Annotated in this window: 60 protein-coding genes (2 of these 60 only partly in view); 38 read left to right on the top strand and 22 right to left on the bottom strand. The window is 41.8% G+C overall.

Going from position 1 to position 57,030, the window contains the following annotated elements:
* Window positions 1-794 carry the 5' portion of a WD40 repeat domain-containing protein gene (locus L1267_RS08890; protein ID WP_138558507.1) on the bottom strand. Its footprint begins 205 nt before the window's first position, so only the first 794 of its 999 coding nucleotides appear in the window; its start codon is at window positions 792-794; the stop codon falls past the left edge of the window.
* Window positions 795-996: 202 nt separating this feature from the next.
* Between L1267_RS08890 and fkpA the strand changes: the two genes are divergently transcribed.
* Complete coding sequence (gene fkpA / locus L1267_RS08885) at window positions 997-1,752, top strand: FKBP-type peptidyl-prolyl cis-trans isomerase (protein ID WP_135922937.1); 756 nt, start codon at window positions 997-999, stop codon at window positions 1,750-1,752.
* Between the two features lie 54 nt (window positions 1,753-1,806).
* Here fkpA and L1267_RS08880 read toward each other — a convergent pair whose 3' ends face one another.
* Both L1267_RS08880 and rsd read right to left on the bottom strand, forming a co-directional pair.
* Window positions 1,807-2,853 carry a S66 peptidase family protein gene (locus L1267_RS08880; protein ID WP_235382600.1) on the bottom strand — a complete coding sequence of 349 codons (1,047 nt, stop codon included), beginning with the start codon at window positions 2,851-2,853 and terminating at the stop codon, window positions 1,807-1,809.
* Window positions 2,854-3,063: 210 nt separating this feature from the next.
* Entirely contained in the window at window positions 3,064-3,534 is a 471-nt protein-coding gene (gene rsd, locus L1267_RS08875) for a sigma D regulator (RefSeq protein WP_135922935.1), read from the bottom strand.
* 607 nt (window positions 3,535-4,141) lie between these two features.
* On the opposite strand from rsd, the gene hemE reads away from it, so the two are divergent.
* Window positions 4,142-5,206 (top strand): uroporphyrinogen decarboxylase, encoded by a 1,065-nt coding sequence (gene hemE / locus L1267_RS08870; protein WP_054562901.1) that lies wholly within the window; start codon window positions 4,142-4,144, stop codon window positions 5,204-5,206.
* Window positions 5,207-5,252: 46 nt separating this feature from the next.
* Here the strand turns inward: hemE and sthA are convergent, their stop codons facing one another.
* Both sthA and L1267_RS08860 read right to left on the bottom strand, forming a co-directional pair.
* On the bottom strand, window positions 5,253-6,683 hold the full coding sequence (gene sthA / locus L1267_RS08865; RefSeq protein ID WP_235382599.1) for a Si-specific NAD(P)(+) transhydrogenase: 1,431 nt from the start codon (window positions 6,681-6,683) through the stop codon (window positions 5,253-5,255).
* A 13-nt stretch (window positions 6,684-6,696) separates the two neighbouring features.
* Window positions 6,697-7,830 (bottom strand): acyl-CoA desaturase, encoded by a 1,134-nt coding sequence (locus tag L1267_RS08860; protein WP_135922933.1) that lies wholly within the window; start codon window positions 7,828-7,830, stop codon window positions 6,697-6,699.
* A gap of 115 nt (window positions 7,831-7,945) precedes the next feature.
* Between L1267_RS08860 and fabR the strand changes: the two genes are divergently transcribed.
* The 6 genes from fabR to L1267_RS08830 all read left to right on the top strand — a co-directional run bounded on the left by fabR (window position 7,946) and on the right by L1267_RS08830 (window position 14,606).
* Entirely contained in the window at window positions 7,946-8,563 is a 618-nt protein-coding gene (fabR, locus tag L1267_RS08855; RefSeq protein WP_135922932.1) for an HTH-type transcriptional repressor FabR, read from the top strand.
* 371 nt (window positions 8,564-8,934) lie between these two features.
* Window positions 8,935-10,482, top strand: coding sequence for a 2-isopropylmalate synthase (gene leuA / locus L1267_RS08850; protein WP_063702502.1), 1,548 nt, complete (start codon window positions 8,935-8,937; stop codon window positions 10,480-10,482).
* Window positions 10,479-11,555 carry a 3-isopropylmalate dehydrogenase gene (gene leuB / locus L1267_RS08845; RefSeq protein WP_062568366.1) on the top strand — a complete coding sequence of 359 codons (1,077 nt, stop codon included), beginning with the start codon at window positions 10,479-10,481 and terminating at the stop codon, window positions 11,553-11,555. The genes leuA and leuB overlap by 4 nt, the downstream gene beginning before the upstream one ends.
* Before the next feature lie 58 nt (window positions 11,556-11,613).
* Entirely contained in the window at window positions 11,614-13,014 is a 1,401-nt protein-coding gene (leuC, locus tag L1267_RS08840) for a 3-isopropylmalate dehydratase large subunit (protein WP_138558508.1), read from the top strand.
* Entirely contained in the window at window positions 13,014-13,613 is a 600-nt protein-coding gene (leuD, locus tag L1267_RS08835) for a 3-isopropylmalate dehydratase small subunit (protein WP_138558509.1), read from the top strand. The genes leuC and leuD overlap by 1 nt, the downstream gene beginning before the upstream one ends.
* Before the next feature lie 399 nt (window positions 13,614-14,012).
* Window positions 14,013-14,606, top strand: a complete 594-nt coding sequence (locus tag L1267_RS08830) for a hypothetical protein (protein ID WP_199527093.1) — start codon at window positions 14,013-14,015, stop codon at window positions 14,604-14,606.
* A gap of 2 nt (window positions 14,607-14,608) precedes the next feature.
* Here L1267_RS08830 and L1267_RS08825 read toward each other — a convergent pair whose 3' ends face one another.
* Window positions 14,609-14,926, bottom strand: a complete 318-nt coding sequence (locus L1267_RS08825) for a hypothetical protein (RefSeq protein ID WP_421967724.1) — start codon at window positions 14,924-14,926, stop codon at window positions 14,609-14,611.
* Window positions 14,927-15,101: 175 nt separating this feature from the next.
* Here L1267_RS08825 and L1267_RS08820 point away from each other — a divergent pair, with 175 nt between their 5' ends.
* Window positions 15,102-15,548, top strand: coding sequence for a tellurite resistance TerB family protein (locus L1267_RS08820; RefSeq protein ID WP_135922926.1), 447 nt, complete (start codon window positions 15,102-15,104; stop codon window positions 15,546-15,548).
* Window positions 15,549-15,564: 16 nt separating this feature from the next.
* On the opposite strand, the gene L1267_RS08815 is transcribed toward L1267_RS08820, so the two are convergent.
* Window positions 15,565-16,134: an NADPH-dependent FMN reductase gene (locus L1267_RS08815; protein ID WP_235382598.1), complete on the bottom strand. Its 570-nt coding sequence runs from the start codon at window positions 16,132-16,134 to the stop codon at window positions 15,565-15,567.
* Window positions 16,135-16,249: 115 nt separating this feature from the next.
* Between L1267_RS08815 and L1267_RS08810 the strand changes: the two genes are divergently transcribed.
* On the top strand, window positions 16,250-17,143 hold the full coding sequence (locus tag L1267_RS08810) for a LysR family transcriptional regulator (RefSeq protein WP_138558513.1): 894 nt from the start codon (window positions 16,250-16,252) through the stop codon (window positions 17,141-17,143).
* Here L1267_RS08810 and norR read toward each other — a convergent pair.
* A complete protein-coding gene (norR, locus tag L1267_RS08805) occupies window positions 17,140-18,702 on the bottom strand; it encodes a nitric oxide reductase transcriptional regulator NorR (protein WP_235382597.1) in 1,563 nt (520 codons plus the stop codon). The genes L1267_RS08810 and norR overlap by 4 nt on opposite strands.
* Before the next feature lie 156 nt (window positions 18,703-18,858).
* Between norR and L1267_RS08800 the strand changes: the two genes are divergently transcribed.
* Both L1267_RS08800 and hmpA read left to right on the top strand, forming a co-directional pair.
* Window positions 18,859-20,091, top strand: a complete 1,233-nt coding sequence (locus L1267_RS08800) for an NnrS family protein (protein ID WP_235382596.1) — start codon at window positions 18,859-18,861, stop codon at window positions 20,089-20,091.
* Between the two features lie 20 nt (window positions 20,092-20,111).
* A complete protein-coding gene (gene hmpA / locus L1267_RS08795; RefSeq protein ID WP_235382595.1) occupies window positions 20,112-21,275 on the top strand; it encodes an NO-inducible flavohemoprotein in 1,164 nt (387 codons plus the stop codon).
* A 39-nt stretch (window positions 21,276-21,314) separates the two neighbouring features.
* Here the strand turns inward: hmpA and L1267_RS08790 are convergent, their stop codons facing one another.
* The 3 genes from L1267_RS08790 to L1267_RS08780 all read right to left on the bottom strand — a co-directional run bounded on the left by L1267_RS08790 (window position 21,315) and on the right by L1267_RS08780 (window position 24,058).
* Entirely contained in the window at window positions 21,315-21,689 is a 375-nt protein-coding gene (locus L1267_RS08790; protein WP_235382594.1) for a hypothetical protein, read from the bottom strand.
* A complete protein-coding gene (locus L1267_RS08785; protein ID WP_235382593.1) occupies window positions 21,679-23,304 on the bottom strand; it encodes a S41 family peptidase in 1,626 nt (541 codons plus the stop codon). The genes L1267_RS08790 and L1267_RS08785 overlap by 11 nt, the downstream gene beginning before the upstream one ends.
* 100 nt (window positions 23,305-23,404) lie before the next feature.
* Window positions 23,405-24,058: an endonuclease gene (locus L1267_RS08780; protein WP_235382592.1), complete on the bottom strand. Its 654-nt coding sequence runs from the start codon at window positions 24,056-24,058 to the stop codon at window positions 23,405-23,407.
* A 115-nt stretch (window positions 24,059-24,173) separates the two neighbouring features.
* On the opposite strand from L1267_RS08780, the gene L1267_RS08775 reads away from it, so the two are divergent.
* Window positions 24,174-24,527: a VOC family protein gene (locus L1267_RS08775; RefSeq protein ID WP_135922917.1), complete on the top strand. Its 354-nt coding sequence runs from the start codon at window positions 24,174-24,176 to the stop codon at window positions 24,525-24,527.
* Here L1267_RS08775 and L1267_RS08770 read toward each other — a convergent pair.
* Window positions 24,502-25,227 (bottom strand): hypothetical protein, encoded by a 726-nt coding sequence (locus L1267_RS08770; protein WP_235382602.1) that lies wholly within the window; start codon window positions 25,225-25,227, stop codon window positions 24,502-24,504. The two genes, L1267_RS08775 and L1267_RS08770, sit on opposite strands and share 26 nt — an antisense overlap.
* 158 nt (window positions 25,228-25,385) lie before the next feature.
* Here L1267_RS08770 and L1267_RS08765 point away from each other — a divergent pair, with 158 nt between their 5' ends.
* Complete coding sequence (locus tag L1267_RS08765; protein WP_135922915.1) at window positions 25,386-25,766, top strand: hypothetical protein; 381 nt, start codon at window positions 25,386-25,388, stop codon at window positions 25,764-25,766.
* Window positions 25,767-25,773: 7 nt separating this feature from the next.
* Here the strand turns inward: L1267_RS08765 and L1267_RS08760 are convergent, their stop codons facing one another.
* Window positions 25,774-26,211 carry a PaaI family thioesterase gene (locus L1267_RS08760; protein WP_135922914.1) on the bottom strand — a complete coding sequence of 146 codons (438 nt, stop codon included), beginning with the start codon at window positions 26,209-26,211 and terminating at the stop codon, window positions 25,774-25,776.
* Window positions 26,212-26,371: 160 nt separating this feature from the next.
* Here L1267_RS08760 and lexA point away from each other — a divergent pair, with 160 nt between their 5' ends.
* From lexA to L1267_RS08735, 5 genes are all read left to right on the top strand, one after another.
* On the top strand, window positions 26,372-26,989 hold the full coding sequence (gene lexA, locus L1267_RS08755) for a transcriptional repressor LexA (RefSeq protein ID WP_235382591.1): 618 nt from the start codon (window positions 26,372-26,374) through the stop codon (window positions 26,987-26,989).
* Between the two features lie 426 nt (window positions 26,990-27,415).
* Window positions 27,416-28,561: a cytochrome c oxidase subunit II gene (gene coxB, locus L1267_RS08750; protein WP_138558522.1), complete on the top strand. Its 1,146-nt coding sequence runs from the start codon at window positions 27,416-27,418 to the stop codon at window positions 28,559-28,561.
* Window positions 28,558-30,150 carry a cytochrome c oxidase subunit I gene (gene ctaD / locus L1267_RS08745; RefSeq protein ID WP_235382590.1) on the top strand — a complete coding sequence of 531 codons (1,593 nt, stop codon included), beginning with the start codon at window positions 28,558-28,560 and terminating at the stop codon, window positions 30,148-30,150. Before coxB ends, ctaD begins: the two co-directional genes overlap by 4 nt.
* Window positions 30,150-30,680, top strand: a complete 531-nt coding sequence (locus L1267_RS08740; RefSeq protein WP_235382589.1) for a cytochrome c oxidase assembly protein — start codon at window positions 30,150-30,152, stop codon at window positions 30,678-30,680. Before ctaD ends, L1267_RS08740 begins: the two co-directional genes overlap by 1 nt.
* Window positions 30,681-30,715: 35 nt before the next feature.
* Entirely contained in the window at window positions 30,716-31,591 is an 876-nt protein-coding gene (locus L1267_RS08735; RefSeq protein WP_135922910.1) for a cytochrome c oxidase subunit 3, read from the top strand.
* Here L1267_RS08735 and L1267_RS23755 read toward each other — a convergent pair.
* Window positions 31,491-31,802, bottom strand: a complete 312-nt coding sequence (locus L1267_RS23755; protein WP_135922909.1) for a DUF2909 domain-containing protein — start codon at window positions 31,800-31,802, stop codon at window positions 31,491-31,493. The genes L1267_RS08735 and L1267_RS23755 overlap by 101 nt on opposite strands.
* Window positions 31,803-31,816: 14 nt before the next feature.
* Here L1267_RS23755 and L1267_RS08725 point away from each other — a divergent pair, with 14 nt between their 5' ends.
* From L1267_RS08725 to L1267_RS08665, 13 genes are all read left to right on the top strand, one after another.
* Window positions 31,817-32,566, top strand: coding sequence for an SURF1 family protein (locus L1267_RS08725; RefSeq protein WP_138558523.1), 750 nt, complete (start codon window positions 31,817-31,819; stop codon window positions 32,564-32,566).
* Entirely contained in the window at window positions 32,547-33,041 is a 495-nt protein-coding gene (locus L1267_RS08720; RefSeq protein WP_135922907.1) for a transmembrane cytochrome oxidase associated protein, read from the top strand. Before L1267_RS08725 ends, L1267_RS08720 begins: the two co-directional genes overlap by 20 nt.
* A 20-nt stretch (window positions 33,042-33,061) precedes the next feature.
* On the top strand, window positions 33,062-34,051 hold the full coding sequence (locus L1267_RS08715) for a COX15/CtaA family protein (RefSeq protein ID WP_135922906.1): 990 nt from the start codon (window positions 33,062-33,064) through the stop codon (window positions 34,049-34,051).
* A gap of 9 nt (window positions 34,052-34,060) precedes the next feature.
* A complete protein-coding gene (cyoE, locus tag L1267_RS08710) occupies window positions 34,061-34,969 on the top strand; it encodes a heme o synthase (RefSeq protein WP_138558525.1) in 909 nt (302 codons plus the stop codon).
* A complete protein-coding gene (locus L1267_RS08705) occupies window positions 34,966-35,583 on the top strand; it encodes an SCO family protein (RefSeq protein WP_235382588.1) in 618 nt (205 codons plus the stop codon). The genes cyoE and L1267_RS08705 overlap by 4 nt, the downstream gene beginning before the upstream one ends.
* A 168-nt stretch (window positions 35,584-35,751) precedes the next feature.
* Entirely contained in the window at window positions 35,752-36,024 is a 273-nt protein-coding gene (locus L1267_RS08700) for an STAS domain-containing protein (protein ID WP_135922903.1), read from the top strand.
* Between the two features lie 9 nt (window positions 36,025-36,033).
* Window positions 36,034-36,396: a response regulator gene (locus L1267_RS08695; RefSeq protein ID WP_135922902.1), complete on the top strand. Its 363-nt coding sequence runs from the start codon at window positions 36,034-36,036 to the stop codon at window positions 36,394-36,396.
* A 15-nt stretch (window positions 36,397-36,411) separates the two neighbouring features.
* Window positions 36,412-38,490 (top strand): chemotaxis protein CheA, encoded by a 2,079-nt coding sequence (locus L1267_RS08690; RefSeq protein ID WP_235382587.1) that lies wholly within the window; start codon window positions 36,412-36,414, stop codon window positions 38,488-38,490.
* Window positions 38,487-38,972, top strand: coding sequence for a chemotaxis protein CheW (locus L1267_RS08685; protein ID WP_135922900.1), 486 nt, complete (start codon window positions 38,487-38,489; stop codon window positions 38,970-38,972). Before L1267_RS08690 ends, L1267_RS08685 begins: the two co-directional genes overlap by 4 nt.
* A gap of 29 nt (window positions 38,973-39,001) precedes the next feature.
* Window positions 39,002-41,329, top strand: coding sequence for a methyl-accepting chemotaxis protein (locus L1267_RS08680; protein ID WP_235382586.1), 2,328 nt, complete (start codon window positions 39,002-39,004; stop codon window positions 41,327-41,329).
* Window positions 41,330-41,400: 71 nt separating this feature from the next.
* Complete coding sequence (locus tag L1267_RS08675; protein ID WP_135922898.1) at window positions 41,401-42,219, top strand: CheR family methyltransferase; 819 nt, start codon at window positions 41,401-41,403, stop codon at window positions 42,217-42,219.
* On the top strand, window positions 42,216-42,833 hold the full coding sequence (gene cheD / locus L1267_RS08670; protein WP_135922897.1) for a chemoreceptor glutamine deamidase CheD: 618 nt from the start codon (window positions 42,216-42,218) through the stop codon (window positions 42,831-42,833). The genes L1267_RS08675 and cheD overlap by 4 nt, the downstream gene beginning before the upstream one ends.
* A gap of 8 nt (window positions 42,834-42,841) precedes the next feature.
* On the top strand, window positions 42,842-43,873 hold the full coding sequence (locus L1267_RS08665) for a protein-glutamate methylesterase/protein-glutamine glutaminase (protein ID WP_135922896.1): 1,032 nt from the start codon (window positions 42,842-42,844) through the stop codon (window positions 43,871-43,873).
* Here the strand turns inward: L1267_RS08665 and L1267_RS08660 are convergent.
* Complete coding sequence (locus tag L1267_RS08660; RefSeq protein ID WP_235382585.1) at window positions 43,863-44,894, bottom strand: polysaccharide deacetylase family protein; 1,032 nt, start codon at window positions 44,892-44,894, stop codon at window positions 43,863-43,865. The two genes, L1267_RS08665 and L1267_RS08660, sit on opposite strands and share 11 nt — an antisense overlap.
* On the opposite strand from L1267_RS08660, the gene dinF reads away from it, so the two are divergent.
* Entirely contained in the window at window positions 44,871-46,205 is a 1,335-nt protein-coding gene (gene dinF, locus L1267_RS08655) for an MATE family efflux transporter DinF (RefSeq protein ID WP_235382584.1), read from the top strand. The two genes, L1267_RS08660 and dinF, sit on opposite strands and share 24 nt — an antisense overlap.
* 1 nt (window position 46,206) lies before the next feature.
* On the opposite strand, the gene L1267_RS08650 is transcribed toward dinF, so the two are convergent.
* Window positions 46,207-46,476 carry a hypothetical protein gene (locus tag L1267_RS08650; protein ID WP_138558530.1) on the bottom strand — a complete coding sequence of 90 codons (270 nt, stop codon included), beginning with the start codon at window positions 46,474-46,476 and terminating at the stop codon, window positions 46,207-46,209.
* Window positions 46,477-46,490: 14 nt separating this feature from the next.
* Window positions 46,491-47,066 (bottom strand): Fe-S biogenesis protein NfuA, encoded by a 576-nt coding sequence (nfuA, locus tag L1267_RS08645; protein WP_063702428.1) that lies wholly within the window; start codon window positions 47,064-47,066, stop codon window positions 46,491-46,493.
* 144 nt (window positions 47,067-47,210) lie between these two features.
* Between nfuA and L1267_RS08640 the strand changes: the two genes are divergently transcribed.
* Window positions 47,211-49,760, top strand: a complete 2,550-nt coding sequence (locus L1267_RS08640) for a M14 metallopeptidase family protein (protein ID WP_235382583.1) — start codon at window positions 47,211-47,213, stop codon at window positions 49,758-49,760.
* A 6-nt stretch (window positions 49,761-49,766) separates the two neighbouring features.
* Here the strand turns inward: L1267_RS08640 and L1267_RS08635 are convergent, their stop codons facing one another.
* Entirely contained in the window at window positions 49,767-50,474 is a 708-nt protein-coding gene (locus tag L1267_RS08635) for a ComF family protein (protein ID WP_235382582.1), read from the bottom strand.
* A gap of 58 nt (window positions 50,475-50,532) precedes the next feature.
* Between L1267_RS08635 and bioH the strand changes: the two genes are divergently transcribed.
* From bioH to L1267_RS08620, 3 genes are all read left to right on the top strand, one after another.
* The gene (gene bioH / locus L1267_RS08630) at window positions 50,533-51,270 is read left to right on the top strand and encodes a pimeloyl-ACP methyl ester esterase BioH (protein ID WP_135922891.1); all 738 of its coding nucleotides are present in this window, start codon (window positions 50,533-50,535) and stop codon (window positions 51,268-51,270) included.
* A gap of 101 nt (window positions 51,271-51,371) precedes the next feature.
* Window positions 51,372-51,680 (top strand): hypothetical protein, encoded by a 309-nt coding sequence (locus tag L1267_RS08625; protein WP_054554434.1) that lies wholly within the window; start codon window positions 51,372-51,374, stop codon window positions 51,678-51,680.
* 5 nt (window positions 51,681-51,685) lie between these two features.
* Window positions 51,686-52,543: a putative metalloprotease CJM1_0395 family protein gene (locus tag L1267_RS08620; protein ID WP_235382581.1), complete on the top strand. Its 858-nt coding sequence runs from the start codon at window positions 51,686-51,688 to the stop codon at window positions 52,541-52,543.
* A gap of 71 nt (window positions 52,544-52,614) precedes the next feature.
* On the opposite strand, the gene L1267_RS08615 is transcribed toward L1267_RS08620, so the two are convergent.
* The 4 genes from L1267_RS08615 to greB form a co-directional block, all read right to left on the bottom strand.
* Window positions 52,615-54,933: a Tex family protein gene (locus L1267_RS08615; RefSeq protein WP_235382580.1), complete on the bottom strand. Its 2,319-nt coding sequence runs from the start codon at window positions 54,931-54,933 to the stop codon at window positions 52,615-52,617.
* 135 nt (window positions 54,934-55,068) lie between these two features.
* On the bottom strand, window positions 55,069-55,650 hold the full coding sequence (locus tag L1267_RS08610) for a hypothetical protein (RefSeq protein WP_135922888.1): 582 nt from the start codon (window positions 55,648-55,650) through the stop codon (window positions 55,069-55,071).
* 50 nt (window positions 55,651-55,700) lie between these two features.
* Window positions 55,701-56,006: a hypothetical protein gene (locus L1267_RS08605; RefSeq protein WP_135922887.1), complete on the bottom strand. Its 306-nt coding sequence runs from the start codon at window positions 56,004-56,006 to the stop codon at window positions 55,701-55,703.
* 114 nt (window positions 56,007-56,120) lie between these two features.
* Window positions 56,121-56,603: a transcription elongation factor GreB gene (greB, locus tag L1267_RS08600; protein ID WP_235382579.1), complete on the bottom strand. Its 483-nt coding sequence runs from the start codon at window positions 56,601-56,603 to the stop codon at window positions 56,121-56,123.
* Window positions 56,604-56,759: 156 nt separating this feature from the next.
* Between greB and ompR the strand changes: the two genes are divergently transcribed.
* Window positions 56,760-57,030, top strand: partial view of an osmolarity response regulator transcription factor OmpR gene (ompR, locus tag L1267_RS08595; protein WP_063702407.1) — the 5' end (the start) only. The gene runs 449 nt beyond the window's last position; the window shows 271 of its 720 coding nt (coding positions 1-271); the start codon lies at window positions 56,760-56,762; its stop codon lies off the right edge, out of view.

Below are 57,030 nucleotides of genomic sequence, written 5' to 3'. Positions count from 1 at the left end.
GACCCAGTTGCAATTAAACTCCCTTCTTCATTAAAGCGAGCGGCGGTAAAAATTTTCTGACGCGCAATATACTGCAGTTTGCTAACAAGATCACCTGTAGTCAGTTGCCATACATTTGCTTGCTTCATACTGTCTGCTGTAAATGCATAACGACCTTGTGGGTCAAGGGCAACTTGCGTGACGCGAGTTGGGTGATTAAAGCGGTGAATGACTTGCCCTGTCCGGGTATCCCAAAAGTAGGCCACATAGTCATTAGAACCACTAATGGCGAAATGGCCGTTAGGGGATAAATCAACAACATTTACTTTTTCTTGGTGACCAAGGAACTCTATACGACGTCCGGTCTCTAAGTTCAGGTATACAACAACACCATCGGCGCGACCATATAAAACACTCTGGCCTTGATTACTAATTGCGATATCTCTGATTGTTGAGGCGTGTATTTTGTAATAACCTGAGTTTTCACCTGTGGCGATGTCCCATACAGCAAAGGTTGATTTTTCTGCGGTAACAGCATGGCTGTTGTCATAGGAAATTGCCACGGTATGAACAAGGCTATCTTGGTTTTGCTGTTGGAACCATTGGTATTTTAATACGTGCTGTTGATTATCCCACAGCGCGACCCCATGGTGTATTGATGAGATTAAGCTGTATTTACCATCGTGTGAAAGTGCAGAGGCAAATGCTCCTTGTGCAGCATGCTCGTAGCGTGCTGTAGATTGCTCATGTTGTTCTGAGCAAGCAACAACCAAGCCAAGGCTCAGTAGATACAAAAAAGTACGAAATATCGACATATTACGGGTATTTCCCCTTAACTCTTAGTGATTGAGAGGTTAGACTAGGTCTCATGGAAGGCCTAGGTTGTTAGTCTAATCACTAGCTTATGCATTTGCATGACGTTTAGTTATTAGACAAGCAGCCTACCACGTAGGTCGTAACTCTTTAACTAGTAATAATACAATAATTGACAACTGCAAAGTGTGTCGGAGATATAAAATGAGAAAGACGATTAAATTGTCATTGATTGCAGCGTCAGTTTTAGCGCTTACAGCTTGTAATCAGGAAGCAAAAAAAGAGCAGCAAGCTGAGGTTAAACTAGAGACTGAAGCACAACAACAAGCATACGGTATTGGTGCATCTGTTGGTAACTTCTTAAACCAAGACCTAGCAGAAAAGAAAGAATTAGGTGTTGAGCTTGATGAAGCGCTACTTAAGCGCGGCTTTGAAGACGCACTTGCAGGTAATGCTAAGCTTGATGATGAAAAAATTCGTGAAGTGTTAACTGCGCTTGATCAAAGCATTCGCACTAAACAACAAGAAAAAGCGAAAGTAGAAGCTGAAAAGAGCAAAGCTGAAGGCGAAAAATTCTTAGCTGAAAACGCGAAGAAAGAAGGCGTTACAGTAACTGAGTCTGGCCTACAGTACGAAGTGATCACACAAGGTGAAGGTGAAAAGCCAGTAGCAACTGACGTTGTTAAAGTACACTACAAAGGTACTTTACTAGACGGCACTGAGTTTGATAGCTCTTACTCACGTAATGAACCAACTACGTTCCCACTTAACCGTGTGATCCCAGGTTGGACTGAAGGTTTACAATTAATGCCAGTTGGCTCTAAGTACAAGTTCACTATTCCATCTGAACTTGCATACGGTGAGCGTGATCTTGGTAAGATCCCAGCTAACTCAACGCTTGTTTTCGAAGTAGAATTACTTGAAATCCAAAGCGATGAAAAAGCAGTACCAGCTGAGTAATATTTAACTCAATAAAAAAGGGCCGAATGGCCCTTTTTTATGCGCGAATTGGTATTAACTAAATGCCGCTTCTGTCATTTTTAATGTGCCACCATCTGCATCAAGCTCAACCAAAGTGCCAACAGGCAAGATAAATTGGCGCTTAATATGGCCAATCATAGCCCCACGATAAGCAGGAATCCCCAGCGGTTTAATATAGTCTGCAAAAATATCATCTAGGGTTAATGAACCATAACCACGACCTGGCCTACAGTCATTACAATCGCCAAATACAAAGCCTGCAATCTTATCAAGTGCGCCCATAAGTTTTAGTGTGCTCATCATTCTGTCAATTCGATAGGGTGCTTCGTCGATATCTTCTAAAAATAAAATTGCGCCGTCAAAATCGGGTAAATAGCTTGATCCCGCAAGTGCGGTCAGTACCGTTAAATTACCTCCAATTAACTGTCCTGTAGCCTTTCCTGAAGTAATTGTTTGGGTCAGGTATTGTGTGTTAACGAGCTCATCATCGGCTTTCGGCAAATTTTGAAAATGCATTAGTTTACGGGCTTCGAACATGTCTTTAAATTGCGCTACATGAAACGGATTCCAATCACTCGATGCATTGGGACCATGAAAGCTGATCAGCCCTGCTTTAGAGAGTAACGCGTTATGCAATGCTGTAATATCCGAATAGCCCATTAGAGGTTTTGGGTTGTTACGGATCATTGCGTAGTCGAGTAAAGGTAAAATACGGGCAGCCCCTGAGCCGCCGCGTAAACACAAAATAGCATCAACATCGTTATCACTAAATAAACTGTTTAAATCACCGGCTCGCATCGCATCAGTGCCTGCTAAATGCCCTCGTCTTGCCAAAATGTTTGGTGCAAGCTTAGCTTTGTAACCCAGTGCCTCTATAACGCCTTGTGCTAATAAAATATCAGCGTGCGCAGCAGTGGCGGCAGAGGGGCTACATATGCCAATTGTGCCGCCTTTAGGAAGAGCTTTTGGCTTAATTAATGTTTGGGTACTGCTATTCTGAGCAGCCATTAAGGGAGCGGATGTTAGACTTGCGCCAGCGGCAAGGATTGAAAGTGACTTTAAAAATGACCGTTTGTTCATAGCGAACCTCATGTTTTTTATAATATGAGTATCGCATTGAAAGAATTATTTCAAATTTTTGTTACGAAATGGAATAGTTGATTCTTTTGGAGGATGAAGTTTTACCACCAATCAAGCCGTTTTTATACTTATATGGCGCAAGGTATTTATGGTTGGGTGCAAATTACTAGTACTTTCAGCAGAGAAATGCTTCTCTGCTGTCATCGCAAATTAGCTTGTATGATTCGAATAAAGGTTATCGATTAACTCATCTTCTAATTCAAAGCGTAACTCAAGTGCCTCACCTAATGTAGACAAGTCTTTATCAAACTCATCAAGTAAGTCATCTTTGTCAACTTCAGCATATTTATCATTAAAGTCGAGAGCGACGTCAGTTGTTTCTGAAATACGCGGGTAAAGAGCATTTGCTAGGTTTTGGCTTTCAGGGCCTTTCTCTTTGCAGGCTTTTGCGATGTCGTCATATATTTCAAAGTGACCAGCAGAAAGATAATCCATTAGAATTTGGCAAAAATTCTGAATTTGCAGTTGATCCGGTAGGGCGTGATCTTTCTTCTCGTACGGTGAAAAGCCAGCAATACGACAGAATAACACCAATAATTCTTGGCGCTCTGTTAGCCATTTGTCTATTACAGAGTGACTGCCACCCCATTTTTGTTGAGCTTTTTCCAAACGCGTCAGCATATTTCATCTCCTCGCTGAGTAGGTTTTCCTTTGTATATATAAAAAGGAAATATGACACAAAGATCAACTAAATTCTTAGTGTCTAATTGCAACAGATTGTAAAAGCCATCCTAAGCACGTAATTTTTTACAATGAAATTGCAACGCAACGACACCTGAGGCTAGCTTTTATGCTCTAACAGCAGTGTATGGGAAATAAATCAAAACTACTAGTGTTAATTTTGCATTACTTATCTAATGGGAGGAGGGGTTAATTTACTGATTCTAAAAAGAAAAAACCACCTATAAAGGTGGTTTAATTCTTTTTCTATGACTTGTTAAAACAAGCGTTCTTATTGTTATGGGAAGATTATTGTTCTTCTTGTTATAAGATTTTTATTGTTGTTATTGTTAACGCGGGATAAGTTATACCAAGCTTTTTGGTATGTTGCAAATTTATTAATGAAAAGTTTTAAAATTATTTTATTTTCGCTCAAAAAACGCACTATAGGCTTAGGCTGACCTAAAAAACATGATCTATATCTAGCCATGATTATCTATCCATAGTGAGACGTGTAATATGGTGGTACAATCTGCACAATTTCATTCAGTTCTAGGATTCTATACGCATGAGCGAATTAAAAAACGATCGTTATTTACGTGCACTACAAAAGCAACCTGTTGATGTCACACCGGTATGGATGATGCGCCAAGCTGGCCGTTATTTACCTGAGTACCGCGCTACACGTGCCCAAGCAGGCGACTTTATGAGTTTATGTAAAAATGCTGAACTTGCTTGTGAAGTAACGTTACAGCCATTACGTCGTTATCCGCTTGATGCTGCTATTCTATTCAGTGATATTTTAACTATTCCTGATGCTATGGGCTTAGGTCTTTACTTTGAAACAGGTGAAGGTCCGAAATTTGAACGTCCGATTTCTTCATTAGCAGATGTTAAAAAAATCCCAAATATCGATCCAACTGATGAGCTTGGTTATGTGATGAATGCGGTAAGTACGATTCGTCGCGAATTAAAAGGTGAAGTACCGCTAATTGGTTTCTCTGGTTCACCTTGGACACTTGCCACTTACATGGTTGAAGGTGGTAGCAGCAAAACATTCGGTAAAATCAAAAAAATGGCTTTTGCTGAGCCACAAACACTGCACTTACTACTTGATAAATTAGCTGACTCAGTCATTGACTATTTAAACGCGCAAGTTAAAGCGGGCGCGCAATCGTTAATGGTATTTGACTCATGGGGTGGTGTATTAAGCCCACGTGACTACAATGAGTTTTCATTACAGTACATGCACAAGATTGTTGATGGCTTAATTCGCGAACACGATGGTCGTAAAGTGCCAGTGACGTTATTTACTAAAAATGGTGGTCAGTGGATTGAAGCAATTGCAGCAACAGGCTGTGATGCAGTAGGTCTGGACTGGACTATTAACATCGGTGATGCAAAACGTCGTGTTGGCGATAAAGTAGCGCTGCAAGGCAACATGGACCCAGCAATGCTGCATGGCACGCCTGAGCGTATTCGCCAAGAAGTTGCCACTATCCTAGAAGACTTTGGTACAGGCTCTGGCCATGTATTTAATCTAGGTCATGGTATTACACCAGATGTTGATCCAGAAAACGCAGGTGTATTTATTAACGCCGTTCATGAGTTCAGCGGTAAATACCACAAATAAGCAACAGCTAATCGTAAAAAAGCCCGCATTAAGCGGGCTTTTTTATTTATTTAAACAAACGATTTAAACCATTTAATGCGGCTACGCGATAGGCTTCGGCCATGGTCGGGTAATTGAACGTGGTATTTACAAAGTAATCAATGTTATTGCCGCCGTTCTTTTGTTCCATAATTGCTTGCCCGATGTGAACAATTTCAGAGGCACGCTCACCGAAGCAATGCACACCAAGAACTTCTTTGGTATCAACATGGAATAGAATCTTTAAGCTACCTACCTCGGTGCCAGCTATTTGCGCACGCGCTAAATGCTTAAATTGAGCACGCCCTACCTCGTAAGGGATTTTCGCTGCAGTTAGCTCTTGCTCTGTTTTACCCACTGAGCTCATTTCAGGAATTGTATAAATACCCGCTGGAATATCAATGATCAGCTTCTCATCGCAATTACCACATGCAATCGCATCGGCAGCAATACGGCCTTGGTCAAATGCTGCACTTGCAAGGCTTGGGTAACCAATTACATCACCTACAGCATAAATGTTATCGACTTCTGTTTGGTATGTTTCATTCACTCTAAGCTGGCCACGACCATCCGCTTTTAGGCCCACAGCTTCAAGGTTTAATGTATCTGTATTACCAGTACGACCATTAGCAAATAAAATACAGTCAGCTTTTACTCGCTTGCCTGATTTTAAGTGCATCACCACACAATCATCACGGGTTTCTACTCTATCAAACTCTTCGTTATGACGAATAACAATGCCGCTATTCCAAAAGTGGTAGCTTAGTGCATCTGAGATTTCCGCATCCATAAAGGCAAGCAGGCGGTCGCGGGTATTCACTAGATCAACTTTTGCACCTAAACCTTTAAAGATAGAGGCGTACTCACAACCAATCACACCTGCACCATAAATTAGTACGCGATGAGGGTCATGCTCAAGGCCTAAAATTGTATCGCTGTCGTAAATGCGTGGGTGGGCAAAGTCTACACCAGGTGGACGGTAAGGGCGTGACCCCGTCGCAATGACAATTGTTTGTGCACTGATAGTTTCAAATGAACCGTCTAAGTGAGTTACCTTAATGGTGTGTTTATCAATAAACTCAGCATCGCCTTGATACATATGAATGCGGTTACGCTCATAAAAGCTGCTACGTAAATTAGATTGCTTTGAGATGACGTTACTTGCATGGTGCAAAATATCAGGGAAAGTTAAGCGGTTAGGACGCTCGCTGATATTAAATAGCGGGTTTGCTTTATACTCAATGTAACGGCTTACTGAGTGACGTAATGCTTTAGACGGGATAGTACCCCAGTGCACACAGCCGCCACCGACCGCTTCTTGACGCTCAATAACAGCCACTTTCTTGTTACTTTTAGACAGGTTCATGGCGGTACCTTCACCGCCAGGACCTGTGCCTATGATGATCGCATCATATTGATAAGATGGAGTATCTTTTTGCTTTACTTGTTGTTTGGCCACAGCCGCTCCTATGTTAACTAAAAGAGGCTTTTAACAACCTCGCATTTAGTGCAAGCCAAGCCTGCTTTTGGTTTTCCCAAGCGGCTTCAAGCTCGTGATATTGTGTCATTAATGCTGATTTTTCGCATTGTTTCATCATTTTGCTTTTCTTGATGTCTAACACGCGTTTTTGCAAAGCACAGAAATGCTGCAACTTCTTCAGCAATAAATCATATTCAGATTGTAGTAATGTAAGCTTATCTTGCGCTAAAGGCAATTTTGCAAGGCGAACTTGGGTTTTATTCATTAAGGTTTCGGCTTTGGCTTTTTCAATACGTTCCACAGGGGTGCGTTTTAGTTTTGAAGCCAGGCCTAGCGCTGCTAATGAGCGGATCATCCACTTCGTAGGATCATAGTGATACCACTTAATGCCATTGCGATAGTCACTAGCAAAAATATGGTGGAAGTTATGGTAGCCTTCACCGTAGGTGAATAATGCTAAAAAGCCATTATCACGTGCCGTGTTTTTTTCGGTGTAAGGGCGAGAACCCCAAATATGCGCAACTGAGTTAATGAAAAAAGTAAAGTGCTGGCTTAATACTAAACGCAGTAAACCGGCTAGTAATAACATACCCCATACATCGCCAAGCATTAAACCTAGCAATAAAGGAATACCAAAATTAGTCGCAATAACTAATTTCATATAATGACGATGTTGCCACATTACTACTTTATTTTTTTGTAAGTCACGGCAGTTGTTGTAGTTACTGTATTCTTCACCTTGATAATCGCGCAGCATCCAACCAATGTGGCTATACCAAAAGCCATTTGTTGCAGCGTAAGGGTCTTTGATTGGATCATCAACTTGACCATGGTGAATACGGTGATCGCTACTCCAGTGCAACGCACTGTTTTGTAATGCAAATGCGCCACCAAAGGCAAAAATCACTTCAATAACTGGGTGAACATCATATGCTTTGTGCGCCCATAAGCGGTGATAACCTGCAGTAATCGATAGTCCTGCATAAAACATACAGCCAACAAATGCGATCCAGTGTGTACTGGTAAAACCGTAAGTCAGACCATACCAAGGTACAAGAGTGATCGCGGCTAAAAATGTCAGGCTAAAAAAGAGGACGTTAGTCCAAATAATAGGTGGTTTTTTCATCTAAATTAATCTCGGCGTACAACTGTACGCTAAAATAGTATTTCAAACTCTTCGCGTCAAGTATTAGACTGTCTCATTAACCGAAAATCATTAAAAGTTCACGCTGGGAGTTTCCATGTCGGGTGTTAGGGCACAACAGAAACAAAAAACACGACAAGCACTAATTGAAGCTGCATTTAATCAACTAAGTGCAGATCATAGTTTTTCAAACCTAAGCTTACGTGAAGTTGCCCGTGAAGCAGGGATAGCGCCAACCTCTTTTTATCGCCACTTTAAAGATATGAATGAACTTGGTTTAACCATGGTTGATGAAGCCGGATTAACGTTACGTCAACTAATGCGTCAAGCTCGTCGCCGAATCGCCAGTGGTGGCAGCGTTATAAGTACTTCCATAGTGACTTTTATGGAGTTTATAGATAATTCAAGTAACCAATTTAGGCTGTTATTACGTGAGCGCTCTGGCACTTCAAAAGCATTTCGTGCTGCAGTAGCACGCGAAATTAAACACTTTATTTTAGAGCTTGCCCATTATCTTGAAAGCGAAACTCCTTGCGATGCGACTCATGCTTATATTCAAGCAGAAGCCATGGTTACGCTCGTTTTTAATGCAGGTGCTGAAGCGTTAGATATCGAAGGCCAGCAACGTGAAGAATTAGTAGAGCGACTGATCTGGCAATTACGTTATATTGCCCGCGGTGCAACTTTGTATGTACGTGATAACCATCAATCTTAAAAGTTAATCTAAACAATACAGTGATTGCTGAACGAATATTTAAACGCCGTTCTCATTAGTTTTGGATATTATATTCATTTTTAATGATTCTTTAGGTTTGTTTTTTCTATTTTGTGTAAATAAAAATGTGATTTTTGAAAAAATTATGCTTGCAAGCTGGTTTTTTGAATGTTAAAAATACAGCTCACTGAACACACATTTAGATAAATACAATGCAAATGATTCGTTTAATTACATTAAAACTAAACCTCTTACTGCTTAAATCAGTGAGCGGGGCTTAGTGTATTTGCATTTGTAGAACATTAAAAAACCCCGCAAACGCGGGGTTTTTTTTATCTCGCTAATGGGTCATTGGGAACGAGGACAGTTTTATGAAAGATAAGGTTTGGATTTTTGACACAACGTTACGTGATGGTGAGCAAGCATTAAAAGCAAGCCTAACCGAAGACGACAAAATTCAACTTGCGCATACCATTAGCCGCTTAAATGTGGATGTAATGGAAGTAGGTTTTCCGGTATCAAGCCCGGCGGATTTTCGCTCAGTACAGCGAATTGCGACTGAAGTGAAAGGGCCTATTATTTGTGGTTTAGCTCGCGCTGTAGCAAAAGACATAGAAGCCTGTGGTGAAGCACTTCGCCCGGCAGAGCAAGGCCGTATCCATACTTTTATTGCAACCAGCCCATTACACCTTGAGCACAAATTACGTATGAGCTTAGACGATGCAACAGCGATGGCTGTTAAGTCGATTAAACTTGCGCGTAACTACACGGATGACGTTGAATTTTCGTGTGAAGATGCAGGCCGCACACCGCATTGGGATTTATGCCGTATCGTTGAAAGTGCTATTGATGCGGGTGCATCAACTATCAACTTACCTGACACCGTAGGTTATGTAACGCCAGACGAATACGCTGCGATGATCCATCACTTAATGAACAATGTGCCAAATATCGACAAGGCGCGTTTAAGTGTGCATTGCCATAACGATTTAGGCTTAGCGGTTGCTAACTCAATTGCTGCGGTACAAGCCGGTGCTCGCCAAATCGAATGTACTATTAATGGTATTGGTGAGCGTGCAGGTAACTGCTCGCTTGAAGAAGTGGCGATGATCATGAAGATGCGTGAAGACCACTTAAAAGTGCATACTGATATTCGCAGTGAAGAAATTTACCGTGCTTCGCGCCAAGTCGCGAAGATTTGTAATATGCCAGTGCAGCCAAACAAAGCAATTGTTGGTGAAAATGCCTTTGCACACAGCTCAGGGATCCACCAAGACGGCGTATTAAAAGCGCAAAACACTTACGAAATTATGTCGCCAGAAAGTGTCGGTGTACCAAATAACCAATTAAACATGACCTCGCGTTCAGGTCGTCATGTTATTGAGCATCGTTTAGAAGAGTTAGGCTATCAAAAATCTGATTATGATATGGATAGCTTGTATGAAAGTTTCTTAGCATTAGCAGACCAAAAAGGCACTGTGTATGACTACGACTTAGAAGCGATGATTTACTTTAATCAAATCAAAGATAAAGACGAGAAGTACCAACTTGAGTTTGTTAACTCTACGTCTAACTCGCAATCAGTGGCGAGCTCAACAATCGGCATGACAATTGATGGCGAGTCTAAGCAAGAGGCCGCAACGGGTAATGGTCCTGTTGAAGCATCATTCTTAGCAATTGAGCGCTTAACGGGTATGTCGGTCGAAATGATTGAATACAACCTAGAAGCAACAGGCCAAGGTGCCAGCTCACTGGGGCAAGTGAATATTATCGCTAAATACGATGGTCGCCCTTATCACGGCGCGGGCATTGCAGCGGATGTGGTTGAAGCGTCAGTACGCGCCATGATCCGCGTTTATAACTTAATTTATCGTGCACAAAAAGTGTCTGATTTAAAACAACAGAGGAAAGCAGGATGAGTCAATCGAATTACAGTATCGCAGTATTAGCAGGCGACGGGATTGGTCCAGAAGTTATGGCAGCAGCAGAAACCGTCTTGGATGCTGTGAGCGAAAAATTTGGTTTTACTTTGACTCGTCATCACCACGCGATTGGTGGTGCTGCCATTGATGAGTTTGGTCAGGCACTGCCGCAAAGCACTCTTAGTGCTTGTGAAAATGCCGATGCGATTTTATTTGGTTCGGTAGGTGGTCCTAAGTGGGAAAACTTACCACCGAACGAGCAACCTGAACGAGCTTCGTTGTTGCCACTTCGTAAGCATTTTGGTTTGTTCTGTAATTTACGCCCAGCACAATTATTACCAGCACTAAGTGCTGCATCACCACTGCGTGCAGATATCAGTGCACAAGGCTTTGATATCTTGTGTGTTCGCGAGCTAACCGGTGGTATTTATTTCGGTGAAAAAGGCCGCAGTGGCGAAGGGGAGCAAGAAGCCGCTTTCGATACCCAAACATACTCACGTAAAGAAATTGAGCGCATCGCCCGCTTTGCATTTGAAGCCGCTAAGCTGCGTAGCAATCACGTTACTTCGGTTGATAAAGCGAATGTGTTAGCGTCAAGTGTACTTTGGCGTGAAGTGGTCACTGAAGTGAGTAAAGACTACCCAGAAGTGAGCCTTGACTACATTTATGTTGATAACGCGGCGATGCAATTAGTAAAACAGCCAAGCCAGTTTGATGTACTACTTTGCGATAACTTATTTGGCGACATTTTGTCTGATGAGTGCGCGATGATCACAGGTTCTATGGGCTTATTACCATCAGCAAGTTTGAATCAGTCTGGCTTTGGTTTATATGAGCCAGCTGGTGGCTCAGCACCAGATATCGCTGGTAAAGGGGTGGCAAACCCTATCGCACAAATTTTAAGTGCTGCGCTTATGCTGCGCTACTCACTAGGGCAAGATGAAGCGGCTCGTACCATTGAAAAAGCGGTAGCAGAAGCAGTTGAAGCCGGTGTTGGTACGCCAGATATCTACCCAAATGCAGGGTATACCACCAGTGATGTTGCTGCGGCAATTGTGGCACGTATTTAATTAAAAATTGTTTGCGCTGAGCTCGTCACTCAGCGTAACTAAAATGAGGGAATAGCAAGTGGCCCAAACCTTATACGATAAAATCTGGCAAGCTCATGTAGTCGCCAGCATTAATGATCAAACCGATTTACTTTATATCGACCGTCACCTAGTTCATGAAGTTACATCGCCGCAAGCCTTTGCTGGTTTACGTGAGAAAAACCGCAAAGTACGTTGCCCAGAAAAAACCTTTGCGACCATGGACCATAACGTTTCAACAAAAAGCCGCTCATTAGATGCTGCGAGTGAAGTGTCGAAAAATCAATTAATGGCACTGGATGCAAACTGTAAAGAGTTTGGTATTCAACTTTATGATTTAAATTCGATTAATCAAGGTATTGTGCATGTAATGGGGCCTGAGCAGGGCATTACTTTACCGGGCACAACCATAGTGTGTGGTGATAGCCATACCTCTACTCATGGTGCATTTGGTGCACTAGCGCACGGTATAGGTACTTCAGAAGTTGAGCACGTTCTTGCAACTCAAACGCTACAGCAGAAAAAAGCCAAGTCGTTAAAAATTCAAATAAATGGTCGCCTACGTCCAACTGTTACTGCTAAAGATTTAATCATGGCGGTGATCGGTAAATTAGGCACTGCGGGTGGAACTGGCTATGTTGCTGAATTTTGTGGTGAAGGAATCGAAGCGCTGTCTATGGAAGCGCGCATGACGCTATGTAATATGAGTATTGAAATGGGCGCAAAAGCGGGGTTAATCGCACCAGATCAAACAACTTATGATTATTTAAAAGGTCGCCCATTCGCACCACAAGGTGCTGACTTTGATAGTGCCGTTGCCTACTGGCAAACACTAAAAACTGATGATGGCGCAGAGTTTGATCATGTTGTTGAATTGGAGGCTGCTGACATTCAACCGCAAATTACTTGGGGTACCAGCCCTGAGCAAGTGATTGGCGTAGATGAATGCATTCCTGATCCTGAGCAAGAACCAGATCTAATCAAAGCTGATGCAATTCGTAGCGCACTAAAATATATGGGCTTAAAAGCGGGTGATAAATTATCTTCAGCGACTGTTGATACCGTATTTATTGGCTCATGTACAAATAGCCGTATTGAAGATTTACGTGCTGCCGCGCAGATTGTAGAAGGCAAGCAAGTTGCAGCGGGTGTTGAAGCTCTGATTGTTCCAGGTTCTGGCCTTGTTAAAAAACAAGCCGAAGACGAAGGCCTTGCTGATATCTTCAAAGCGGCTGGTTTTGAATGGCGTGAGCCGGGTTGTTCAATGTGCTTAGCAATGAATGATGACAGATTAGAAGCTGGTAAACGCTGTGCATCTACTTCAAATCGTAACTTTGAAGGTCGCCAAGGTCGCGGTGGACGCACGCACTTAGTGAGCCCAGCAATGGCTGCGGCAGCGGCTATTCATGGTCGTTTTGTTGATATCAGAGGAGAAGCCTAATGAGCGTATTTTTTAGTGGCTTAATGGCCCCGTTAGATAAAAACAATGTTGATACTGACCAAATAATTCCAAAGCAGTTTTTAACGTCGACCAGCCGTGATGGCTTTGATGCGGCGCTTTTTTACGATTGGCGTTATTTAGATAACGGCGAGCCAAATCCTGAGTTTATTTTGAACCGTCCTTGTTACCAAGGTGCGCAAATTCTTTTAACTCGCGACAACTTTGGTTGTGGTTCATCGCGCGAGCACGCGCCATGGGCATTAAAGCAATATGGTTTTGAAGTGATCTTAGCGGAAAGCTTTGCCGATATTTTCTTTAATAACTGCGGCAATAATCAAATGCTTGCTATCGCATTACCGGCACAAACACTTGAGCAATTATTTGTACTGAGTGAACAGCATGATGATATTCATATTGAAGTTGATTTAGAAAACCAACAACTTCGTAGCGATAAGTTTGACACTATTCACTTTGATATTCGCCATGATATTAAAGAGCGCTTATTAAGCGGCTTAGACTTTATCGGTGTGACTGAAACACTTAACAGTCAAATCGATGCCTTTGAGCAGCAACTTAAAGCTGAGCGTCCTTGGCAATAAGTAGGTTTTACATGTGGAACTTAAACGCGGCGAGAGCCGCGTTTTTATTTTTGGGAACATTTTAGCCAATAACTATGTAAGGTTATGATTGATAGAAGCTTTGCTTTTGGTGATTGGCACTCTTTATTAGTCTTGTAGTCAAAATAAAATAATTCAGCTGTTTAAATTGTCTGTGTTATTTCTGCAAATGATACTCATGTATCTAAATCTTTTAAGAATTAATGGTTTAGTTGTTTTGTATGAGCGCACTCATTTTTAGTAGTTGTTTTATATTGCAATTTGTTGGCGCTATATGAGCGTGCTCACCAGATGGTTTTAGGTTGTTTAGCTAATTTATTTCCTTTCTGCTTAGGGGCAGGCTAGGCTAGCGACATTATAATTTAAATAAAGGAACACACCATGAAATACTTAGTGGCATCGATACTCGTAGCAGCATCATCAGTAGCGGCTGCACGACCTGCGCCGTTAGTGTCAATTCCAAGCCATGACGGCTTTTTTGAAAACATTGCGGCCCATTGCGGTAAAGCTTACGAAGGTAAAGTGAGCGTTGATAACGCTGCTGGCCCTAGTTCGTTTGCGGGCAAAAAGTTAGTAATGCATGTACGTCGTTGTAACGAGCGTGAGTTACAAGTGCCATTTCATGTGGGTGATGATGCATCTCGTACTTGGATCATCACAAAAACGGGCAGTGGACTTAGTTTAAAGCATGATCATCGCCATAAAGATGGCAGCGATGACAAATCAACCATGTATGGTGGTCATACCCTTGATGCGGGGTTTGCTAATGCGCAGTCATTCCCGGCTGATCAATATTCAAAAGAATTGTTTGCAAGCCAAGGTATTCCCCAATCAATGGGTAACACGTGGCAAATGTATATTTATCCAAAGCAATTTACGTATCGCTTAGTACGTGAAGGACGTGAGTTTCGCGTTGATTTTGACTTAACTAAACCTATCACGCCGCCAAGCGCACCATGGGGATATGAAGACTAGTACTATTTAGCTTCGTCTTCACATTGCAAAACAACCGTTAAAGGTGGCTGATAGGCACGTGGTTTAGTTGGAAAACGTTCATACTCCTGCACCCCATCAGTCACTCTTAACATAAACGGTTCATCTTTACAGAGCCGACTTGCGTGACGTAATAAAAAAACGCTTTGGTTTTTGAAGTGTGCGTAATCATCCGATTGAATTTCTAGATGATAGCGGCCATCTGCTAGTTTGGTTTGATAGTAGTGCACCTTTTCGTCGAAATCGTAGAGCTTTTCTGTTTCGTCTTTTGCTGCGTGCGCATTACTGCAAACCACTAACATTAAAAAGGCGCTAATTAATAGTGCTGGTGTACTTCTCACTTCACTCATAAACACTTAACTCCATGTGATTAAAACCTTGTTTCATAATGATGTTGAACCTGAATTAGCATCCATAGTCAAACTAAGGTAACGTAATGTCTTATACGTAGTCTAACACCCATAGGGGACAAATGTGATGCTCAACAAAATAAAACAACTTTTTTCAACTATGAGTGAGTCGCAATCTAGTATCAGTGAGCATGATCTCAAAACTGCTGTTGCTGCGCTGTTAATTGAGGTTATGCGTGCCGATGATGAATTACAGGATGATGAGCAACAGACCCTGAATGAGACCTTAAAAAAATATTTTTCTTTAACGGATGAAGCTGTTGAAGAGCTTATTGATGGTGCTTCACAAAGCTTAGATGACGCTATTGATTACTTTCAGTTTTCTAAGCAAATTAATGCTCAGTGCAGTGCCGAGCAACGTATTGATATTATCGAGCTGTTGTGGCGTTTGGCCTACGCTGATGGCAATTTAGATAAGCATGAGGAAATGGTTATTCGCCGCGTCGCAAGCTTACTGTATGTTACCCATGAAGACTTTATCGCTGCTAAGCTAGCAGCGACAAAGCTAAGCTAGGGCTATTAAATCAGGCTTACTTATTTAATTTGCTCGCTACGCTGACAAGTTGCTGGGCAAGGCTAGCAACTTTTTCGGCTGTATCAGCATCGCTGATGCGGCCTTGCTCATCTAATTTAGTGTGGATAGCAGCCACTGCGAGTTGATCGGCAAGCACTAAACTACCAATACCCGATAGAATATCACGTACGTGATTTAAACCACGTAAGCCACCTAAACCACCCGGCGAAGCTGCATAAAGTGCTGTAACTTTATTGCGAAATGCAGGTACTGCACCTTGCTCTGTACGAGATGCCCAATCGATTGCGTTTTTAAGTGGCGCTGTAATTGAGCCATTATATTCTGGGCTTGCTAGTAAAATGCCATCAGCTGCGCGAAGCTTATCTTTTAATAATTGTGCGCCAGCAGGTGTACCTTGCGCTTCAATATCTTCATCAAATAAAGGTAAGTCTAAATCACTTAATTTAATCACTTCTACTTCAGCACCACTTTCGAGGGCGAAGCGTGCAGCTTCATTAATCAGTTTTTGATTAAAGCTGTCTTTACGTAGGCTGCCTGCTAGGGCAATAATTTTTGGTGCTGTCATGATGGCTTCCTTTTTTAAGCTTCACTGTTGATATGCTCACTTTAGCAAAAAACAGCTTGCAGAAAAGCCAAATAAACGCAAAACTTATGTGCGTATATGCACACTAGGAGCCGTTATGGCGATTCAATTTGATGATTGGCAAGATGTAAAAGTCGCTTACGAGGTGGCAAGACTCGGCACGTTAACCGCAGCTGCTGAATCATTGGGTGTTCATCACAGCACAGTGCTCAGAAGAATCAACAATTTAGAAGATAACCTTGATGCGCGGTTATTTCACCGTCATGCTCGGGGTTATACAGTGACAGAAATTGGCGCTAAGTTGTTTGCCACTGCAAAATCGATTAACGCTGAACTTGAAAAGCTTCATAACGATATTGTTGCTGCTGATAGCCAATTGCGAGGCAGTTTATTATTAACTACGGTCAGTGGTTTTATTGATGTGCTGAGCGATGTCTGTGAGCAGTTTCAAAGTTTGCACCCGCAAGTGCAACTCGAAGTTATTCTTGATCAAAACCGTTTACGTCTTGACCACGGTCAAGCGCATATTGCTGTGCGAGCGGGCCCTCGCCCTGATGAAGGTGACTATATTGCCCAGCATTTAGCTGAGCTTTCATCAGGATTTTATGCTTCTAAGAGCTATATTGAAAAGTATGGTATGCCAAAAAACCTTCAGCAGTTGCAGCAGCATAGTTTTGTATCTGGGGTGGCTGGCTATAACGGTAAAGTACCTTATTTTGCATGGGTAGATCAGCACATTGAGCCGGCGCAAATTAAGTTAAGGGTGTCTGAAACATCAGAAGCAACACGGGCGATTGTCAGAGGCTTAGGAATTGGTGGTCTACAGCATGAAGTGGCAAGCCAATACCCTGATTTGTTGCCAGTACTTCCTAAAGAACTGAACTGGCCAACAGACCTTTGGCTGGTGACACATCACTTGGTGCATCGCACAGCCAAAGTACAAGCATTTAGTCAGCTTTTAAAAGCGTATTTTAAAGCGTTAAAAGCTTAAACAGACTTTTTAACGCTAATGCCTAGCCGTTTGGCTAGGCGCACAAGGTTGGCTCTATCAACGCTTAAGCTGCGTGCTGTGGCTGCCCAGTTGAGGTTGTGTAGTTCAAGCTGTTGCATAATCAACTGATAACTAAACGCATCGGTTGCCTCTTTCAGCGATAAGCGAGCGGTTTTTTGTTCGTTAACTGTAACAGGGCTTGGTGTAGCAACCGCTGTTTTAGCAATATCACAATGCTCAGGCTCAATAGTGACAATGCTTTGTTGCCATTGCTGTTGCTTGGCTTTGAGTGCTGCGCGGCTGATCACATGTTCAAGCTCTCTCACATTGCCCGGCCAATTATATTGGCGCAGCAGTAATTGTGTATCGCTACTTAGCTTAAGTTGTTTAATTCCTAGTTTTTTAGACGTTTGTTCAACAAAAAAGCCTGCCAGTAAAATAACATCGTTGTCGCGCTCTTTTAATGGTGCAACATGCAATGGGTAGACGCTTAATCGATGATAAAGGTCTGCACGAAAGCGCCCCGCAGCGACTTCTTGTTTTAAGTTTCGGTTGGTTGCTGCAATCACTCTAACATCGACATAACGGCTTTGGTCTTCTCCCACCGTTTGTACTTCACCACTTTGTAAAACGCGCAATAACTTACTTTGCATCGCAAGCGGAAGCTCGCCGATTTCATCTAAAAATAGCGTGCCGCCATCGGCAAGTTGAAACTTACCCTGGCGCGCAGTATGTGCGCCAGTAAACGCGCCTTTACTATGACCAAAAAATTCACTTTCGGCTAAGTTCTCTGGTAATGATGCGCAGTTTAAGTGGATCAACGGCATGTCACGGCGTTTTGAGTTTAAATGGATATTGCGCGCAACGAGTTCTTTACCGACGCCTGTGTCGCCTTGTATTAATACACTAAATTCTGAGGCAGCTACGAGCTGGATATCATTTTTAAGCGTCTGCATTGCTTGGCTATTACCAATAATTTCGACACCTTCTCGTGTTAGCGCTTCAAGATTAAGCTGTTGTGCAACTTGATGGCTGTGTTGTGCGTGTTGCATAAGATGCTGCAAGGTTAGGGCATGCTCAACATAGCCTGCTGCTAGCTGTTTTAGTTGATTGAGCTCGTTCACTGCTAAAGCGTCAAAGGCATGTTCATCTAAACTATCAAAGGTTAAAACACCCAATAGTTCGTTGTTATCTTTGCTGCTCAGCAGCGGCACGCCCATGCAGGCATGAACAGGAAAGTCTCCATGCTGGCTTTGTAATAAACCATCGTAGGGGTCGGGTAGGCCACAATCTTTGGCAAATTTTAACGGCTCACTGCCACGGCATATTTCAAATAAGCGAGGATGCTCTGCTATTTTAAAGCGCCTTCCTAACGTATCGTCCGACAATCCATGCTGGGCTACGGGCTTTAACACATCACCTTGTTTCAATAACAAGGCAACGGCATCACATTCAAGCCAATCATTAATGCAACTCAACAAATAACTGAAATTGTGATCAACGCTGCTTGCTGTGGTAAGGGCAAGAGCAACATCAAGAAGGGATTTTTTGAGCGCCATGTCAATTTGACCTGAATGTGTGTTTTTGATGTTTTTAATGGTGTGTCATTTTGACTTTTTTATCAAGTGTCAAAGTTTAATTACTTGATATTTAATGGTTTTTATTTCTGGCTTGAACTGTGCAATAGCTAGGGAAATTAAACCCTGAGAGCACTAATGAAAGTCATTAATTTAACTGAACCTATGCCAGCTAAAATCAAATTTTATCAACTCAGCCAGTGGCCGTTATGGGCATTAGCATTTCGGCCTTTTTTCTTGGCAGCGGGTGCCTTAGCTGTGTTTGCAATGATTTACTGGTTTTTAGTCTTAGCGGGTTATGCACAGTGGCACCTAACAATGCCCGCAACACTTTGGCATGCCCACGAAATGCTGTTTGGCTTTGCAGGCGTGGTTGCCATGGGCTTTTTGCTCACCGCCGCACAAACATGGACAGGTGTGGCGAGTGTAAGTGGCATAAAGCTCTGTTTGCTAAGCATAATTTGGCTTACTGCACGACTTAGTTTTTTTATTGATATTGCAGGGTACGAGCAGCTAAACCTTTATATTGTAAGTGCATTACAACTCGTTTGGTGGCTGGCTGGAATTATTATTCTAGCTGACATGCTGATACAGGCGAAAAGCCGCCATAACTATTTATTTATTGTCATCGCATCTTTGCTCTGTGCACTCAATGTGATTTTTTTGAGTTTAGTTGTGCTTAATAAAATGTCGCTGGCACTGGGGGTTGTTGATACTGGCGTACTTATCATGACGCTGCTGGTTGGTGTTGTCGCTGGGCGAGTTGTGCCATTTTTTACCGCGCGCGGTCTTAACTTAAGTGAACAAGTTAGAATCCCCAAGCTCGATAAATTAGTCCTATTTAGCTCATTGTTTGCCATTGCATGGTTCTTTATGAGTCAGCTATTTTTTAGCGCAATGAGTACTGGTTGGGTTTTTGCTTGGCTTGCTTGTTTACATGGTGCTCGGTGTGTTGTGTGGTGGCATAAAGGGATTTTAAAAGTGCCTTTGCTATGGTCATTACACTTGGCTTATTGGACTTTATCGGTTGGTTTTGTGCTTATCGCGCTCAGTTATTTCAGCCCTATTATCTTATTCAAAGACGCGCTTCATCTGATCACTGTTGGCACCATCGGTTTAATGATCATCGCCATGATGGTACGTGTCTCTCATGGTCACACAGGGCGCATATTACAAGCCCCTGCGTTTATTAGTTTGGCATTTTTACTCATTGCGTTAGCTGCCATTGTACGTTCGTTACTTCCCGTTTATTTAGGTCATCACCTTGCATGGCAGTTAAGTGCGTTGCTTTGGATTGCTGGCTTTAGCTTATTTTTATTTCATTGTGCGCCCATTTTAGTCAATCGTCGTGTTGATGGTCGCCGCGGTTAATCTCTCCAATAGGAAAAACTATGTTATCTGAAAAAACGATCCAGATTGTTAAAAGTACTTTACCTTTGCTTGCACAAGCAGGCCCTCAAGTGACTGAGTATTTTTATGATCGTATGTTTAGCTACAACCCAGAGCTTAAAAATATTTTTAATATGACACATCAGCAATCGGGCACTCAGCAATTCGCGTTGTTTAATGCTTTGGCGGCCTATGCTGCAAATATTGATAACTTGGCAGTGTTAAAAGGAGCGCTTGCGCGCATTAATCACAAACACACCAGCTATCATATTTTGCCAGAGCATTACCCTATTGTTGGTGGGCATTTGATTGCGACTTTAAAAGAGTTACTGCCTGAGCAATTTACCCCTGAGGTCGAGTACGCATGGCGTGAAGCTTATTCTTTATTAGCGGATGTATGTATCACCGAAGAGATGGCGTTATACCAAACGACCAAAAAGGCGCCGGGAGGATGGTTTGGTACCCGTACTTTCACTATTACAGAAAAACGGATGGAATCAGCGCAAATATGTAGTTTTACATTAACACCTGTCGATGCAAAACCTGTTGTGGCGTATTTACCGGGCCAATATTTAGGGATAAAAGTAACGCCAGTAAACAGCGACTTAACTCAAGTTAGGCAATACTCATTGTCGCAACAAAGTAACGGTCGAAATTATCGAATTAGCGTGAAAAAAGAAGGCTTAGTATCTAATTACTTACATAGCTTAGCAGAGGGAGATGAGGTAGAGATTTACCCACCTGCTGGAGACTTTGTGCTTCGCGAAATTGATTTTCCTGTCGTGTTGATTTCGGCAGGTGTTGGTCAAACCCCAATGATGGCCATGCTCGAGACATTATTAAGTAATCAACATAACCAGCCAATTCATTACCTGCATGCTTGTGACAGTGAGACGCAGTTTGCCTTTAAAGAGTATTTATTAAAACAACAGCAAGCGCACGCTTCATTACATTGTGTTACTTGGTTTAAAGATGGCAAGGGGGGAGATTTTGCGGGTTTGATGGATGTAAATCACATTGCTGCTAGCTTACCAATTAGTAAAGGTGATTTTTACCTGTGTGGTCCAATCGCATTTATGGCAATGATAAAAGAGCAGCTACTTAGTTTAGGGGTTGCAAGTGAGCGAATCCATTATGAGGTGTTTGGCCCTCATCAACAGTTATAAATCAACGAAAGGCGCAGTGTGTTACTGCGCCTTTATTGTCTATTCTGTTTCACATTCTACATTAGGTAGTGGTACTCGCAGCTCTTTTTTTGGGTAATAGAGCAAACACTGTTCACCCATTTTTTGCAGCACAAATTTTTCTGAAGGGATACTATGCGCCCCCATAATTGGCAATCCATCTGGCCCTTTATTTGTCCCATGATCTATCAATAGTTCAGCACTTTTAGTAAACACGTTATCAGCTAAAGTAACTAATGGGCCCCCTTTAGCTGATTGAATCGCTTGTTGTATTTCAGTGATTACGCCAGGATTTACGCGCGTTAACGTGGCGTTTTGTGGCTCCTCTGCTTGGGTGCTTTTGCAGCCCGTTAAACTCACTAATAGTGCGCAAGTGAAAAGTGCTTTATTGTTCATTGTTGTCGTCCTTAGCCGGTGATGGACGTGTTAAGTCCATGTTTTCCTTATAAAGCGGTTGTTTATAAGAAAGTGGGATTCCACTGGCTTGTTCTGCTTGAGAGGCAAAGCTTGGTTGTTTGATGCTATTTGTTTGTACAACAATAGGACAGCTGCCATTCTCAATATGATGTATTGCTGTTGAAAATAAGCGTTCTTGTGTATCACCTAGTTTGTTATCAAAATCATCAGCAACTACGCAGCCTTTAACATCTGCATCAAACTGAGGTGAAGGAGTTGGTTTAAAACCGTCAGCATATTCCCCAAAGCCTTTATCATTAGCTCCAGAGAATTGGATAGTGTAGTAAGTGGTGGCGCAATTATGAGTGGGTGTAAAGCCATAAGGCTTGCCGCAGGTCGTATCACCAATAAGTACGACTTCTGCATCTATACCTTTTAAACCATTTATAAACGCTTCTGACGCAGAACAAGTTCCTGCTGTACTTAGTACATATACTTTAGATAAGTTGAGATCAGGAAGTCGGCTATTGGTTGTTTGAAATGTAGAGTAATCTATTTCACGGTCAATAAATGGGTAAGGAGCCTCTTGTGGTTGCTTGTCGTTTTTGATGGTTTGATAGTAGTAATAGTCATCAGTATTAGCTGGGCCGGCAACCATGTAAGCAAGCTGAGATGATAACGCTAATAAGCCGCCACCATTATACCTAAAGTCAATTACTAGCTCGTCAATGTTATCGCTTTTAAACTTGTTAACAGCGCTTATCAGCTCTGGTTGAGCAATACTAATAAAACTATTAAATTGCATATAGCCGACTTTTGTACCATTGGCGGTAGTGATGGTATTAACATTCTGAACAGGTGTTTGCGCGATATTGCCGGCTACAAGTGTGAATGATTTTTCACTGCCATCATTACTGCGCACAACAAAGTTATGCGAATCACCCGCTGTTGGTCCAAAAAGCGCTTCATTTAAAATATCTACGCCTTCTTGGGTATTAGTGTTAATACTAACGCCGTCGACCATTAAAATAGTATCACCGCGCTGTAATCCGACATTTTTAGCTGGTGAATCATCTTCTAAATAAGCAATACGTAATTCACGAGGGGGGACATTGCTTAAAAATGCCCAGTTAATACCGTAGCCAGAAACCACGCCTGATTGTGCTTCTTTATAGTACTCTTCGGTTGGGCGACTGAAGTGGAAGTTATCTTTATATGCCCCTGAGTCAGTTGTTTGATATGTTTTTAATTGCGCAAAATAAGCGGCGACAGAGTTGAAGTTGTCTGGGTCGTTATCTTCAATCTCATCGTACCAAAGGTAAGTTTCATCACTCCATGAACGTAACCACATTTTTTCTGTAAACTCACTGCCAGCAGTATCTGGGTAAGGCCTATTATTATTGTAAGGGTCATTGCCTGTTCGAGGAACCGCACATTGGTTTTTAAATTCACTTGATGGGGCGAAAACTCCTGCCGTCCAAGATGGCTCAGAAGTTGTTGGCGGTGGCGGATTAGTTGTACTATCAGACGAGCCACTTCCTCCTCCGCATCCTGTTAAAGAGAAGCCAGACACTGCCAAAAACACCGCTAGGGCAAGTTTATTACAATTAAACATATGAATTACTTTCCTGTAAATATTTGCTTAAAACGTATCAATAACTATAGCCCATAGCAATAGATAGCCGCCCCTTTTTTATGAACATTATTGCTCTAAACTAGAGTGCTTTACGGTCATTTACTTGAGCCACTTCAAGTCGTTGCCATGCCTCGAATAGCTGTCGTTGTTTATCTGAAATTTTTAATCCGTAGGTTTGCTGCATGTAGAAATAGGCATCAGCGATACGTTTTCGTGCATAAATAGGAGGCTCAAACACCCGTTGCTTAAAATCTATTTTAATAGGACAAGCACCGTATTTAGGACTATGGGATGTGACCATTCCATAGCGAAAATTAGAGCGATCAGCGTTGATTTCACCTATTGCAGGTGCCAGATTATTGATATCAGCTTCCATTTTTCGGAACTTTTCGCTGACTTTTCGGCAATTTTTGCGTCCGCCGTTCTGCCAACATTGTAACTGATGGCCAAATTCCCACGCAGGTACTATGTGCTCCCACTCAATTCGTTTTGCGCGAACATTTTCTTTGCCTGAACGTGTCATTGCATTTCGAGGTATATAGCCGCATCCATTAGGATCTGGTACGAGTTTCTTACCTTGGCGTTTTATGTCACATCCACAGTAAAGGCTTTTACTATTGTCTGGTAGGGTTTTTATTAAGTGCTTTTTGGCACTAGAAAAGCTTGAAAATTGCTCTGCATTTACAGAGAAATTGATTATTAAACAAAGGGTAAAGTAGAGAAATAAACGCATATCCATCACATCAGTGAACTACAGGAAAGCTCATTTTAGAGTGACTATTCTAAAAGGAAAAGTTTTTCAACTCAGCTATAGTTGTTAGGCCGTTTTCATTAAAGGAATTACTACTATGTTACTAGGTGCTTTTTCTGTGAGTTTAAATGTAAAAGATATCCATGCCTCTAAGCTGTTTTATGAAAAGCTGGGTTTTAAAGAGTTTGCCGGCGAAATAGAGCAGCATTGGCTAATTATGAAAAACGGTGAACATTTAATTGGTTTGTTTCAAGGAATGTTTGATAAAACCATGCTGACCTTTAACCCCGGTTGGGATCAAAATGCTAAAACGTTGGCTGAGTTTGCTACTTTTGAGCAATTAGCTCTGCATTTTCAGCAGCAAGGTTTAGCAATACAAAAGGCCGGTGAAGCGAGCTTTATTATCACCGACCCAGATGGCAATCCTATTTTGATAGACCAACACGTGTAGCTGGTTTTTTACGCTTTATACGAACGTTTTGCAGTAACAAAACAATTCCGGTAATACAAAACAGCACGCTGGTGGCTGAGAAGCTGATAAGCAGTGGGTTATTAAAGTTTTCTCGCTCGTCGTAATCCATAATATGCAGCATCCAGAAAAAGTCGAAAATACGCCACAGGGTGCTGCGCACAGTGATGACTTTACCGTTTTGGCTGTCTAAATATATGGTTGTCGCAAGCCAATCATCGAAACGAACTTGCCATATGTTTTGTTTATGGGCAGCTTCGCGGGGTCCTTGTTTTAATTGCTGTACTTGCAAAACATTGGCATCAATCAGTAAGTGTGCTTTGGCGTTCGCGATAATTTCAGCCTCACTGGGTTTTGCCATGGGAGCTCCAGTATGACCATTAAAGCTGACAGTGCTTTGCTCAGTAGTAACTTCAATGATTGGTGCATTTAAAAAGTGACTATAGTTAATCGCTTTTATTTGTTGAAATTGGGCGGTTATCCGATCAACTGATGCTGTGTAATCAGCCATCATAAATGGATTATCTAAACTGCGTTTTGCTAAATGTTTACCATGGACTTTTTCGAGGGGGAGTGAACTCATTACTAAGCCTCCCGATAGCCATAGAAGTAGCTGAATGGCTAGCAGATAGCCAAGCCATTTATGCCCTTTGCGAGCATATTTGAACATGCGTTTATTCATCATTACTCCGTTATTATTGTTGTATGGGAGCTATTTTAGGTTGTTTAACTGTATTGCCAATGCGGCATAATGTCGCATTAACTGTATTCTAGATTTGGTATATATACAAAACTGAGTTAAAGTTTCAGTCGATATCAATAGAGGGTAAAAACGAGAGTATGTCGGAAATTCAATTTTTAAATGTGGATCTGGAGCTTGAATCAAAGCACGATATTAGTGCACTTGTTGCTGATTTAAAGAAAAATGCCATGGTTTTACATTACGACCAAGATGAATACCGTCAACTAGCGCGTATTGAGGCTGCTGCTGATATCAGTACACCAGACAAAGCGATTAATCAGTTGTGTGAATTAATTGAATCGTGTTCACGAAATGCTCTTAAGCAGTGGTTGTCGTGCTCTAAACGTACATTTGATATTGGCTTTGAATCAGGCGTTTCACCAAAATGTTTTAATCAAGCCCTGCATGCTGATACCTTGTTGCGTATTTCAGCGATTGGCGCAGGGGTTGAAATTACGATTTATCCAGTCGAAAAATAGCCTGAGCTTAGCGCTCTACAACAGCTGCGGTCATTCTTGATACGCAGCAAAGCTCTCCTGCGGCATTGGTAATTTTAATATCCCACACTGAAGTGCGCTTACCTAAATGAAGAGGCTTTGCTGTGGCCGTTAATACACCCTTACGAGATGCTTTCATATGGTTGGCATTAATTTCTTGGCCAACAGCATAAAATTTATTGAAATCAACCACAAAGTTAGCCGCATAGCTTGCCACTGTCTCGGCTAACACAACGTTCGCTCCGCCATGTACCATGCCCATAGGGTTATGATGCTCAGGAATGGCAGGCATAGTCGCCACTAAATAATCATCACCAATTTCAGTCACCTCAATGCCCATGGTTTTCATTAAAGTACCTTGCCCGGTGATCCCTTGCTCTAAACTTTTACAAAGCTCTAGTGTGATTGGTTGATGCCAAATACTCATTGTATTTCCTTGCGTGCAAATTAAAAATAATACCTTATGGCATCTTTATACCTGGTTCAATGTTAGTTTTGTAGCAATATGATGGCGTTAATTTAAATTTGCGATTTTCAGATAACTGTATATACTCACAGTTAAATGTACTGTATGGAAAACCAGTTGTATGCGCCCATTAACAAAACGCCAATCGCAAATTTTAGAACTAATTAAAGTCTTTATTAAAGATACAGGCATGCCACCTACGCGTGCTGAAATAGCTCAAACATTGGGTTTTAAAAGTGCCAATGCTGCCGAAGAGCATCTAAAAGCACTGGCAAAAAAAGGCATGATCAAAATGAAGCGTGGGGCGAGTCGTGGTATTCAATTAATTGAAGAAGACGAACCTGAGCAATTAGGTTTACCTTTAATTGGACGAGTTGCAGCGGGTGAGCCCATTTTGGCGCAAGAACATGTTGAAAGTCATTGTCAGGTTGATCCTTCACTATTTAAACCTGCGGCTGACTTTTTACTGCGTGTAAATGGTATGAGTATGAAAGACATTGGCATCATGGATGGTGATTTACTCGCAGTACATAGAACGCAAGTTGCTGAAAATGGTCAGGTTGTTGTTGCTCGTGTTGATGAAGATGTAACTGTTAAGCGTCTTGAAAAAGCTGGGCGTAAAGTATTTTTACATGCTGAAAACGAAGAATTTTCGCCAATTGAAGTTGATCTTGAGCATGAATCTTTCAATATTGAAGGGTTAGCGGTGGGTGTTATTCGTAATGCCGACTGGATGTAACTGTTTCTAAAATAGTGCACCAAATTGCTGTAATTTGGTGCGTTGCTTGTTTTTTATTATTTAGCATCGATTTGTAAACCCTTACTCCTTGTATAAAGCCTTATATGGCGCAGTTTTTTACTCTCACTCTGCCTCTCATTTTAAAATAACGCGCTGATTATAGTTGTTATTTTTGCACCAAAATAAACATTTATTACTACTAAAACTTGCTTATTGCTCATTTTTTAACTAATTGGTTAATACAGTGTATTAACACCTGATTAATAAAAATACACTCAAATGTGCTAGGTGTTAAACATAGGGTTGGTATCATCGCTGGGTCAAAATGATACGTAGTCGCTCTGAACAATAAAAAAAACGAATGGGCACCTTGTTGTATCGCCTTTTCGCTTTGCGTCTTGCAATAGCATTAAAAGGAGCCGTCACATGGGTAAACTGCGTTATGCCTTGTGGCTTATATTACTCGCACCTGTGCAGTTAGCATTGGCAAATAGCCAATTTAATATGCGTAAAGGGGTGACTGATATAAGTAATAGTGTTTATGAATTACACATGACGATATTTATTATCTGTTGTGTGATAGGCATCATCGTTTTTGCGGTGATGTTTTGGGCTTTGATCCATCATCGAAAGTCGAAAGGAGCCAAGCCTGCGCAATTCCACGAAAGTACCAAGGTTGAAATTCTTTGGACTGCCATACCATTTGTGATCTTAATCGCCATGGCAATTCCAGCTACAAAAACACTGATAGCGATGGAAGATGCTTCTAAAGCCGATATTACAATTAAAGTAACGGGCTCACAGTGGAAATGGCATTACGAGTACATGGGCGAGGAAATTGCTTATTACTCAATTCTATCTACTCCAAAAGACCAAATAGATAACCAAGCTGACAAAACAGAACATTACTTACTTGAGGTTGATAAGCCTTTAGTACTTCCTATCAATAAAAAAGTTCGTTTTCTAATGACCTCAGATGATGTTATTCACTCATGGTGGGTGCCTGACTTTGCGGTTAAAAAAGATGCAAACCCGGGTTTTATCAATGAGGCATGGACACGCATAAATGAGCCAGGCATCTACCGGGGTCAGTGTGCTGAGTTGTGTGGTAAAGATCATGGTTTCATGCCTGTTGTTGTGCAAGCGTTGCCTGAAGACGAATTTGCTAACTGGCTAGCAGAGGCTAAGCAAGAAAAGGCCAATGCTGCAGCAGCTGATGCGGCTTTATTAGATCAAACATTACCGAAAGAAGAATTAATGGTTCTTGGGGAGCAAGTTTATATGGCAAGTTGTGCGGCTTGTCATCAGCCTACAGGAATGGGCTTGCCGGGAGTGTTTCCTGCTCTTAAGGGGAGTCCAATTGTGCTTGGAGATGTAAAAGACCACATCGACATCGTATTACATGGTAAGCCGGGTACAGCGATGCAAGCATTTGATAAACAGCTTTCAATTAAGCAACTTGCTGCGGTTATCACATATAAGCGAAATGCATGGGGTAACGACACAGGCGATGTGATTCAACCAAGTCAAATTCAAGCAGCTATCGATGCAGCAACGGAGGCGAAAGAATGAGCAACGTTATTAATGAACAAGCCACTGAGCATGCGCATCATGACCATCATCCTGCAAAAGGTTTCAAACGTTGGCTTTACACCACCAATCATAAAGATATTGGCAGTTTATACCTGATATTTTCGCTCACTATGTTTTTAATTGGTGGCGCGATGGCAATGGTGATCCGCGCTGAATTGTTTCAACCTGGTTTACAACTAGTCGATCCACACTTTTTTAACCAAATGACCACAGTGCATGGTTTGATAATGGTATTTGGTGCGGTAATGCCGGCATTTACAGGGCTTGCTAACTGGATGGTGCCTATGATGATCGGTGCACCCGATATGGCGCTACCACGGATGAATAACTGGAGTTTTTGGATTTTACCATTCGCGTTTTTAATCTTGTTGGCTTCGTTACTTATGCCAGGAGGTGGCCCTGCATTTGGTTGGACTTTTTATGCACCACTTTCAACGACCTATAGTAACGATAATACAGCCTTGTTTGTATTTGCTGTACATATCATGGGTATTAGTTCAATTATGGGGGCGATTAACGTTATTGTGACTATCGTTAATATGCGAGCGCCCGGCATGACATGGATGAAGTTACCACTGTTTGTGTGGACTTGGCTTATTACGGCATTTTTGTTGATTGCTGTGATGCCTGTTTTAGCAGGGGCGGTCACTATGGTGTTGACCGATAAATACTTTGCAACCAGCTTTTTTGATGCGGCGGGGGGCGGTGACCCTGTGATGTTCCAGCACATCTTTTGGTTTTTCGGTCACCCTGAAGTGTACATCATGATTTTGCCGGCATTTGGTATTATTTCAACCATCGTGCCGACCTTCTCACGCAAGAAGTTATTTGGCTACGCTTCTATGGTGTATGCGACCTCGTCGATTGCACTTTTGAGCTTTATTGTATGGGCACACCACATGTTCACCACAGGGATGCCTGTCGCCGGTGAGCTGTTCTTCATGTATGCAACCATGCTCATTTCGGTACCAACTGGGGTTAAAGTGTTTAACTGGGTTGCAACCATGTGGCGAGGCTCAATTAGCTTTGAAATTCCGATGATGTTTGCCATTGCCTTTATTGTGCTGTTCACCTTAGGTGGGTTCTCTGGCTTGATGCTGGCGATTACACCGGCAGATTTCCAGTATCACGATACTTACTTTGTAGTTGCGCATTTCCATTATGTATTAGTGACAGGGGCTGTGTTCTCAATTATGGCAGGAGCCTACTACTGGCTACCTAAATGGACTGGCAACATGTACAACGAAACACTTGCGAAATGGCATTTCTGGCTATCGCTGATCAGTGTCAACGTGTTGTTCTTCCCTATGCACTTTGTTGGCCTTGCGGGTATGCCGCGCCGTATTCCTGATTACGCCCTTCAATTTGCTGACTTTAACGCCATTATCAGTATTGGTGGTTTTGCCTTCGGTTTATCACAGCTACTGTTCGTGCTTGTTGTTTTTAAATGCGCACGAGGCGGCGAAAAAGCACCTGCTAAGGTATGGGACGGTGCAGAAGGTTTAGAGTGGGAAGTTGATTCGCCCGCACCGTATCACACCTTTGAAACACCGCCGGAGATCAAATAATGAACCATGCACCTTTGCTCAAAAAGCTGTTGTTAGCATGCTTAGGTATGTTTGCATTCGCCTTTGCATTGGTGCCACTTTACGATGTGTTTTGTGATGTCACAGGTTTAAATGGTAAGCCATCACTCGAACAAGCAAAAGAGAGTGAAACGGTAAGCATAGACCGTCAAGTTGATGTGAGTTTTACAACGCATGCGCAAAGTGGTGCGCCTTTTGATGTGCAATCAGCTCAGTACAGTGTGGTTGTTCAACCAGGAGCGATGCGAGAAGTAAAGTTTACAGCAAAAAACACCAGTAATAACGACAAAGTGATGCAGGCTATTCCGTCTGTATCACCGGGAAAAGCAGCAAAATACTTACATAAAATCGCGTGTTTTTGTTTTGATCAACAACCACTAAAAGCGGGCGAAGAAGTTGAGTTTACCTTGTTGTTTTATGTTGATACGGAATTACCCGACGATGTAGAAGAGCTGACATTGTCCTATACCGTGTTTGATATTAGCGGGCAAGTTGTGGCTAAAAACGATTAAGCCGCCAAGCTAATTGCTAATTGGGAGCAAACAAAATGAGTCAAAATTACGAAAAATATTATGTTCCGGCCCAGAGCCCATGGCCAATAGTTGGTGCGATTGCAATGTTCTTAATTGCTGTCGGGGCAGGCCTGACAGTGATGCAAGTGAGCGCAGAAGCTAGCAGTGGTCAATATGTGTTGTATTTAGGCATTGCGATACTATGTTACATGCTGTTTAGCTGGTTTAAAAACGTCATCGAAGAATCACACAGTGGTTTATATTCAGCGCAAATGGATCGTTCATTTAGACAAGGAATGAGCTGGTTTATTTTTTCTGAAGTTATGTTTTTTATGGCATTTTTTGGTGCTCTGTTTTATGCCCGTATGATTTCAGTACCTTGGCTTGGTGGTGCTGGAAATAATGCCATGACCAATGAGGTACTCTGGCCAACGTTTGAAGCAGTATGGCCGTTGTTAACTACGCCTGCAGGTGATACAACTCAAGCAATGGGGTGGCAAGGTCTACCTCTTATTAATACGCTCATCCTACTCACCTCATCAGTCACTATCCACTTTGCTCACGTTGCAATGGAAAACAATAAGCGGGGTGCTTTAAAAGCATTTTTATCACTTACCGTGCTATTAGGCGCAATCTTTCTGGGTTTGCAAGTGTATGAATATATGCATGCATACCAAGATTTAGGTTTAACACTGGATGCTGGCGTTTATGGAAATACCTTCTTTTTATTGACGGGTTTTCATGGCATGCATGTGACGCTTGGGACCATTATTTTATTTGTCGTACTGCTAAGAATTTTTAAAGGCCACTTTACGAGCGAAAAGCATTTTGCATTTCAAGCGGCTGCTTGGTATTGGCACTTTGTAGATGTGGTGTGGTTGTGTTTATTTGTATTTGTGTACGTGCTGTAGCTTTGTGAAGCGGCGACGGGTTGGTGTGAATAAAACCCAATTTCATTGCGGCAATAATGAGGAGCAGCACAATACCTGAAAACAGCACCCGACGACCTAAGTAATGCGACATGGGTTTCGAGTGCTCTTTTGCTGACATCATCACAAACAGCGCTCTAAATAGGTTGAACAGAATATAAAGTAATAACAAAACAATAATGATTTTAATCATATTAGGTATTCCAAATGCAGTTAATTTTATGGCGTAAACAAAAGCTTAGCTCAATTATCGCAATTTGCGTTGTGGTTATTGCAGTGCTTATTTGTTTACGACTAAGTGTTTGGCAATACCAGCGAGGCGAGCAAAAACAGCAGCAACTAAGCCAGTTAGCCGTTTCGAAAGAGCAAGGAGTTTTGAGCTGGCAAGAGCTGCAAAATTTACCTAGAGAGCTGAATAAAACGGGCTTGCAAGTCAAGGTCTCTGGCGAGGTAAATAAACAGCAGTACTGGTTACTTGATAATCAAATTTATCAGGGGCAAGTGGGCTATGACTTACTTGTCGCGATGACAATTGCAGGTGAAACCGCACCTTTAATCGTTAACTTTGGTTGGCTAAAAGCTCCAACAAACCGTAACCAGTTGCCAACCGTCGTGTGGCCAGAATCAACAAGGCTTACGGCCACAGTGCAATTGAAACAAGGCAACTTACAAGGTTTTACACTTGCCGATGATATTGGTGCAGAGCAAGGCTGGCCCAAGCGCATTCAAGGCATCGATTTAGCAATTTTTAGTGCTCAATTAGCAAAGCCCTTACAAGGCTTTATTGGTTATCGCAATGAAGCAGATGGTATAGCAACCCCGCATTATCAGAGTGTTGTGATGGGACCAGATAAACATTACGCCTATGCCGTGCAGTGGTTATTAATTGGCTTGGCTTGTGTGGTTATTGCTTATTTTGCGATGAGAAGGAGAGGTTATGAAAATAAACCCGCTTAGTTTATTCGTTTTATGCTGCTTTGTGCCGCTGGCACTTGCTTATGCAGCATTAAAGCTTGAGTGGTTACCGAGTGGTTCGAGTAATCATGGTGAGCTTTTAAGGGAGGAAGTGAAACTAGCTGATTGGCAACAAGGCGAGCCTAAACAATGGACTATTGCGCTCAATTATCCAAAAGAGTGCAGTGAAGTGTGTGAAAACCAATTAGCAAGTTTAGACAACCTCTACGTCGCTTTAGGGAAAAATCAGCAAAAAGTAGATGTGGCGGTACTGACGAATCAACAGCAGGTATCGGCTAATTGGCGTCAATTAGCAGTAAGTCCAGCGCTCAAAGCGGGAGACTTATATTTGGTTGATCACATGGGCTTGGTGGTTTTGCATTACCCCTATACGGCTGAGCCCGAACAAAACAGACTTATTCAAAAAGGCTTACTTAAAGATTTAAAAAAACTACTTAACTATGCGCGTTCAAGTTAAACCTCATTAAGGGGATAAAGATGTATAAAAATTATAAATATTTAGTCTTAATTACGGTTTTCTTTTCTATTTTGGTTGTTGGGCTCGGTGCTTATACACGGCTTAGTGATGCAGGGCTTGGTTGTCCTGATTGGCCAGGGTGCTATGGGTTTTTGACTGTACCAAAACATGAAACTGCTCTGTTACATGTTGAACAAAACTACCCTGATATGATGTTTGAGGCAGCAAAAGCCTGGAAAGAGATGATCCATCGCTATTTTGCTGGTGCCCTTGGTCTACTGATTCTAGCTTTGTTTGTTTTTGCATGGTTAAAACGTCAATATCCAAATACGCCAGTTAAACTGCCATTAGCGCTATTACTGCTGGTGATTTTCCAGGCTGCATTAGGCATGTGGACAGTCACCATGAATTTACAACCCTTGGTCGTAATGGGGCATTTGCTAGGCGGCTTTAGTATTCTATCCTTGCTTTTTCTTCTTTATTTACGGCTAACAACAAAGCCGATTGCAGGAGGTGATGCAGGAGCAAGACCATATTATCGCTTAGCGCTTGTTGGTTTAGTGGTTTTGGTTTTACAAATCGCATTAGGCGGTTGGTTGGCTGCAAACTATGCAGCTCCTCATTGTAATGGCTTACCTTTATGTAGCTACGGACAACCGTTTTCGTTAAAGAGTGTGTTTCAGCTTCCACTTGAACATAGCACTTACGAGTATGGTGTGCTGTCACAACAGGCTCGTATGTCGATTCACTTACTGCATCGCATTTGGGCGTTAGTCACTTGTGTGGTGCTAGCGCTTATTATGTGGCGTATATATTCACAGAGTTTTTCCAGAAAAATTAAGCATTGTACAGTAACAGTATTAGTCGCCTTATTGTGCCAAATCTGTCTCGGCCTTGCTGTTGTGCATTGGCACTTTCCATTAAGTGTAGCGCTTGCTCATAACCTGATGGCTGCACTGTTATTGTTGAGCATGGTACGTCTGTGCTTTCATTTAAAAGCAAGAACTTAGGAGGCTATTATGGCGATATTATTAAGCACAGAGAAGTCGTTAATCAGTCAATCAACAGAGCGATTGAAGGATTATCTTGCCATTAGTAAGTTTAAAGTTGTTGCTATGCTTGTTTTAACTGCATGGGTCGGTTTAGCGCTTGCGCCTGATGTGGGGCGAGGGTTGTTTGTTCAATTAGCCAGTTTGCTTGGAATTGGCCTGTTATCTGCGGCAGCAGCGGTGATAAATCATGTTGTAGATAGTGAAATAGATAGCAAAATGGCGCGAACCCGTCATCGCCCTGTTGCTAAAGGACGTTTAAGTAAGCAGCATGCGCTGAGTTTTGCTGCGATAATTGGCTCACTTGGTTTCACTATGCTCATAGTCTGGGCAAATACATTAACTGCCGTGCTAACTTTATTTGCACTGGTTGGTTATGCCTTTATTTATACCTCTTTTTTAAAGCGAGCAACACCGCAGAATATTGTGATTGGTGGCTTAGCTGGCGCGATGCCACCGTTATTGGGCTGGGTGTCTGAAACAGGTCACATGGCAGCAGCGCCTTGGCTGTTGGTAATGATTATTTTTACTTGGACACCGCCGCACTTTTGGGCACTCGCGATTGCTCGAAAAAGCGATTATGAACGGGCAAAAATTCCAATGCTGCCTGTGACTCATGGTATTGAATTTTGTAAAACCTGCGTTGTAGCTTATTCAATATTGTTAGCCTTGGTCTGCGTATTACCATACTTGATTGGAATGTCGGGAGTAATTTACTTACTTGCGGCATGTGGCTTGAATACGGTGTTTATTTACAAAGCGCTGAAATTAAAAATTGCCCCTAAAGATGACACCGCAATGGATTTATTTCGTTTTTCAATTGTCCATTTAATGCTACTCTTCATCGCCTTATTTATTGATAAATGGTTAGTTTTATGATTCGAATAGGCGCTTTTTTGTGTTTGAGTGCGGTATTGTTTTTAACCGGTTGTGGTAAAAGCAACACCGCTCCTGAGGTCGAAGCACTGGTGTATGAGCAAGCAAAGCCGATTAGTCCGTTTTTATTAACCGATCAACATGGTGAGCCCGCTGATAACAGCCAGTTTATGGGACATTGGAATTTAGTCTTTTTAGGCTACACCAGTTGCCCAGATATTTGCCCAATGACATTGGCAAAGTTAACAGCAGTACAAAAGCAGTTAAGCCAAGATTACCAAGTGCAAGTGTGGTTTGTAGCTGTTGATCCAAAGCGCGATACCACTGAAAAACGAAAAGCCTATATTGATTACTTTAACCCTGAGTTTCTTGCTGTATCAGGCCCCCATAAGCAACTTTTCCCCTTTGTTAGGGAGCTTGGCTTAATTTACGCAATTAATGATAGTGATGAGCAGGAATATGCCGTTGACCACAGTGCCTCTGTGGTGATGGTTGATGCAAACGGCGCCGTTCGGGCTATTTTTAAGCCTGAGTTTAAGGCTGGTAGTGTGCCATTAATCAACGCCACGACATTGACTGAAGAGTTCCGAAAAATTGCAGATTATTACGTAAATTGATTTTTTTAATATTTTGTAAAAGTTTGCTCGAAAGAAAAGCTTTATTTTTTGCAATAAATGTCTAAGCTACTAAAAAATTTTACTATTTTTTGATTCAAATTATGGCATTTTCATTAACTAGGACTAAGCTTTTGTTATGAGTTGCTTTGAACGGGGAAAGTATTAAGAATGTTAAAGCTCCCTACAGAATTAGCTATTACTCAGGTCGAGTCATTACATCAAGATTTACTGCATGAATTATCTGCAAACGATGATATCTGTCTTGATATTAGTGAGGTTACTCGGGCTGACACGGCGTCGGTTCAGCTGTTATGTGCGTTACAAAAACATTTACTCTCTGTGCATCATAAAATTATATGGGTGGGCGAGAGCGAGCCATTGCAGCAGGCAATAAATAGTTTGGGTTTAGGCCATTATCTTGTGCTTGAAAATGCCAATTAAGAGGTTTATATGAAAAGAATTTTAGCAGTTGATGATTCAGCATCTATGCGCCAAATGGTTGGCTTTACGCTTAAAAAGGCAGGGTTTGATGTAACGGAAGCAAAAGATGGCAGTGAGGCATTAAGTATTGCCAAACAGCAAGGTTTTGATGCTGTTATTTCCGACGTTAACATGCCGGTAATGGATGGTATTACACTGATTCGCGAGTTACGCAGCTTACCTAACTATAAGTTTACGCCATTGCTAATGCTCACCACTGAGTCAGGTTTAGACAAAAAAACAGAAGGTAAAGCAGCGGGTGCTACTGGGTGGATTGTTAAACCTTTTAACCCAGAGCAATTGTTAGCGGTATTGAAAAAAGTGATTCGCTAACAATAGGAGCGAGGCATGAGTATAGATCTAAGCCAATTTTTTGAAGTGTTCTTCGAAGAAAGCTTTGAAGGACTTGATGCGATGGAAGCTGAGTTATTAAACTTGGTTCCCGGCGAAGAAGATCAGGAAACTATAAATACCATTTTCCGTGCCGCGCATTCAATTAAAGGAGGTAGTGGTACTTTTGGTTTTAGTGCTGTTGCAGATTTTACTCATGTCCTAGAAACTCTGTTAGATCAAATACGTGAAGGTACACGAGACTTAACAGCGGAACATGTTAATTTACTCCTAAAGTCAGTCGATTGTTTACGTGCATTACTCAGAGCCTTACAAGCTGAACAACAACCTGATTTAGCGGAAGCGGATGAACTTCGAATAAAATTTGAAGAAATCCTTGGTATGCGTGCAGCGAGTCAGGCATCGGAACAAGTCGAAGAAACAGTTGCCGAAAGCAGCTTTAATACTTACCAAATCGACTTTAAACCCCATCATCATTTATTCAAAACGGGTAATGAACCTCTTTATATGATCAGCGAGTTAGCTGAACTTGGTGAGCTTGAAACACATGCTTTTCAAGATGGTATTCCCGACATTACTAATTACGCACCAGAAGATTGCTTTTTAGCCTGGCGATTCTTCTTAACCACAGACAAAGAGCAAAGCAGTATTGAAGAAATCTTTGAGTGGGTCGAAGATGATGCCGATATCTCTATTACACTGTGTGGGGGTTTGTTTGGTGCTGAGGTAGAGCCATCATCAGCAAGTGAGCCGGCAAAGGAAACGAACACCAACACAGTTGAACCGATTGCTAAAGCAAGTACTGATGCTAAAAAAGCGGCGCCAGTAAAAACGGCGACCGCAAATGCAGAGTCAACGTCTATACGGGTTGGTATCGACAAAGTTGATTCACTCATCAATATGGTGGGTGAGTTAGTTATCACACAAGCTATGTTAAGCCAGCTTGGTGAGCAGGAGATAACCGAAGCAACGATCGCCTCGTTGCAAGAAGGTTTGGCTCAATTGGCACATAACACACGTGATTTACAAGAAAACGTCATGCGTATTCGCATGTTACCGATTAGTTTTGTATTTAGTCGCTTTCCGCGCTTGGTTCGAGATATCTCACAAAAGCTTGATAAACAGGTTGAATTGAAATTACTTGGTGAACAAACCGAGCTTGATAAAACAGTGATGGAAAAGCTGTCTGATCCTATGGTCCACCTCGTAAGAAACTCTCTTGATCATGGCTTAGAAACCGTAGATAAACGTGTTGCGGCAGGTAAGGATCCTGTTGGTACCGTGACACTTAATGCGTTTCATCAAGGTGGTAATATTGTGATTGAGATTATGGATGATGGACAAGGCCTAAATACTACCAAAATACGTGAAAAAGCGATTAAAAATGGTCTGATCTCAGAATCAGATGATTTATCTGACAATGAAGTTAATGAGCTTATATTTTTACCTGGCTTTTCCACCGCAGATCAAGTGAGTGATTTGTCTGGCCGTGGTGTGGGTATGGATGTTGTACGTCGCAATATTGAAGCACTGAGTGGCTCTGTTGAAGTGTCATCTGCCCCAGGTGTTGGTTCAACCTTCACAATTCGCTTGCCATTGACGTTAGCAATTCTCGATGGGCAATTAGTACGTGTTGCCGAGCACACTTATATTATTCCACTGATTTCGATTATCGAGTCACTGCAAATAGATATCACAAAAGTTAGCCGAGTTGGGAAAGATCTCGACGTATTGCGCTTACGTGATGAATACATTCCTATTTTACGGTTGTACAACATATTTAATCACCAAGGAGCGATTGAAACGTTGGATAAGACCTTGCTGGTGGTTGTAGAAAGCGATAACCAAAAAGTGGGCTTGTTAGTTGATGACTTATTGTCGCAACAACAAGTCGTTATAAAAAGTTTAGAGGCTAATTATCAAAAAGTAGATGGTGTCTCAGGGGCAACAATTTTGGGCGATGGTCGAGTTTCATTAATTGTAGATATTAGTGGCTTAATTAAATTGTCAGGACTGAGAAAACCTGGCAGCCAAGAATTAATCATCGAGTCAAAAGCGAATTTGGAGGCATCATGATAGCACAGCACGATGACCTGCATAACAAGCTTAATTTAGAACAAAATCAAGATGTAAAACAGTTTCTAACTTTCTTTATGGCTGAAGAAGAGTACGGAGTTGATATTTTAACGGTGCAAGAAATTCGCAGTTGGGAAGAGATCACTGTAATCCCTAACTCCCCAGATTTTGTTAAAGGGGTAATCAATTTGCGCGGCACCATAGTGCCTATTATCGATTTGCGACTTCGCTTTGGTATTCCAGCCATTGAGTATGGGCCATTGACTGTTGTTATTGTTTTAAAAGTAAAGTTAGAAAACGCGAGTAAAATTATGGGCATCGTTGTCGATGCTGTTTCGGATGTCTATAGCATTGCTGAGCATGAAGCTAAAGCGGTGCCGCATTTGTCAGACTCAGATAATGCGCAATATGTTGCGGGTTTGGTCAATGTGGGTGAGAAAATGGTTGCGCTATTGGACCTACAAAAAACAATGGACATTTAACTGGGTAGATTAACAAGAAGGTGAAGGGTATGGGTTGGTTTAGCAGTCCTAAAAATGTTGAGTCGAGCAATGATTTAATTGTTACGGCACTAAACAAGTCGCTTGCAGTAATTGAATTTCAGCCGACAGGATCGATTATCACAGCCAATGCTAATTTTTTAAGCGTAATGGGCTATCGACTTGAAGAAATTCAGGGACAACATCATGCTATATTTGTCGCTGATGATGAATCAAAAAGCCCTGAGTACCAGCAGTTTTGGCAGCGCTTACGAAACGGTGAATTTATTTCTGACGAATTCAAACGTTTTGGTAAAGGTGGCAAAGAAATCTGGATTCAAGCCACATATAACCCGATTATTGATGGTAACGGCAATGTCATCAAAGTCATCAAATTTGCAACCGATATCTCCGCACAGAAAGAGTTAGAAAAACAATCGAAACGTGATGCTGATCTGTCTAATGCATTACGAGTATGCCAAGCGAATGTGATGATTGCCGATAACGATCTAAAAATTATATTCGTGAATGAGCAAGTAAAACAAATGCTACAAGCACGCGAGTCGACCTTACAGACAGTGCTGCCAAGCTTTTCAGTGGCTAACTTAATCGGTACATGTGTTGACGATTTTCATAAACAGCCAAGCCATCAACGTGAGTTATTGAAATCATTAAAAGAACCTTATAAAACAACGTTACGTTTGGCTGGTCTTATTTTTAGCCTGATTGCAACGCCTTGGTTAAGTGCATCAGGTAAGCGTTTAGGAACAATTGTTGAATGGCAAGATATCACTGATCGAGTGAATAAAGCCGAAGCTGAAAAACGTGAAGCGGAAGAGAATTTGCGCGTACGTCGTGCACTTGACCGTGTAGCTACTAACACTATGATTGCAGACTCTGGGAATAACATCATTTATATGAACGAGGCCGTTCTTAATATGATGAAAATCGCAGAAAGTGATTTACGGAAAGACTTGCCGAATTTCAACAGCAATAATTTGATTGGTCAAAATATTGATGTATTTCACAAAAATCCGGCACATCAACGCAACATGCTAGCTAAATTAAGCAGTACTTACAGTACGGAAATTCAAGTCGGTGGTCGCACCTTTGGTTTGGTTGCGAACCCTATTTTCACTCCTGAAAATGAGCGTATTGGTACTGTTGTTGAGTGGGAAGATAGAACGGCTGAAGTCGCGATTGAAAAAGAGATTGCGGGTCTTGTTTCTGCTGCAGGTAAAGGTGACTTAGAAGCCCGTGTTGAAGAGACGGGTAAACAAGGCTTCTTCTTACGGTTAGCGCAAGGTTTAAATAGCCTTGTAAGCATTGTTGATGATGCAGTTAAAGATACAGGCAATATGCTGGATGCCATGGCGAATGGTGACTTATCAAAACGTATTGAGCAAGACTACCAAGGTTCATTTGAGAAGCTAAAACGTGATGCAAATGCCACGGCTGATAAGCTTACTGAAGTGATTAATCGCATTAATACCTCAGCAACTCTGGTTGCAAGTGGCGCAGAAGAAATCTCACAAGGTAATGCTGATTTAAGTCAACGAACTGAAGAGCAAGCTTCATCACTTGAAGAAACAGCATCTAGTATGGAAGAGATGACCAGTACGGTTCGCCAAAATGCGGATAACGCAAAAGAAGTGAACGAGCTGGCAGAAGAAACACGCACGAAAGCACAAAAAGGCGGTGAAGTTGTAAACCGTGCTGTAGTGAGTATGTCTGCAATTAACGAATCAAGTAAGAAAATTGCAGATATCATTAGTGTTATTGATGAAATCGCTTTCCAAACAAATTTACTCGCATTGAATGCTGCTGTTGAAGCTGCACGTGCAGGTGAGCAAGGTCGAGGCTTCGCAGTTGTTGCAGGTGAAGTTCGTAATCTAGCGCAGCGCTCTGCAGCGGCTGCAAAAGAAATTAAAGAATTGATCCGAGACAGTGTTGGAAAAGTTGAAGACGGTACATTACTCGTTAATGAGTCAGGTTCAACATTACAAGAAATTGTCACAGCGGTGCAACGAGTGACTGCGATGATTTCTGATATTGCTCAAGCATCAGAAGAGCAAAGCTCTGGCATTGAGCAAGTTAATAAAGCAATTACACAAATGGACGAGATGACTCAGCAAAATGCTGCCTTAGTTGAGCAAGCATCTGCGGCAGGGGAATCAATGGCAGAACAAGCAAATGACATGCGACGCTTATTAAACTTCTTCTCGTTATCGAAAGAAGAGGTAGATGTCTCGAGTCGAGTAAGTGCAGCACCTGCGGTTAAGCAATCGAACTCGCCTGTACGTCCAGCACCGAAAGGCAATAACTTTGTTGACCCTAGCGATGAGTGGGAAGAGTTCTAATACTCTTCCCTATTAACAGAAAAAATTAGGTTATGTAGTGTATCTAATGTCTAGGCTGCAGGGTCAAAAACATGAAAGAGTTTTTATTAACAGATAGTGACTTTAAAGCTATTTCGTCGCAAGTTTATGATGCTTGTGGCATTGTTTTGGCCGAGCATAAGCGCGAGATGGTTTACTCGCGCTTAGCCAGACGAATCCGACATCATAAACTAAAAAGCTTTAAAGAATATTTAGACTTTCTTGAAGAAAATAAAGAACGAGAGTTTAGCGAGTTTATTAATGCGATAACCACTAATCTAACGTCTTTTTTTCGTGAGCCCCACCACTTTAACTATTTAAAAAACACCATTGTTCCAAAACTACTTGTGAGTAATGCTAAGCATAAACGTGTACGTGTTTGGTCTGCTGGGTGTTCAACGGGGGAAGAGCCATACACTATTGCAATGACATTAAGTGGTTTGTTTCCTTCTGATTGGGATGTGAAAATACTAGCCACTGATCTTGACTCGAACGTATTAGCCAAAGCTCAAGCGGGAACATACACAGCGTCGAATGTTAATGGTTTAGAGAAAGCTCAACTAAAGCGCTGGTTTTTAAAAAGTCATGATGGGCAGTTATACAAAGTTAAGCCAGAGCTACAAAAAAACATATTTTTCAAAAGGTTAAATTTACTTCAAGGTTGGCCAATGAAGGGACCATTTGATGTTATTTTTTGCCGAAACGTGGTTATCTATTTTGATAAACCAACAAAAGATACGCTGTTCAAGCGTTATTATGACCTACTGACCGACTCAGGCCATTTATTCCTGGGGCATTCGGAAACACTGGGTAAGGATCACAAAGAGTTTAAGAATTTAGGCCAGACGATTTATCTAAAAGGTGGTCTATGAGCAATCATTTTAAACCTGTGTTACCTGGTTTCGAGCATGTTAAACGATTTTGGGATAACCAGAGACAAAAAGTGGTCGCAAAGGTTTTGCCTGGCGAGTTTTATGTATCAAAAACAGATGAACTGATTACCACGGTGCTTGGTTCATGTATTGCCGCATGTATTTATGATGAAGGACTCGGCATAGGTGGCATGAATCACTTTATGTTGCCAATGGAAAAAGGGGTCGACCCAGCGAATGCACATAGCTTAAATTGTCGCTATGGTAACTGGGCAATGGAGTATCTGATCAATGAAATCTTGAAAAATGGTGCTTCAAAACGTAATTTAAAAGTCAAACTGTTCGGTGGCGGTAAAATTATTCGCTCAATGACAGACATAGGGGTGGGCAATATTCGTTTTGCAAATGCCTATATACTTGAGGAAGGATTAGATTTAGTATCTCATGATGTGGGTGGCCCTTGGCCTCGAAAAGTATTATTTAATCCACAAACAGGTTCAGCGCAGGTGAAAAAAATGCGTGAATTACATTCTGATAAGCTTGAAAAACGTGAAATTAAATACTTACACGATATTGAGCATCAAGATGCTGAAACGAATATTGAATTATTTTAGGAGCGCATATGATCAAAGTACTCATTGTTGATGATTCTGCTTTGATCCGTGGTTTGCTCAAGGAAGTACTGGAACAAGCCGATGATATTCAGGTTGTTGGTGTTGCAGAAGATCCTTATCAGGCACGAGATTCTATTAAACGGCTAAATCCTGATGTATTAACACTTGATATAGAAATGCCAAAAATGGATGGGTTGAGTTTTTTAAAAAACTTAATGCGCCTACGTCCTATGCCTGTTGTGATGATCTCTACCCTAACTCAAAAAGGCTCGCCAATTACACTTGAAGCACTAGAGATTGGTGCGGTCGACTTTATTGCAAAACCAACTGCAAATGTATCAGAAAATATTCAACGCTACGCTCACTTATTACAACAAAAAGTACGCACAGCGGCTTCTGCCAGAGTACGTACCTTTAAAGCGCAAAAGGTGGAAGATGATAAATCTTTAACTTCTTTGCAGTTTAAACAGAATGCTGTTTTGGCAATTGGCGCTTCAACAGGGGGAACCGAAGCAATTAAAGAAGTGCTGGTTCGTATGCCAGAAAATTGCCCACCCATAGTGATCACTCAACATATTCCGCCGGTATTTAGTACCTCATTTGCGATGCGTATGGATCGAACGTGTAAAATTAACGTCAAAGAAGCTGAACAGGGTGATAAATTAAAGCCGGGTTGGGCTTATATTGCACCGGGCGATCAGCATTTAAGTGTTGTTAAAAAAGGCAGCGCTCTATATTGCCAACTCGATGCTAATGAGCTGGTAAATCGCCATCGTCCAGCTGTCGATGTGTTGTTTAATTCACTTGTTATAGCTTGCCCTAAAGTAACTGTTGCAGCATTGCTAACCGGTATGGGAAGTGATGGCGCTCAAGGCTTACTGGCGTTAAAACAAGCGGGTGCTTATACAATTGCACAAGATGAATTGTCGTCAGTGGTGTGGGGAATGCCAAAAGCCGCAGTGGAGCTCAATGCGGCTCATGAAGTTGTGCGCCTTGATAAAGTGACGGCACAAATGCTGAAACAGGCTATTACTGCGTGATAACCCAAGGTTGTGAAAACCAATAATAGCTGCCTTTTTTCGCGATTGAAGGGGCTGTGCAGTTAAAGCGAGAGCGACCTTTTTTCAGTTTTTCAGGTGAGGTGATCTTCACCGTATCTTTGCTAAGCCAAGCTAAATCTGCTTGGCCAATACCTGAAACATAACAAGCAAACTGACTTTTATGAAAATCTTGCATATCAAATTGCATCGTTAAACTAGGTGGGTTTTCGTCTGTCACACTATCTGAGTAGGTAAGCTGTTTGATAGTGAATGCTTGTGAGTCGAGTTTAGTGGCAAGCGTATCAAGCTTTGAATAAAAGCCTGATGCCGGAAAACGTGGTAATCGAGTAAAGTCAGAATGGATCCCTACAGCACCCGAATGCTGACCTATACCAACAAACCCGAGTGATTTAACTAACTGCTGTAATGAATTATTAAACTCGCCATAAGGGTAAGCAAGGTATTTATAATCATGACCAATTTCTTCTTTTATGCGCTGCTGGGCAGATAGAATGTCGTTCTTAGTACGCGCAAGCCATGCTTGCTCAGTTTCGTCTGGCTGTTTGCGATGCAAGTAATTATGAGTTTGCGTGTGGTTGCTAATTAAGGCGCCTTTACTTGATAGCTCTTTTAGCTGTTGCCAGGTCATCACATAGCTTTTGCCTTCATCAATAAGTTCAGGGTTTACGAAAATAGTATACGGATAGCCAAACTTTTCTAAGATAGGAGCAGCTTCTTCGTAATTGTTTTTATAGCCATCATCGAAGGTAATAGCGACAGTTTTATCTGTTAAAGGGTGTCCCGCTTGTAACGAGGTGATGAGGTCATTTAATGGAATAACTTTGAAGTTATTGTCTTTTAAATATTGCATGTGTTCAGTGAATGTTTCGCTGCTGACACTGGTTACCGCAGGAAGGCTTTCACTGACGTGATGATACTGTAGAATGACTGCGCCAAGGGCACGCAAAGATAAACCTAACAGGACTGCAAATACTACATGAAACATTTTCTTAAACGTCATAAGGCACACCATAAAAGTTTACTGTTATTAGCCGGTCCGATGATTTTATCAAATATTACCGTGCCAATGTTAGGTTTAGTTGATACTGCTGTAATCGGTCATCTAGGAAGCGCTCACTATTTGGCAGGTATAGCACTCGGTTCAGCAGTTATCTCGTTATTATTTTGGCTAGCAGGCTTTTTACGCATGAGTACCACAGGTTTGGTTGCACAGGCCTATGGAAAACACGATCACAGCTTACTTGCTGAGCTATTAAAGCGCAGCTTGCTACTAGCAACAGCGGTTGCGCTGATATTAATAGCGCTGAGTATACCTATTCAATCCTTGATGGCATATTTATCAAATGCCAATGAAGCTGTTTTAGAACAAGCAAATAGCTATTTTTCGATTCGTATTTTTAGTGCACCTGCCGCCTTATGTAATTTGGTGTTACTTGGTTGGATGTTAGGAGTGCATTATGGTCGGGGGCCATTTTATTTATTACTTATTACCAACATAACCAATATCGTGCTTGATATTTATTTTGTAGTGTTTCTTGATTGGGGCGTTGCAGGAGCTGCGTGGGCATCTTTAATTGCTGATTATATTGCGCTTGCTTTTGCACTTATGTTAGTTGCACAACTAGCTAAAAAACAAGGTGTTAACCTCTCAGTGAAAGCCTGGTTAAGTGTTGCTAAGTTACTTGATTTAGTGAGCTTAAATCGTGATATTTTTATTCGCTCACTAGCACTGCAATTGTGTTTTAGTTTTATGACTTTTTATGGCGCACGTATCGGCGAAACAACCTTGGCAGCTAATGCTGTTTTGCTAAACTTTTTAATGTTGGTGAGCTTTGCACTAGATGGTATTGCTTATGCGAGTGAGGCAAAGGTCGGCAAGGCTAAAGGTGAGCACAGCGCTAAGCAAATTCAATTATGGGTTAACTTGAGCTTATTTTGGGGCGGGTTATTTGCGCTGTTTTATAGCCTTATATTTTTACTATTTGGCGAGGCTATTATTCGCTTACTTACCGATGTTCCAGAAGTTATTGAAATGGCAACGGATTACTTGCTTTGGGTAATTATATTGCCTATTGCGGCGATGGGGTGTTTCTTATTTGATGGCGTATTTGTGGGGTTAACCCGTGCCAAAGACATGCGTAACACTATGCTATTTAGTGCTGTAGTGGGCTTTTTCGGGCTGTTTTGGTTAGTGAGTAGCTGGCAAAATCATGGTTTATGGTTTGCGATGACTAGCTTCATGCTAATGCGCGGATTAACTCTTTGGTTTCGCTACCGTAAAATTGTCAACAACCAGCAATTATTAGAGTAAATTATTTCCACAAATCAGGGTCATGATCTTTTGGGGATGAGCGTTCCAAAACTTGCGCAAAGCGGTTGGCAAAAATGCCTAGGTAACCCCAACCAGCAAAGAATAAAGCTATTGCTAATACGATTAAGCCGATTAATTGAAAAAATGCGGGTCCATAGTAGCCTATGGCAATAAAAATCACGGCTAGCACAAAGAGTGCTAGGCCGCGAAGAAAGCGTTTTAAGCTTAACTTGGGGTCGCTACCTAAGCGAAATACCCACTTTTTAAGCATGCTTTAGAGACCGGTTAGTAGTAAGAATGCTCACCAGATTGGTGATCAGTGATGTCTCTTACACCATTGATTTCATCAAACTTGGCAATCATTTCTTTTTCGATGCCTTCTTTTAGTGTGACATCAATCATTGAACAACCGTTACAGCCACCGCCAAATTGCAGTACTGCAATGCCGTCAGCAGTAATTTCTACTAGGCTAACTTGGCCGCCGTGGTTAGCGAGCTGTGGGTTCACTTCAGTTTCAAGCATGTGTTGTACACGCTCTTGTAATGACGCATCATCGCTAAGTTTACGTGCTTTTGCATTTGGTGCTTTAAGTGTTAACTGAGTACCCATTTTGTCAGTTACAAAATCGATTTCAGCTTCTTCTAAGAAAGGGGCACTTTCAGCATCAACAATGGCATCAAAACCATTAAATGGTAGACGAATATCAGTCGCTTCAACGGCGTCTTCAGGGCAGTAAGAAACACCACACTCAGCCTGCGAAGTACCTGGATTTACAACAAAAACACGAATGTTAGTTTGTTCAGCTTGGTCTGCTAAAAGTTTAGCAAAATGAGATTGTGCAGATTCAGAAATAGAGATCATAAAACGGACTATACTTGACTAAATTACTCGGATACTGCCTATCATACTCCGCTCATCGTGTTGTCGCCAGTGTTGAGCGTAAAAAGTTGCATCTATTTTATCGAATGGTAGCGTTAAAACATCAAATAATTATGGGTGCTATCTATGCGTTTTATAATAACAATATTAACTATGCTAGTGAGCGTTAGCGCATTAGCAAAACCTCTTTCTTATTACTTTGAACAAGATGTGAAATTTGACCCAAATATTCCTACCCCTGAGCAGGTACTAGGTTACGAGGTGGGTGAGTGGCATGTGCGACATGATCAGCTTGTGCAATATATGAAAATTCTGGCCGAAAAAAGTGACCGAATGAACTTTAAAGTAATTGGTCGCACTCACGAGCAACGTCCGCTGGTGATGTTAACGATTACTGCACCAGACAAGCTAGGCCAAGTTGAATCTATTCGTAAAGCTCATTTAGCGCGTTTAAATGGTGGTGCTACAGACTCAAGCAAACAGCCAGCGGTTGTTTGGATGGGTTACAGCGTACATGGCAATGAATCATCAGGTAGCAATGCATCGCTATTGGTTGCCTATTATTTGGCCGCTGCACAAGGGCCAGAAATTGACACCTTACTGAATAACACGGTTATTTTGCTCGACCCATCATTAAATCCTGATGGCTTAGCGCGTTTTGCAAATTGGGCAAACAGCAACCGTGGTATGAAGTTGTCATCAGATCCACAAACTCGCGAGCATATTGAAAGCTGGCCAAGCAGTCGTACTAACCATTACTTGTTTGATTTAAACCGTGATTGGTTATTGCTGCAACACCCTGAATCACGTGCACGTATCGCACAGTTTCACCAGTGGAAGCCAAATATTCTGACTGACTTCCACGAAATGGGCCCGAATAGCACGTATTTTTTTCAGCCAGGGATCCCAACTCGTAAACACCCAATCACGCCTGAAGAAAACGTTACGCTGACTAAAGCAATTGCAAATTATCATGCAAAGACACTTGATGAGCATAATGCGCTTTACTTCACTGAAGAAAGCTTTGATGACTTTTACTATGGTAAAGGCTCAACTTACCCAGACGTAAATGGCGGTGTAGGTATTTTATTTGAACAAGCAAGCTCACGTGGTCACTTACAAGAAACCATCAACGGCCCGTTAAGTTTTCCGTTTACGATTAAAAATCAGTTATTAACTAGCTTGTCGACGTTCCAAGCGGCGATTGATAACCGTGCTGACTTACTTGATTATCAAGCCAAATTTTACAACAAAGCGATAGATCTTGCTGGCGATGAAGACTTCAAAGGTTATGTTGTTAAAGGTGGTGCTGATACGAGTCGCATGCAGTACTTCCTTGATTTATTGAAGCAACATCAAATTAATGCGTATGTGCTCGAAGAGCCGTTAAAAGTAAATGGTCAAAGCTTTTCTGAAAAAAGTTACTATGTGCCATTAGCACAGCCGCAATTTCGTTTAATTAAAGCGATTTTTAGTGAGCAACAGCGTTTTGTCGATAACACGTTTTATGATGTATCTGGCTGGACTCTTGCGCATGCTTTCAATCTAGAGTTTGCAAAAGTAAGCAGCAATTGGGGCTTAAATGTTGCTAAAGAGCCTTGGCAACAGCCTGTAAAATCAAGCTATGCAGCATTACCACAAAGCTATGCTTATGCATTCAAATGGGATGATTATTTAGCGCCAAAAATGCTTAATAGCTTACTCGAACAAGGTGTCAAAGCGCGTGTGGCATTAAGCCCACTCACAGCAAAAACGCCTATGGGTGAGATTGCTTTTGAGCCTGGAAGTATCCTTGTGCCTGCAGGTCTGCAAACAGATAGCAACTGGGTTAGCTATTTAAACCAAGCACAAAACGAGTTTGGCATTGAAATTACACCAATTAGTTCAGGCTTAACGGTGAAAGGTGCTGACTTGGGCTCTCGTTCAATGGCGGTAGTGAAAGCGCCGAAAGTGCTATTAGTCGGTGGTGAAGGGAGCAGCCAGTATGAGCTTGGCGAGGTATGGTATTACCTAGACCGTTTCGTTGGCACAGCGCCAAGCATTGTTGAAATGCAACGTCTTGATGATATTGATCTTGAAAACTACAGCCATATCATTCTAGCGCACGGTAATTACAACCGTCTTGATGATGCAACGAAAGTGGCAATTAAGTCGTGGGTTCGTAAAGGCGGAGTTATTTGGGGACACAAAGGCGGAGCTAAGTTCCTAGCCGATCAACAATTATTAAAGGCTAATTACTTATCTCGTCGTGATGTAGCCAGCGCCTTTGATACAACAGGGCTTACCTATGCTGATAAGGATGACCTCGCTGGTCGTCAGCGTATTGCGGGTGCAATTTTTAATACTTCAGTGGACTTATCTCACCCACTGACGTATTCGCTGAACCGTAATACATTACCTGTATTTAAGAATAGCACTTGGTTGCTTGAGAAATCAGACGCACCTTTTGTTAACGTACTTACTTACACAGACAAGCCGCTTTTAGCTGGCTTTACTGATGACGTAAACGTGGAGCAAGTAGCGGGTGCAGCAGGACTGATTGCACACTCATACGGTAAGGGTAGTGTCATTGGTATGACTGATAACCCAGTATTTCGTGGTTACTGGTACGGCACTAGTCGCTTACTGAGCAATGCATTATTTTTTGGTAACGCATTCTATGCCTCAGCTGACTAATCACCTTTAATGTGCACCTAACGGAGTTAAGCAGGTAAGCATAGCCCACACCTGTTTAGCTCCGGCTTCTTTAATGACCTCAGTCGCTGCATTTAAAGTTGCGCCAGAGGTCATCACATCATCAATGATTGCCACGGTTTTTGCAGACAAATCCTGCTGGCAAATAAACGCACCCTTTAAGTTTTTAATTCTGTTCGTTTTACTGAGCTTTGATTGTGCTTTTGTAGCTTTTAGCTTTTGAAGAGGCGAAATAATAGGCTCATTTTGTGTTTGGAGTACAGGCAACCATGTTTGACTGACTTGGTTGAAGCCACGGGTTAAAAATCGCTGTTTATGTAAGGGCATTATAATAAAAGCGTCTGGCCAGTGGATATTTACTTTGCGAGCAACTGCAAGTTGCTGGCTAATGATTTGTTGTAGAGCAATCTTATAATACTGTTGGTTATTAAATTTTAACTGCTTTAACCATTGATTTAAGGGCACTTGGTACCAAGCGCAGGCAATTAAGTGGTCAAACTGACAGTCAGGAAAAGCATCACAGACATCAGGTCTGTGTAACAGGTTTGGGTGGCGTTCTAAATCAAATAAGCTTAGATCTTGCAAACAATAACTGCATAAAGCATGGTTAGGATTAATATGGCTGTTACAGCCAATACAAAAGTTTGGAAATAATGTGTCTAAACCTAGTTTTAAAGCATGAGTTAAACGAGACATTGCATTCATTCCTTTAAACGCTATCATGAGCGCTAAGTGTGGTCCGGAATGATGAAATATGCAAAATGATATGGTGTTACTACATGGTTGGGGAATGAACCAAGGCGTGTGGCAAGTAATAATGCCTGAACTGGAATTTTTCCATGATGGTGAGGTTCGTTGCTTGGATTTACCGGGATTTGGTAATGCACAAAACTGCCCAGCCCCTTACACCTTGCATGCCGCTGCTGAGCAACTTAGTGAGCAATTGAATGAAGGGTCATTACTCGTTGGATGGTCATTAGGTGGATTATTTGCTTTGTACATTGCAGCTCATTGGCCAGAAAAGGTGGCTAAAGTTGTGCTTGTTGCATCAACGCCTTTCTTTGCCGAGCAGAATGACTGGCCAGGTATTAAACCGAATGTATTAAATACCTTCAAAGAGCAACTTGTTAGTCACCGCGAAAAAACCATTGAGCGATTTTTAGCAATCCAGGCGATGGGCAGTGAATCGGCCCGTGACGATATTAAACAACTAAAAACTTTATTAAATCAGTATCCAGCACCACAAGAGCAGGCTTTAAGCGCAGGTTTAGAAATTTTGCAGCATGACGATTTACGCTCACTGTTTGCTGAGCTAAGTGTGCCAGTATGTGGCATTTTTGGTCGCTTAGATTCACTGGTTCCTTATCGAGCAATTGAAAAAATGCATGCTTTACAGCCTGAGTTTGAGTATGAAGTATTAGATAAAGCATCACATGCCCCATTTATCTCCCATAAAAAAGCATTTATAACAGCACTGAAATCAATGTGTTAATTTAAACTCGGCCGTAGGCCACAAAAATAGCGGGATTTAGCTTTATTTTGCTCGTTTTATGAGCGATACTTAACAAGTGAATCTCACTGTTGGAGGGTGTTATGCCAATCAGTTCTGTTTTTAATAATGCGGTAGAAGGTTATAACCGTGCAAGCCAAGGTATCGAAAAGGCGAGCGCTGAGATTAGCCGTGCCTCAATTGATCAGCAAGATGATGCCCAACTAGCTCAACAACGCCAATTACAAGCGGCAACTCCAAATGAAGCTGTAACTCCGCCAGTTTCACAACCTGCCCCAATCGATGAGTCGCTTGTTAATTTGAAAGTTGAAGAATTTAATGCAAAAGCAAACATCAACACCATTCAAACTGCTGATGAAGTGCTGGGTACGTTAATTGATATCAAAGTTTAGCACTTATGAATATCGTTACTCCGTTTCCCTCGATTAATATCAACACGGCGAATGTGCACACCGAAAGTGCTCGCCGTGATAATCAGTTACGTGAAGTAATCCCGCCACCTGCTGCTACTAAACCAAGTAATGCCGAAAATAAAACGCTTAGTGATGGTGATAAAACCAAGCAACCGGGTTCTGAGGCTGGTACTTATGATGCCAAAGGTCGTTTATCAGAAGATAAAGTGATTGAAGAGCGTCAACAAGGCAGTGAACAAGGCGATCCTGAGCAATCAGAACAAGACGCTAAACAAGAACAGAAAAAAGAGCAAAAGGTTGCTGAGCAAGAGCAACAAGACGCTGAACAAATAAAAGAATTAAAAGCGCGTGATACCGAAGTGCGTATTCATGAGCAAGCGCATGCCACAGTAGGGGGGCAGTATGCGGGCTCTCCTAGCTACGAGTATCAACGTGGCCCCGATGGTACAAACTATGCTGTTGGCGGCGAGGTGCAAATTGATGTTGCTGAAATAAAAGGTGACCCACAAGCCACAATCGAAAAAATGCAGACGGTGCGTGCAGCGGCACTTGCACCACAAGAGCCTTCAAGTGCTGATCGCTCAATTGCTGCAGATGCCACACAAAAGCTTATGGCAGCGCAGGCTGAGCTTGCCAGCCAATCAGCTGATGGCGATGCTGACTCAGGCAAATCGACCTTCAAAATAAACAGTGAGTATGCCGAAGATAGCGCAACTCAAAGCAGTGAAACAAAAACAGCAAAGCGTGATATTGAAGTAGATGAGCGTGCCGCACGTATTGCTAATTTTTATCAAGCAGCTACCTCGCCCACTAATCAAAATCAGTTCTCTGCTTTTATTTAAGCTTCTTAAATTAAAAAACCGCGTAAGTTAACTCACGCGGTTTTTTATTATCGATTTACACCTATAGGGTATTATTTTTTCACTTTTGCATTGGCAAATGCATCAGCAAAGGCATTACCCATTGCTGCATTACCAAAATCACGTTTTTGTTTAGGTGCTGCACTTTTCGCTTTCGCAGCTGGCTTAGGTTTGCTAGCTGGTGCTGCTTTATTACTAGTATCAACATTATCGTCTAAACGCATAGTAAAGCTGATACGTTTGCGTGCTGCATCTACTTCAAGTACTTTTACTTTAACAATATCGCCAGCTTTAACTACTTCGCGTGGATCTGAGATGAACTTGTTGGTAATAGCAGAAATATGCACTAAACCGTCTTGGTGAACACCCACATCAACAAAGGCACCGAAGTTCGCAACATTCGACACTACACCTTCTAGAATCATTCCTGGTTTTAGGTCGTTGATGGTTTCAACACCGGCTTTAAATTCAGCTGTTTTAAACTCAGGACGCGGGTCACGACCCGGTTTATCAAGCTCTTTAATAATATCGGTAACTGTTGGTAAACCAAACTTTTCGTCTGTGTAGTCGTTAGCAACCAGTTTATTTAAGATATCAGAGTTACCAATTAAGCTATTTACATCGAGGTTGTTCTTTTCGCAGATGCGTTTAACAACCGGATAAGCTTCAGGGTGAACAGATGACTTATCAAGAGGATCTGTACCATTAGTGATACGTAAGAAACCAGCCGCTTGTTCAAAGGCTTTTGGCCCTAAACGCTCTACTTTTTTCAGTTCAGAGCGTTTGCTAAATGAACCATTCGCATCACGGTAGCTAACAATATTTTGTGCTAACGTTTTATTTAAGCCCGATACGCGAGTAAGTAGTGGCACCGAGGCCATATTTAAATCTACACCTACTGAGTTTACACAGTCCTCTACAACGGATGTTAGAGTTTGTCCTAGCTGGCTTTGTGATACGTCGTGCTGGTATTGGCCCACACCGATTGATTTAGGCTCAATTTTTACCAGCTCAGCAAGAGGGTCTTGTAAGCGACGCGCAATTGACACCGCACCACGCAGTGAAACATCAAGGTTAGGGAACTCGTTGGCAGCAAATTCAGACGCTGAATAAACAGATGCACCCGCTTCACTGACCATGATTTTATTTAGTTTAAGTTCACTGTTCGCTTTGATAAGTTCAGCAACTAACTTATCAGATTCACGTGAAGCTGTTCCATTACCGATGGCGATTAGCTCAACTTTGTGCTGGCGACATAACTGCTCTAAGGTACGTAATGATTTTTCCCAGTGGTTTTGGGGTGCATGAGGGAAAATGGTTTGCGTGGTTAAAAGCTTACCTGTGCTGTCTACAACGGCAATTTTACAACCTGTACGTAAACCAGGATCAAGACCTAGAGTAGTACGCGGGCCTGCAGGTGCAGCCATTAATAAATCTTTTAAGTTTTTCGCAAAAACGTCAATTGCGCCAGTTTCAGCTTTTTCACGCATTGCGCCTAAAAACTCATTCTCAAGGTGAAGGCTTAATTTAATCTTCCACGCCCATTGCACCACACTCATCAGCCAGCTACTTGCAGCAGAGTTGCTTACATCTAAGCGATAATGATCGGCAATCATCTGTGCGCACACTTGGGCTGGGTTTTCTGCGCTTGGTTCAGGGTTGATACTGAGTTGTAAAACCCCCTCATTGCGAGCACGAAGCATAGCAAGTGCACGGTGTGATGGTACTTTCTTAAGTGGCTCTTGATGCTCAAAGTAGTCGCGGTACTTAGCGCCATTATTTTCTTGGCCTGCTATTATTGTGCTTTCTATTTGACCATGCTGTGAGATGTGGCTGCGGAATTTAGCCAATAACTTAGCATCTTCTGCAAAGCGTTCCATCAGAATAAATTTAGCGCCATCAAGTACAGCCTTACTATCAGCAAAGCCTGCATCAGCATTTATGTAATCAGCTGCGAGTTGTTCTGGATCGAGGTTTGGATCATTAAATAATGCATCGGCAAGCGGCTCAATGCCGGCTTCAATAGCAATTTGACCTTTCGTGCGACGCTTAGGCTTGAACGGTAAATATAAATCTTCAAGCTCAGTTTTACTGTCAGCGTTATTAATATCAGCATTTAGCTCTGCTGTTAATTTGCCTTGTTCTTCAATGGTGGCAAGAATAAAACTGCGGCGTTCTTCTAATTCGCGTAAATAAGATAAACGTTGTTCAAGTAAACGTAATTGTGTGTCGTCTAGACCACCAGTTACTTCTTTACGATAACGGGCGATAAAAGGGACTGTGGCACCTTCATCAAGTAATTTGATTGCAGCAACAACTTGTGTTTGCTGGGCATTTAGCTCGGTCGCTAAGCGTGCAGAGATATTGCTCATGCATAAACCTTTTTAGAAATAGAAAATCAGTAAAACTGAAGATTAATTGCCTGAATAATATCACAATAAGAAGGCCTTAAAAGCACTGCTTTTAAGGCCCGCAAAAATAGTTTTACACAACGCTGGTTTTAGGCGTTAGTGTGGGTGGTCAATCTGCTGCATGACTTCACTGAAGCTGTTAGCTATTGGATTGATATTGACCGGAATATGGAGTTTTTTAGCGATTTCTCGCGCAGAAATCAAACCGCAAATTTCATGGTTTGCGCTAGTCACTAATAAGAACATCATACCTTGATGCTCCATAGTTTGCAGTGCATCTCCAATACATGCATAGCTGATGCTCTGCAAGCTTACTCCCGCTAAATTGCTAAGTGGTGTCATTACATCGTGTAGTGTTAATTCATCACGGTGTAAGTTTAAACGCTGCGCAAGAATCATAATCTTTGAGCTTTGTAAGTCTGCGCTAGAGGTGATCCCGAGCAGTTTATCTTCGCCATCAATCACTAAAATAAAATCTGAACAGCAACTATTTGTTTGTTTTAACGCATCAACTATAGATGTGCCATAGTGGGCACGAAGCGGGTCTTTTTTAGTAAAGCTATTAAGTACTTTAAGTGCAGAAGAAGTGAGATCTAGTGTTGGCTCAACTTCATTTACTGCATTAGATAATGCGCCATTAGAGATATCTTGTAGACGTAATTCTTTGAATTTATTCATTTTGTTCACCATACATTTTAATAAAACTGAAATAGAAAAATTTGAGTTAATTAAAAAGCAGGTGGCCCTCGCTGGTGTGCGCTATAAACAGACGCCTTGTTACAAGGTTGAGCATACAACACAACACGTGCATCTGGCAGTGGTTGGGCTACATTGGCGATGTACGCAGGTGTATGTTTGTCTAGGTCGGTATCTAGATTGGCAGGGTCTGCACTATCACACGCAATAAAATGTGCGGTTGGTGTAACACTGTCTGAGTGGCTTTCTATATCGTTGGCATAAGATATCAAACTCACACTTATTAAAAGTGCGAATACAATTGCATTACTTATTATGCGTTGCATTGCGTTTGACATAATTACTACCTTCTAAAACTCAAGTAATGATTTATCTTGAGTATCTTTAGTTATAGATCACATTTTTAGACTAAACAATCATTAATTAACGCTTTCTGAATTTTCTGGGAAAAATTATTTTGCATCAGAATAGGTTATCTCATTGATGAACCACTCTTTTGTACCTTCAGGCGTGTTTACCGTAAAGTCATCATCGACCTGCTTGCCAAGCAGTGCCCGAGCCATTGGTGCATCGATAGATATGTAGTCTTTACGCTCGTAAATTTCATCAGGGCCAACAATACGAAAGCGTTTTGTCTCGCCTTGTTCGTTTTCAATTTCGACCCAAGCACCAAAAAATACTTTGCCAGCTTGTTGTGGGTTGTAGTCAACAATTTTAAGGTCAGGCATACGCTTGCGCAAATAACGAACTCTGCGATCGATTTGTCGTAAAACACGTTTATTAAATTGATAATCGGCATTTTCAGAGCGGTCGCCCAAACTTGCTGCCCAAGTCACTATTTTGGTAATTTCGGGGCGTTTTTCATGCCATAAATAATCATGTTCTTGTTGTAATTGCTGATACCCTTCTCGGGTTATTAAATTTGTCTTTGCCATTTTATTCAGCCTAAAAAGAAAACCAGCCGCAAAGTATACCCTTTGTCGAGCAGGATTTTGAAATGTTCAGTAACAATCTAAGCGCGTAATTCGTTTTTTATTCTTAACTTTTTCATTTATATTAATAAGTAACATATTACAAAAAGAATGAAAGTTATGGGACACGAAACGACAAAAGTATTGGTTGTTGATGATGATATGCGCTTACGCAGTTTGCTAGAGCGTTACCTTGTAGAACAAGGTTTTATTGTTCGTACAGCAGCAAATTCAGAGCAAATGGATCGCTTACTAGAGCGCGAAAACTTCCACTTGATTGTATTAGATTTAATGTTGCCGGGTGAAGATGGTCTTTCAATTTGCCGTCGTTTACGTCAAAAAGAAAATGACATTCCTATTGTAATGCTCACAGCAAAAGGCGATGAAGTTG

This window comes from Pseudoalteromonas sp. OFAV1, assembly GCF_021532595.1.
GTDB lineage: Bacteria > Pseudomonadota > Gammaproteobacteria > Enterobacterales > Alteromonadaceae > Pseudoalteromonas > Pseudoalteromonas lipolytica_C.
This window is presented reverse-complemented; position numbering and strand designations above follow the sequence as displayed.

Coding starts and splice junctions, on each gene's coding strand:
- fkpA (WP_135922937.1), top strand. CDS start 997: ATGAGAAAGACGATTAAATTGTCATTGATTGCAGCGTCAGTTTTAGCG.
- L1267_RS08880 (WP_235382600.1), bottom strand. CDS start 2,853: ATGAACAAACGGTCATTTTTAAAGTCACTTTCAATCCTTGCCGCTGGC.
- rsd (WP_135922935.1), bottom strand. CDS start 3,534: ATGCTGACGCGTTTGGAAAAAGCTCAACAAAAATGGGGTGGCAGTCAC.
- hemE (WP_054562901.1), top strand. CDS start 4,142: ATGAGCGAATTAAAAAACGATCGTTATTTACGTGCACTACAAAAGCAA.
- L1267_RS08860 (WP_135922933.1), bottom strand. CDS start 7,830: ATGAAAAAACCACCTATTATTTGGACTAACGTCCTCTTTTTTAGCCTG.
- fabR (WP_135922932.1), top strand. CDS start 7,946: ATGTCGGGTGTTAGGGCACAACAGAAACAAAAAACACGACAAGCACTA.
- leuA (WP_063702502.1), top strand. CDS start 8,935: ATGAAAGATAAGGTTTGGATTTTTGACACAACGTTACGTGATGGTGAG.
- leuB (WP_062568366.1), top strand. CDS start 10,479: ATGAGTCAATCGAATTACAGTATCGCAGTATTAGCAGGCGACGGGATT.
- leuD (WP_138558509.1), top strand. CDS start 13,014: ATGAGCGTATTTTTTAGTGGCTTAATGGCCCCGTTAGATAAAAACAAT.
- L1267_RS08830 (WP_199527093.1), top strand. CDS start 14,013: ATGAAATACTTAGTGGCATCGATACTCGTAGCAGCATCATCAGTAGCG.
- L1267_RS08825 (WP_421967724.1), bottom strand. CDS start 14,926: ATGTTAGTGGTTTGCAGTAATGCGCACGCAGCAAAAGACGAAACAGAA.
- L1267_RS08820 (WP_135922926.1), top strand. CDS start 15,102: ATGCTCAACAAAATAAAACAACTTTTTTCAACTATGAGTGAGTCGCAA.
- L1267_RS08815 (WP_235382598.1), bottom strand. CDS start 16,134: ATGACAGCACCAAAAATTATTGCCCTAGCAGGCAGCCTACGTAAAGAC.
- L1267_RS08810 (WP_138558513.1), top strand. CDS start 16,250: ATGGCGATTCAATTTGATGATTGGCAAGATGTAAAAGTCGCTTACGAG.
- norR (WP_235382597.1), bottom strand. CDS start 18,702: ATGGCGCTCAAAAAATCCCTTCTTGATGTTGCTCTTGCCCTTACCACA.
- L1267_RS08800 (WP_235382596.1), top strand. CDS start 18,859: ATGAAAGTCATTAATTTAACTGAACCTATGCCAGCTAAAATCAAATTT.
- hmpA (WP_235382595.1), top strand. CDS start 20,112: ATGTTATCTGAAAAAACGATCCAGATTGTTAAAAGTACTTTACCTTTG.
- L1267_RS08790 (WP_235382594.1), bottom strand. CDS start 21,689: ATGAACAATAAAGCACTTTTCACTTGCGCACTATTAGTGAGTTTAACG.
- L1267_RS08785 (WP_235382593.1), bottom strand. CDS start 23,304: ATGTTTAATTGTAATAAACTTGCCCTAGCGGTGTTTTTGGCAGTGTCT.
- L1267_RS08780 (WP_235382592.1), bottom strand. CDS start 24,058: ATGCGTTTATTTCTCTACTTTACCCTTTGTTTAATAATCAATTTCTCT.
- L1267_RS08775 (WP_135922917.1), top strand. CDS start 24,174: ATGTTACTAGGTGCTTTTTCTGTGAGTTTAAATGTAAAAGATATCCAT.
- L1267_RS08770 (WP_235382602.1), bottom strand. CDS start 25,227: ATGAATAAACGCATGTTCAAATATGCTCGCAAAGGGCATAAATGGCTT.
- L1267_RS08765 (WP_135922915.1), top strand. CDS start 25,386: ATGTCGGAAATTCAATTTTTAAATGTGGATCTGGAGCTTGAATCAAAG.
- L1267_RS08760 (WP_135922914.1), bottom strand. CDS start 26,211: ATGAGTATTTGGCATCAACCAATCACACTAGAGCTTTGTAAAAGTTTA.
- lexA (WP_235382591.1), top strand. CDS start 26,372: ATGCGCCCATTAACAAAACGCCAATCGCAAATTTTAGAACTAATTAAA.
- coxB (WP_138558522.1), top strand. CDS start 27,416: ATGGGTAAACTGCGTTATGCCTTGTGGCTTATATTACTCGCACCTGTG.
- ctaD (WP_235382590.1), top strand. CDS start 28,558: ATGAGCAACGTTATTAATGAACAAGCCACTGAGCATGCGCATCATGAC.
- L1267_RS08740 (WP_235382589.1), top strand. CDS start 30,150: ATGAACCATGCACCTTTGCTCAAAAAGCTGTTGTTAGCATGCTTAGGT.
- L1267_RS08735 (WP_135922910.1), top strand. CDS start 30,716: ATGAGTCAAAATTACGAAAAATATTATGTTCCGGCCCAGAGCCCATGG.
- L1267_RS23755 (WP_135922909.1), bottom strand. CDS start 31,802: ATGATTAAAATCATTATTGTTTTGTTATTACTTTATATTCTGTTCAAC.
- L1267_RS08725 (WP_138558523.1), top strand. CDS start 31,817: ATGCAGTTAATTTTATGGCGTAAACAAAAGCTTAGCTCAATTATCGCA.
- L1267_RS08720 (WP_135922907.1), top strand. CDS start 32,547: ATGAAAATAAACCCGCTTAGTTTATTCGTTTTATGCTGCTTTGTGCCG.
- L1267_RS08715 (WP_135922906.1), top strand. CDS start 33,062: ATGTATAAAAATTATAAATATTTAGTCTTAATTACGGTTTTCTTTTCT.
- cyoE (WP_138558525.1), top strand. CDS start 34,061: ATGGCGATATTATTAAGCACAGAGAAGTCGTTAATCAGTCAATCAACA.
- L1267_RS08705 (WP_235382588.1), top strand. CDS start 34,966: ATGATTCGAATAGGCGCTTTTTTGTGTTTGAGTGCGGTATTGTTTTTA.
- L1267_RS08700 (WP_135922903.1), top strand. CDS start 35,752: ATGTTAAAGCTCCCTACAGAATTAGCTATTACTCAGGTCGAGTCATTA.
- L1267_RS08695 (WP_135922902.1), top strand. CDS start 36,034: ATGAAAAGAATTTTAGCAGTTGATGATTCAGCATCTATGCGCCAAATG.
- L1267_RS08690 (WP_235382587.1), top strand. CDS start 36,412: ATGAGTATAGATCTAAGCCAATTTTTTGAAGTGTTCTTCGAAGAAAGC.
- L1267_RS08685 (WP_135922900.1), top strand. CDS start 38,487: ATGATAGCACAGCACGATGACCTGCATAACAAGCTTAATTTAGAACAA.
- L1267_RS08680 (WP_235382586.1), top strand. CDS start 39,002: ATGGGTTGGTTTAGCAGTCCTAAAAATGTTGAGTCGAGCAATGATTTA.
- L1267_RS08675 (WP_135922898.1), top strand. CDS start 41,401: ATGAAAGAGTTTTTATTAACAGATAGTGACTTTAAAGCTATTTCGTCG.
- cheD (WP_135922897.1), top strand. CDS start 42,216: ATGAGCAATCATTTTAAACCTGTGTTACCTGGTTTCGAGCATGTTAAA.
- L1267_RS08665 (WP_135922896.1), top strand. CDS start 42,842: ATGATCAAAGTACTCATTGTTGATGATTCTGCTTTGATCCGTGGTTTG.
- dinF (WP_235382584.1), top strand. CDS start 44,871: ATGAAACATTTTCTTAAACGTCATAAGGCACACCATAAAAGTTTACTG.
- L1267_RS08660 (WP_235382585.1), bottom strand. CDS start 44,894: ATGACGTTTAAGAAAATGTTTCATGTAGTATTTGCAGTCCTGTTAGGT.
- L1267_RS08650 (WP_138558530.1), bottom strand. CDS start 46,476: ATGCTTAAAAAGTGGGTATTTCGCTTAGGTAGCGACCCCAAGTTAAGC.
- nfuA (WP_063702428.1), bottom strand. CDS start 47,066: ATGATCTCTATTTCTGAATCTGCACAATCTCATTTTGCTAAACTTTTA.
- L1267_RS08640 (WP_235382583.1), top strand. CDS start 47,211: ATGCGTTTTATAATAACAATATTAACTATGCTAGTGAGCGTTAGCGCA.
- L1267_RS08635 (WP_235382582.1), bottom strand. CDS start 50,474: ATGTCTCGTTTAACTCATGCTTTAAAACTAGGTTTAGACACATTATTT.
- bioH (WP_135922891.1), top strand. CDS start 50,533: ATGCAAAATGATATGGTGTTACTACATGGTTGGGGAATGAACCAAGGC.
- L1267_RS08625 (WP_054554434.1), top strand. CDS start 51,372: ATGCCAATCAGTTCTGTTTTTAATAATGCGGTAGAAGGTTATAACCGT.
- L1267_RS08620 (WP_235382581.1), top strand. CDS start 51,686: ATGAATATCGTTACTCCGTTTCCCTCGATTAATATCAACACGGCGAAT.
- L1267_RS08615 (WP_235382580.1), bottom strand. CDS start 54,933: ATGAGCAATATCTCTGCACGCTTAGCGACCGAGCTAAATGCCCAGCAA.
- L1267_RS08610 (WP_135922888.1), bottom strand. CDS start 55,650: ATGAATAAATTCAAAGAATTACGTCTACAAGATATCTCTAATGGCGCA.
- L1267_RS08605 (WP_135922887.1), bottom strand. CDS start 56,006: ATGTCAAACGCAATGCAACGCATAATAAGTAATGCAATTGTATTCGCA.
- greB (WP_235382579.1), bottom strand. CDS start 56,603: ATGGCAAAGACAAATTTAATAACCCGAGAAGGGTATCAGCAATTACAA.